The sequence below is a fragment of the Pseudomonas sp. MBLB4136 genome (assembly GCF_051904765.1).
GTDB lineage: Bacteria > Pseudomonadota > Gammaproteobacteria > Pseudomonadales > Pseudomonadaceae > Aquipseudomonas.
Window position 1 is genome coordinate 3107955 of record NZ_CP196713.1, and the last position, 57671, is coordinate 3165625.

Sequence of the window (57671 nt, forward strand, 5' to 3'; positions counted from 1 at the left end):
GCTCGAAGTCGCGGCGAAAGCCGGTGGTCGAGATATTCGCCAGGTTGTTGGCGTGGGCGCGCTGGGCCAGGGTGTTGTTCTGGGCGCCGGTCATGGCGACGTACAGCATCTTGTCCATGGTTTCCTCCGAGGTGGGCTTGCCGCCCGCCGCTCTATGCAGTGCTCTATGCAATGACTACAGCAAGCGCCGTGCCAGCCTCGAAATAAAACAATAAACAACTGATAAATAAGGATTTTTAAAAACAGAAAGGGCTCCAGACGGAGCCCTTCGAACGCCTTTCGGCGAGCCATTGCCGCCAGCGGCAATGGCTCTTGCCGACCTGCTGGCTATCAACGGATATTGATGATGGTCTGGGTCACCGTGCTCTCGGTCTCGATGGTCTTGGCCGCGGCCTGGTAGTTGCGCTGGGCGACGATCATGGCAACCAGCTGCTCCGACACATCGACGTTGGAGTCTTCCAGGGCCCCGGATTGCAGGGCGCCGAGGGTGCCGCTGCGCGGCGTACCGATCACCGGCTCACCCGACTGGAAGGATTGTGCCCAGGCGCTCTTACCCACCGGCGTCAGCCCCTGCACGTTGGCGAAGTTGGCCAGCACAATCTGCCCCTGAACCGCCGACTGGCCGTTGGTGTAGCGGGCGAAGATGATCCCGCCGTCATCGATCTCCAGCCCGGACAGCTGACCGGTGGTGAAGCCGTCCTGACTGACACTGTTGACGGCGAAGGAGCTGGCAAACTGGGTAGAGTTGCGCATATCGACCGACAGTCCGGCCGGCGCCCCATTAGCGCCGTTGGCCGACCAGACCGGCGGCACCGAATTATCCGCCGCGGCAGGCACCCAGCCTGCGAGGGTGAAGCGTCCGTCCGGCGCGACGGCGAAGTCGGTGGAGACCAGGCTTGTAGGGTCCAGCTGACCGCTGGCGGTAAAGCCCATGCTCAGCGAATAGGGCACCGTGGAGGCTGGGTTCGCGGGGTTGCGTCCGTCGATCAGCACATTCATGTTCCAGGTATTGGCGCCGCTCTTGACGAAGTACTGGGTCATGACATGGGCGTTGCCCTGGGTGTCGTAAATATTGGTCGAGGTCGCCGAGTTGTAGGTGTTCGGATCTGCCGGATCGAATGGGGCGGTAGCCGGAATCGCATTGGTCGCGTTGAGGTTGAACGACTGAGTCAGGGTACCTGAGGCCTGCGGCGCCTGTCCGCCGGTCTGGATACGCAGATCGCTGATCACGCCATTTTGCAGGTTGTTGTTGGCGTTGACCGCATAACCCTGCAAACGATGGCCGAAGTTGTTCACCATGAAACCTTCGCGATCGACGCCGAAATAGCCGGCCCGGGTGTAGCTGACCTCGCCGTTGTTGCTGGTGCGGAAGAATCCGTTGCCGTTGATCGCCAGGTCCAGGGCGTTCTGGGTGTAGTTGATGTTGCCTTGGTTGAACAGCTGCGCCACGTTGCTGAGTTGTACCCCCGCGCCCTGCTGGTTGCTGCCCGTGCCCTGCACCGAGGCGGCATACAGGTCGCCGAACTCGACACGCGACTGCTTGAAGCCAACCGTACCGGCGTTGGCAATGTTGTTGCCCGTGACATTGAGGTCATTGGTCGCTGCACGCAGGGCACTCAGACCGACATTGAACGACATGGGAATCTCCTCGCCGGAACCCCGGCAGTAAAAATCTGTGAACTACTGACCGATGACCTGCACCTGGGACAGCGGCACGCTGCCGAGCCCCGCCAGGTTGAGTGTCAACTCGCTGCCACCCAGGGTGACGCTGTCGACGTTGGCCGGCAGCATGGTGTAAAGCCCCTTGCTCTCGCCGTTGTAGCTGGCTTGCGCCTCGAATCGATAATTGCCGGGCGGCAACAGATTGCCGCTGGCATCCTTGCCGTCCCAGATGAAGCTGACATTGCCGGCCTGCTGCTCGCCCAGATTGATCCGGCTCACCGCCGCGCCCGACTTGTCATACACGTTGACGTAGACGTTGCTGCTGCTGGTCGGCAACTCCAGGCTGGCCTTGAAGCTCTGGCTGGTATCGACCAATGCCCGGTCGGTCGGCACTATGACCTTGCGCCCCACCAGGGAGGAGGCCTGCAGCGCCTGGGACGACTGGTAGCCGGACAGCAGCGAGCTCATGCTGCTGTTGAGCTTCTCTACCCCTTCGACCGTACTGAACTGCGCCAGCTGGGCGATGAACTCGCCGTTGCTCTGGGGCTCAAGCGGGTTCTGGTTGTTCAACTGCGTCACCAGCAACTTGAGGAACTCGTTCTTGCCGAGCTCCTTCTTCTCGCTGACGTCCTGCTTGATCTGATACTGATCGAGTGCGGAACTGACACCACTGACACTGCTCATCCTTTATTCCTCGCTAGTGGCTCACTGACCCAGGGTCAGGACGCGCTGCATCATTTGCTTGGCGGTGTTCATCATTTCCACGTTGGTCTGGAATGCGCGACTGGCCGAGATCATGTCGGCCATTTCCTCGACCACGTTGACATTGGGGTAGTACACATAGCCGTTTTCATCGGCGGCCGGGTGGGTCGGCTCGTAGCGCGGCGTCAGCTCGCTCTGATCCTCGACGATACCCAGCACCTGCACCCCGCTGCCGGCCTGATCCTGATCGGCGAACAGCGAACCCCGGTCGCCATTGAGCGACTGCTGGAACATGGTGGCGAACACCGGATGACGGGCCCGATAGGTCTGCTCGATGCTCGAGGACACCGTCTCGGCGTTGGCGATATTGCTGGAAATGGTGTTCAGACGAGTGCTCTGGGCGCTCATGCCGGTTCCGGCGATATTGAAGACACTGGCGAGTGACATGGCATCGGACTCCTTTAGTCGCCGCGCAGGGCGCTGACCAGCCCTTTGAACTTGCTGTTGAGGAAGGTGAAGCTGGCCTGGAAGCTCACCGCGTTCTCCGCGTAGCTGGCCTGCTCGACCTGAAGGTCGACGGTGTTCTGATCGATCGACGCCTGGAACGGCGTGCGGTAGGCCAACTCGGCCTGGCCGACGGCAATACCCTCGGCGGCGATATGCCGGCTATCGGTGCGCTGCAGGCCGACCGCGCCACGCTGGATCTTGGCGCTCTGGGCGGCGAGTACCGAGGCGAAGTCCAGGTCACGCGCCTTGTAGTTGGGCGTGTCGGCGTTGGCCATGTTATTGGCCAGCACCTCGGCACGCTGGCCGCGAAAGCCCAGTGCCTGTTCATGGATGCCAAGTGCGCGGTCGAAACTGATGCTCATGATCGGGAACCCCTGCCGTTAGGCCTGCCTGCTTTCCGTGCAAGACATACAGCAAGGTGTGTGCCAGTTTACTTACTGCTTATTTTTCAATGACTTAAACATCGACATGGCAACTTCAACGGCCTGGGCGGCAAGGCATTTCCGCCTACTGGCAAGCCAAGCGGCAAATCGGCCTGCCCCTTGCCGCCGGCGAAAACGAAAACGGGAGGCCACTGGCCTCCCGTTCTGCTCGAGTCGAGTACTGTCGGTCTGGCGACCTACTTCACCTTGTAGATGATGCCTGGGCTGCACTGCACCATCTGGTAACGCTCCGGCAAGCCGTTGAGCGCCTCGGAGGCGCCGAGAAACAGGTATCCGCCGGGCTTCAACATCGCATGGATACGGGTGAGGATGTCTTTCTTCACTTCGGCCGAGAAGTAGATCAGCACGTTGCGACAGAACACCACGTCGAACTTGCCGAGACTGGCATAACTGTCCAGCAGATTCAGCGGGCGAAACTCCACGCGACTCTTGATCGCCGGCTTGACCACCCAGCGCCCCGGCTCCTTGGGGTCGAAGTAGCGCTGCAGGCGCTCCTGGGACAATCCACGCCCCATCGCCAAGCTGTCGTACTCGCCGGATTTGCAGTTGGCCAACATCGACGGAGATAGGTCGGTGGCGACGATCTGCACCCCAGCCTTGAGCTGACCGATATTGGTCTTCTCGAACTCGTCGATGCTCATCGACAAGGAGTACGGCTCCTGGCCGGAGGAGCAGGCCGCCGACCAGATCCGCAGGCGCTGCCCGGGGCTGGCCTTGATCAGCTCGGGCAGCACCCGGTTCTTCAGCACTTCGAACGGATAGGTATCGCGAAACCACAGGGTTTCATTGGTGGTCATGGCATCCACCACCTGCTCGCGCAGGCCACTGCGCGGCTGGTTCTGCATGCGCTGCACCAGCTCGCCCAGGCTCTTGATCGCGTGCTGCTCCATCAGTTTGTTCAACCGACTGGAAACCAGGTACTGCTTGTTGCTGCCCAGCACGATGCCGCAGGCTTTTTCCAGGAAGACCCGGAATTGCTCGAAATCCAAATTACCTGAAGACACTCGCGAGGCCTCGCCGATCATAGTGTTGCGCCGAAAGCCACGCTTTCAGCTCCCATCTACCGAATTGATGCGCTCAACCACCCGCGAGGCCAGGTCATCCGGACGGAACTTGGCCAAAAAGTCATCGGCCCCCACCTTCTTCACCATGGCCTGGTTGAAAACGCCAGAGAGCGAAGTATGCAGGATGATGTGCAGTTTCTGCATGCGCGGATCCGCACGAATCTCTGCCGTCAGCGTATACCCGTCCATTTCCGGCATCTCGATGTCGGAGATCAACATCAGAAACTCGTCTGCCGGATTCTTGCCCTCCTCGACCATCGCCTTCAGATAGTCCAGGGCCTGGCGGCCATCGTTGAGCGCCACCACCTCGACCCCGACGGTCTGCAGGCAGCGCGACACCTGCTTGCGCGCCACCGAGGAGTCGTCGCAGGTCAGCACCCGCTTGGTCATCGCCTTGGCCTGCACCTGATTATCCAGCACCCCTTCGGAGATGACCTCTGATGTGGGCGCCACTTCGGCGAGAATCTTCTCCACGTCGATGATCTCGACCAGCTGCTGATCCAGGTGGGTCACCGCGGTGAGGTAGTGGTCGCGTCCAGTGCCCTTGGGTGGCGGATGGATACCCTCCCAGTTCATGTTGACGATGCGCTCCACCGAGTGCACCAGAAAACCCTGAACCTTGGTGTTGTACTCGGTGATGATGACGAAGCTATTGTCCAGGCTCCGCAGTGGCGCCTTGCCGGTCGCCATGGACAGATCGAGAATCGGGATGGTACCGCCACGAATGCTGGCCACCCCGCGAACCACCGGGCTGGACTTGGGCATGATGGTGAGTTTGGGGCACTGCAGCACCTCCTTCACCTTGAACACGTTGATCCCATACAGCTGACTGCCATTGAGGCGAAACAACAGCAGTTCCAGACGATTCTGTCCCACCAGTTGAGTTCGCTGGTTTACCGAATCCAATACACCGGCCATGCCCAAACTCCTTTGGTTTGAGAAGCGAACATTGTGCTCAGCGTAGCAGGCGGCACGAGCCTTGCTTTTTACTCAGCATGAACGCAAAAACGACGATATTTCGGCACGCTATGGTCAAGACCCGCCACCTGCTGGCAGTTCTACCTGCAATGCTCGCGCTTGGCTACAGCCCCCAGGCAGCAACCGCGGCAACCTTGCCTGAGCAGCTTATCGGCAGCACCCAGAGCTTTCTTGAGCAGACCGTAGGCGACTATCTGCAGCGTAGCGACATTCGCGGCCGGCATGAAATTCAGATCAACCGTCTGGACCCGCGCCTGCGCCTGCCCGCCTGCGACAAAGAATTGGCGAGCTCTCTGGAAAGCCCGACCGAACCCATCGGCCGGGTAACGGTTCGCGTGCGCTGCCCGGGCAGCTCCCCCTGGACGGTTTTCGTTCCGGGCCAGGTTCGACTCTACCGCGACGTGGTGATCGCCAGCCGCCCACTGAAGCGTGACAGCGTGCTGACGGACACGGATATAACACTGGCCGAGCGCGACCTCGGCTCACTCAGCCAGGGTTACCTGACCGCACTCGAGCAGGCGCTCGGCAAGAAACTGACGCGCCCGCTGCTGCCTGACCAGGTAGTGATGCCCGTTCACGTAGAGGCTGCGGAGGTCATTCGCCGTGGCGACCAGGTGGTGATCAGCGCACGTAGCGGCACGGTAAACGTACGAATGCCCGGGGAAGCGCTGTCGGACGGGGCCGTCGGCAGACAGATCCGGGTACGCAACCAGCGCTCGCAACGGGTGATCCGAGCCCGGGTCACCGCGCCTGGCCAGGTGGAAGTGGCGATGTAGGCACGATTCTTGTGTATCCATTGGCTGACGATTTATGCGCTGTGTTTTAGACTGTCCCTTGACGCGCATTTTATTGCTCAGTCGCCCTAAAGGTTTTCGCAACTTGGCCGACAAGCCTGATAAGCGTCCAAATACAGCTCGAGGTTTCGCACAATGGTCATCGACTTCAACCGGCCGAATAGTGCCAGCACGCCCGCCAATACGGGGCGTACCGGCAACACGCAATCTGCTGGCCGCAACGACGCCATTGGCGCCAAGCAGGCGGGCAACGCACCCGCTTCGGCCGAGCCGGCAGAAGCCAGCCAGGGCGCTGATTCCGTGCAACTGAGCCGCGAGGCGCAGCAACTGCAGAAGATCGGCGACTCGCTACGCGACCTGCCGAGCGTCGACAAGGAGCGAGTGGCCCAGATCAAGCAGGCCATTGCCGACGGCAGCTATCAGGTCGACAGCCAGCGCGTTGCCGGCAAGCTGCTCAACTTCGAGTCCCAGCGCTAGTCCCCGGGCTGCGCTGGGGGTTCCGGACGCCCCTCCCCCAAGAGCCCGCCATGCACGATACGACCCTATTGAATCTGTTCATCGACGATATCGGCACAGCCGAGCGTCTGCTTGAGCTGATCGATGACGAATTCCAAGCCCTCAGCGAGCGTGACTTGAGTCGCCTGCAGGGCATCCTCGCCGACAAGCAGCCGCTCCTGGCGCAACTCGACCAACATGGCAAGGCGCGCAGCCAATTGCTGCTGGGCCTGCAACTGAGTGCCGATCGTAGCGGCCTGCAAGCGCTGGCCGAACACTCCGATCAGGGCACCGAACTGCTCGCCCGCGGCGACGAACTCAACGCCCTGCTCGAGCGCTGCCAGGCCGCCAACTTGCGCAATGGCCGACTGATCCGCGCCAGTCAGGCCTCGACCAACAACATGCTCGGCATTCTGCGCGGCGGCGAGACGCCAAGTCTCTATGACAGCCGGGGCAGCGCCGCTAGAATCGGCCAGCAGCGCCCGCTCAGCCAGGCCTGATCACCCAAAACCTGAGACAAGGACATACTGCCAAAACGCCAGTATGCTAGTGTCCGCGCAATTGCCAGGAGAGTTCTGGACCGTGTCCAATCCCTTTATCGTGGAGGATGGCCCGCAACCACCCAAGGTGCTCAAGGCACCACTGGAGATCGCTGCCACCCTTCGCCAGCTGCAGCAGGCGCACGACCCGCTGATCATCACCTTCCACGAGCGCAAGCAACGCTTTCAGAGCTACCTGATCGAAGCCGATCGCGAAAAATCACTTTTGATTCTCGACGAGATGATCCCCAACGACGGCGAGCGCTATCTGCTCAATGGCGAAGCCTTTCGTATCGAAGCCTTTCATGAGGGCGTTCGCGTGGCCTGGGAGTGCCACGACACGGTACAGATCACCGAACACGATGAAGCACGCTGCTACCTGAGCCCGATGCCCCAGGAGGTGCACTACCACCAGCGGCGCAACGCTTACCGGGCCCAGCTCAAGCAGAGCGAGCAGATCAAGGTCGAGCTGGCCGGGGCCAAGCTGAGCAAAGCATTGCCGGGGCAGATGCTGGATATTTCCGCGACCGGCTGCAAAGTGCGATTGCACGGCAATGCCACCCACCACCTGCAGGCGGGCCAGGTCTACGAGCGGTTTACCGCGCAGCTGCCTTTCGGGACAATGATCACCTCGGTGGAACTGCGCCATGCGCAGTATGAGGAAAGACCCGATATGACCTTTCTTGGCCTGCGTTTCCACCGCATAAGCGGCCAGGACCAGCGCCAGGTCGAACGCTTCGTCTACCAGCTACAGCGCGAAGCGCGGCGCATCGAAGGCGCCGGGCTGCTCTAGCCGCCCCGGCCGCTAGACGCGGATGCCCAGCGCCGCCAGGCGCGGCAGGTCCTCGGGGCGATCCACGTCCCACAGCTCCGGGAGCAGCTGGTGACTCCAGTCCAGTTGCTGCAGGCGCTCACGGGTCAGACTCAGCACCCGATCGGTGCCCCAGGGCATGGCGTCGAACAGCAGCGGGTCGACGCGGCGCAGCCCGAGCAGGACGTAACCGCCATCCTCGGCAGGCCCCAGCACCACTGGCTGAGCATGCAAGGCGATACAGGCGCCACTGAGGTATTCGCCATCCAGCGCCGGGCAATCGTTGCCGATCAGCACCACCGCGTCGCATTCCGCCAAGCCCAGTGCAGCGATGCGCCGCATGCGCTCACCCAGATCACCTGCCGGCTGCTCGACCAGCGTCCAGCCCAACTGATCGGCCAAGGCCTGCAGTTCCGGATTCGGGCTGTCGTCCAACCACAGGAAGCGCTCGCTGAAACCATCTGGCGGCAGCTGCAGCGCCCGCTCGAGCAGGGTCCGCTGCAAATCGCACGCGCCCTCCTCGCCCAGCGCCGGGATCAGGCGAGTTTTCACCCGTCCCGGTACCGGCAGACGGGCCAGCAGATGCAAGGAAATCGACAGACTCATGGCCGTGACCCTCGATGATAGACACGCGCCAGCTGATCGGGATTGGCGCCACAATAGTAGGCCAATCGCAGCCGCCACATCAGCAATACAGTACGCCAAATGCCATGACGCTCCCAGCGCCGACTGGACGTCAGCAGCGCGGGCCGCAGGCAGCGCGGGCGCGCCAGGCGTTTCAAGCGGCGACTGAGTTCGAGATCCTCCATCAGCGGCATCTCGGCATAGCCGCCCAGGCGCTCGAACGCCTCGCGAGCGACGAAGATTCCCTGATCCCCCGTGGCCACTCCGGTCAGTCGCGAACGCAGGCTGATCATCGCCCCGATCAGGCGCAACGCCAGCCCGCTCCCCGACAGGCGCACATCGAAGCGCCCCCATAGCGGGCGCCGGCTCAGCGCATCGAGCAAACTGCGAATGGCGGCGGCATCGATTCGGGTATCGGCATGCACGAACCACAGGTAATCGCCTCGGGCGACAGCGGCGCCGGCGTTCATCTGCAGGGCCCGGCCAGGCGCCGACCGTAGCAGTTGATCGACGCCCCCCTTCGCCAGGTCGCAGGTCGCGTCCTGGCTACCGCCATCGACCAGAATCAGCTCCGCGCCAGTGGCGCGCAAAGGCGCCAGATCGGCCAACAACGGCGGCAGCACCTGCGCCTCATCCCGCGCCGGCACTATGACGCTGAGCAGCGGTGTCACGGACGCGGCGCCTGCTCCGCCGCCCCCTCGTCGCTCACCCCGGCCTGCGGGGCGCCAGCAGGCTCGCTTGCCGCCTCGGAAACCGCTTCGGCGGCCGCGTCGTGCATCTGATCATGCACCACCTGCTCGTCGACGCGCGGGTCGAGCGCCGCCATCAAGGGCGAACTGGCCGTGCTGTCGGGCATCGGGATGTGATGCAGCGGCGCATCCTCGACCTGGTGCAGGTGGGTGACCTTCTTCGGACTGACCCGCACCACCAGAATCAGCGCACAGGCGCAGACGAAGGCATAGAGCATATTCGCGCCCCAGAAGCGCATGAGCACCCCGGCCAGCAGCGGGCCGATACTGGCGCCGACACCGTAGGTCACCAGCAGCATTGCCGTCAGCGAAACGCGGCGCTCGCCCTCGACATGGTCATTGGCCAGGGCCACCGCCAGCGGATACAGGCTGAACTGCAGGAGACTCACGGCAAAGCCGACGCCGAACAGCACCAGCAACGGCACCTCGACCAGCAGCGCCAGCGGCAGCGCCGCCAGCGCCATCAGCGCCGCGCAACCACGGATCAGCTGCACCCGGTCGCGGCGATCCGACAGCCAGCCGAGCGGCCACTGCACCACCAGGCCGGCGAGGATGCAGAACCCCATGAACAGACCGACCTGCTCGGTGGGCATACCCAGACGCTTGGCGTACAATGGCGCCAGACCGTAGAAGGCACCGATCACCAGGCCGGCGACGGCGATGGTGGTCAGCGACAGCGGCACCCGCTTGATGAAGAAGCGCAGCTCCAGCGGGGCCGGATGCAGGGGCGCCGGGTGCAGTTTGCGGGTCAGCGCGACCGGCACCAGGCACAGCGCGAAGCACAGCGCCACCAGCATCAGCAGTTCGAGCCCCAGCGCCGGATGCACCACCAGGACCAACTGGCCGAGAATCAGGCCGAAGTAGGAAGCCGCCATGTAGCCGGCAAACACCAGGCCTCGCTGGCTGGTATCGGCCTGCTCGTTCAGCCAGCTCTCGATCACCATGTACTGGCACATCATGCCCAGACCCACCACGAAGCGCAGCAGCAGCCAGATCGGCAGCCAATCGGTCAGGCCGTGCCCGAGCACCGCCGCGGTGATCACCCCGGCACAGGCCACATAGGCGCGAATATGGCCGACCCGGGCGATCAGTCGGTGGCCCTTCTTGCCGCCCAGCACCAAGCCCAGGTAGTTGGCCGCCATCAGGGCACCAACCCACAGCCCGTCGGCGGTCTCCGCCAGGCGCAAGCCCAGGTAGGTACTGAGCAGACCGGAGCCCAGCAGCATCAACAGGGTGGCGAAATACAGCGAGCGAAACGACTTCCAGATCATGCGCATGGGGCTTTGGGGACTTCCTTGAATGCTGGCCGGACGCTTGTTGCTGCAATCCGGCCGGGATGGGTATTGGGTTCCGAATAAACCTCGGCGCTACAAGACGCAATGAAACGCCGCAGAGTAACAACCGGCAGCCTTTCGCCTTACAGCGTAGCCAATCCGTCCGAACAGGCGGGCCGATGCACGCACGGCCGATGAACGTTTCTGCGGCGCGGCTTATCGCCTCACGCCGGGGCGGCGAGCACTCGCCGTTCCCACGGTGTGATCTCGTCGAAGAAGCTGTTCAGCTCCATGCGCTTGCTGGCGATGTAGCCTTCGATGAACTCCTGGCCAAACAGTTCCACGGCCAGCTGGCTGCGCTGCAGCCGCTCAAGCGCCGCATGCATCGTACAGGGCAGGGTCAGCTCGTCCGGCACCTGGAACTCGCCCTGCAGCGGCGCGCTCGCCTGCAGTTGCTGCTCGATTCCGTGCAACCCCGCCGCCAGGCTGGCGGCCAGGGCCAGGTAGGGATTGGCGTCGGCCCCGGGCAGGCGGTTCTCCACCCGCCGCGCCGCCGGCGAGCTGGCCGGGATGCGCAGGCCCGCGGCGCGATTGTCGCTCGACCAGCAGGCGTTGTTCGGCGAGGCATAGGGATGACACAGCCGCTGGTAGGAGTTCACATGGGGGGCGAACAGCAGGGTGAAATCCGCCAGCGCCACCTGCTGGCCGCCGATGAACTGATAGAAAGCCGACGTAGCCTGCCCCTCGTCGTCACTGAAGATATTCCGCCCACTACCCTGCTCGACCACGCTCTGGTGGATATGCATGGAGCTGCCGGGGGTCTGGGCCAACGGCTTGGCCATGCACACCACGATCAGGCCGTGCTTGAGCGCCACCTCCTTGAGCAGGTGCTTGAACAGGAAGGTCTGGTCCGCCAGCAGCAGCGGATCGCCGTGCAGCAGGTTGATCTCGAACTGGCTGAGTCCCATTTCGTGCATGAAGGTGTCGCGCGGCAGCCCCAGTTCCGCCATGCAGCGATAGACCTCGTCGAAGAAGGCGCGCAGCCCGCTGTTGGAGGCGACGCTGAAGGCCGCGCCGCCACTCTCGCGGCGCCCGTCCAACCCCAGCGGCGGCTGGAAGGGCTGCTGCGGATCGGCATTCGGCGCGAAGACGAAGAACTCCAACTCGGTGGCCACGACCGGCTGCAGGCCGCGGGCGGCGTAGCGGGCCAGCACCCGCTTGAGCAAGGCCCGCGTGGACAGCGCCGACGGGCGACCATCCAGCTCATCGGCGTCGCAAATCGCCAGGGCCCTGGGGGTGGCGCTCCAGGGCAGGCGATGGATCTGCGTCGGCTCGGCGTTCAGCGCCAGGTCGCCATCATCGCTACCGTAGTAACGGGCCGGCGGGTAGCCCCCCATGATGCATTGCAGCAGCACGCCACGGGCCAGCTGCAAGCGCCGCCCCTCGAGAAAGCCTTCGGCGGTCATCACCTTGCCGCGCGGCACGCCGCTTAGATCGGGGGTCACGCATTCGACTTCGGCGACGCCGCGAAGTCGATCGTCCAGCGCCACGCGGCCAGGGGTACTCATCTGCTCTTCCTTAATCTGCGCAATAACCGTGGCGAAACTGCCACGTGCACAAAATACGCATCAGCCGTTCAACATTTCAAGCAGGCAGAGCGCTGACAATCCAGCACCCAGGCCAGACGTCGAGCACATACACATCGATTTATTAGATGATTATGACAGCTGAAATCTCCTCCAACAGCGCCATCAAATCGCCTGCATGATAAAAGCAAAACCACCGTTTTAGAGTGGTTTTACAGCACTATCAACGGCATCGATTATTACCATGCCGCAACCGAACTTCTTGATCGAAAAATTCTGAGTAGCATGGGCTCCGTACTCACTTACCGCCCCTACGAGGAGCCCTCAGATGAAAAAGCAAATTCTCGCCAGCCTGATTCTCGCCAGCCTGTCCACCGGCGCCTTCGCTCTGCCCACCAGTGCAGCACCAGCCCCGCAAAACGCGCTAAAGGCTACCCTGGCCGCCGATGGCAGTGACCGCACCGGCCCAGGCCGTATCGCCGAAGGCGGTGCCGAGCGCCTGCACGAGCGTCTGCGTGTCGCCGAAGATGGTGCCGAACGCCGCCAGGAACACCTGCGCGTCGCCGAGGGTGGTGCCGAACGCCTGCAGGAGCGCCTGCGTGTCGCCGAGGGTGGCGCCGAACGCCTGCAGCGCCGGATCGCTTAACGATTCGGGTCTGGTTTAAAAAGAAAAGGCGCCATTGCGGCGCCTTTCGAGTTTGCCAATCGGCAGATTTCCCTTTCGTGCAGGCTCACTCCAGCCGCGCCAGGCGCTCTTCCAATTCTGCGATTCGCGCCTCCAGCGCCTCGAGTCGCGCCTCGTACTGCGAGCCGGCGACGGGACGCTCGACCTCAGAGGCACGAGCCTCCAGCAGTGCCTGCAGGTCCTCCGGCTCCCCCATCAGGTGCATGTAGCGCTCTTCGCGCTGGCCGGTCTGGCGCGCCAGCTGGATCACCAGCCCGCGCGTGATCAGGCGATCCAGATGATGCCGCACCTGCTCCAGGTCCTCGAACGCGTGCATGCGGCTGCTGCGCGTGAGCAGTTCATTGAGGGTCTGCGGGCCGCGCAACAGCAGCAGGCCGATCAGCACCACCTGAGCCTCGACCAGTTCCAGGGTCTTGTCGGCGCGCTGTTCCCAGCGGTCGGCGCGGCTGCCCATCACCAGACGCGTCAGGCCTCGCCCTTCCAGGCTGCGCAGGCCCTGGCCCACCTGCCCTGGATTGAGGTTCATCAGCGGCTCGCGGCTGGTCTTCTGGTTGCAGGCCAGCACCAGGGCGTTGAGGGTCAGCGGGTAGGCTTCCGGGGTGGTCGCCTGCTTTTCGATCAGACACCCGAGAATGCGGACCTCGACGGCGCTCAGCGGCGCCTCGTCCGACTCGGTTAGGGGCTCGTCATTCATCTCAGCTCTCTCTGGCTCGAACCAGCCGCTAGCCTAGCCTGACTGCCGGCAACTTGGTACGCCTGCGCACCGACCGAGCGCGTCCTATGGAGCGTCGCCCTGTGCTAGAGTCGCGCGCTTGTTTTTCTGCCCGGGCGCCTTTGCCCCGCCGCACCCCTGACAACTCGCCAGCCGCTGCCCTCTCCTGCGCATGCACCCAGCCCGCGCCCGCACCTTTGCGCGGCTCGCGTCGCCTGCATGGCCCGAGCCAGCGCCTGACAGCCCCTTAGAGATGCTTGTCATGACCGATTCGCGACACCCGCTGCTCCACCTGCTCAATCGCACCAGCCTGGTACTGCAGATCCTCATTGGCCTGATTGCCGGGGTACTGCTGGCCCTGCTTGCGCCCCAGGCCGCCCTCTCGGTCAGCCTGCTCGGCACGGTATTCGTCTCGGCGCTGAAGGCCGTGGCGCCGGTGCTGGTGTTCGTCCTGGTGGCGGCCTCGATCGCCAATCACCAGCGCGATCAGCAGACCCACATCCGCCCGATCCTCATGCTCTATCTGCTGGGTACCTTCAGCGCGGCGCTGATCGCGGTGATCGCCAGCTTTGCCTTTCCCTCGAGCCTGGCGCTGGTGAGCAACGGCGCCGAACTGTCACCGCCGGGCGGCATCGGCGAGGTGCTCAAGACCCTGCTGCTGAATGTGGTCGACAACCCGGTCAACGCCCTGCTCCGGGGCAACTTCATCGGCATCCTGGCCTGGGCCCTCGGCCTCGGCTTCGCCCTGCGCCACGCCGCCCCGGCCAGCAAGCAAATGCTCGCCGACCTGTCCGCGGGAGTGACCGCGATCGTCAAGCTGGTGATTCGCCTGGCGCCGCTGGGCATCTTCGGCCTGGTCGCCGCGACCCTGGCCGAGTCGGGCATGGGCGCCCTGCTCGACTACCTACACCTGCTGCTGGTACTGGTCGGCTGCATGCTGTTCGTCGCCCTGGTGGTCAACCCGGCCATCGTCTTCTGCAAGCTTCGCCGCAATCCCTATCCACTGGTATTCACCTGCCTGCGCGAGAGCGGCCTGACGGCCTTCTTCACCCGCAGCTCGGCCGCCAACATCCCGGTCAACCTGCAGCTGTGCCAGCGCCTGGACCTGCACCAGGAGACCTATTCGGTGTCCATCCCCCTGGGCGCCACGATCAACATGGCCGGCGCCGCGATCACCATCACCGTGCTGACCCTGGCGGCTGTGCACACCCTGGGCATCGCCGTCGACCTGCCCACCGCCCTGCTGCTCAGCCTGCTGGCGGCGATCAGCGCCTGTGGCGCCTCCGGCGTGGCCGGCGGTTCGTTGCTGCTGATTCCACTGGCCTGCAGCCTGTTCGGCATCCCCAACGAGGTGGCCATGCAGGTGGTTGCGGTCGGTTTCATCATCGGTATCCTGCAGGACTCGGCGGAAACCGCGCTGAACTCCTCCACCGACGTGCTGTTCACTGCGGCCGCCTGCCTGGCCCAGGAAGCGGAGGCCGCGGCGCTGCCGCAAACGGCGCGCTGACCGCCCGCATCAGCTCGCGTCACGAAAAAGGCCTACGCATTGCGTAGGCCTTTTTCGTATGGCCCTGCAAATACCCGCCGACGACGCCCCCTCACCACCCACAGACCAACCGCGCAGCAACTCCTACTATCCCCTCGCCACACTTAAACGCGAACGATTTGCATTACCGAACAATAATGCGTATTCTTACCTCGCGCGCAACACCCATGTCTGCAATGGAATGCCTGGTTATTGATCCTCACCTAAGGAACCCCACATGACGGTTGCCCTGCCCGAGAACATGCGACAGCTCCTCGAGCGCTGGAGCGAAGCCCTCAGCACCCCGGCGTTTCGCTCGCGCCAAGTCACCCTAGATCATCTGGCCCTGGCACTGCCCGCGGCACGCCAGCGCAGTTTCCAGCGCCTGATGCAGTCCCTGCTTCGCGAAGGCCTGATCGACGCGAAAGCCTGCATCCACGACGAACAGCGACGCTGCTGGCTCAGGCTGCACGAGCCCGATGCCATGCTGCGCTTCGACCACCTCGAAGCCGGACGCATGGGCAGCTGGGACCTGCGCGGTGGCGTGGCCCTGTGCCGTGCCGGCGCGCGGCCCTACGAACTGCAGTATCCATCCGAGCTGCTGCAGCTGCTCAGCGGCGTGCTCACCTGCTCTATCGCCCCGCAAGCGCTGTCGCGCCTGGCCGAGGAGTTGGACGACAGCTACCGCAACGACACCCTCTGCCTGGCCTACCACCAGTGCTGGAACCGCCAGCTGCAACATGACCTCGGCAACGCCGCCGCCGACCAGCTGCTGGCCGCGCTGCAGTCTGGGCGCGGCCAGGAGAACCCGACTCTGCTGCTGGAACAATGGGGCACCCTGGGCCACCCCTGGCACCCCAACTACAAGACCAAGCTGGGCCTGAGCGCCGAACAGGTGGTCGCCCTCTCGCCGGAATTCGAGGCGCGCATCGGCGTCCGCCTGGCCGCCCTGCACCGGCACAGCGCCCACGGCGAGACCCTGGGTGATACGCCGGACTACTTGCAGTGGTGGCAGGCGCAATTCCCGCAAGCATTCGCGCGCTTCGCCGCCTGCCTGCGCCAACAGGGACTGGAGCCCGAGGACTACCTGCCGCTACCGGTGCACCCCTGGCAGGCCGAGGAGGTGCTGCCGCGCCTGTTCGCCGGGGAGATCGCCGCACGCCAGCTGATCCTGACCGACATCCAGGCCTTCCAGGGCCACCCGACCATGTCCTTCCGCACCGTGCTGCCCGAGGCCAGCCCCCAGGCGCCCATGGTCAAGCTGCCGGTGTCCCTGCGCCTGACCAGCGTGCAGCGCACCGTGTCGCCACGCTCGGCGCGCATGGGCCCGCGGGTCAGCCGGCTGCTGTTGCAGATACTGGAAAGAGAGCCCGAACTGGCCCGGGTGCTCGCCGTGGTCCCCGAGCGCGTCGGCCTGCACTTCAACCCGCAACCGGCGGACGACGAACGCGCCCGCCACCTGTCGGTGCTGTACCGCGACAATCCCCTGAGCCTGCTCGCCGCCGGCGAGATGGCCATTCCGGTGGGCAGCCTGTTCGCCACCGATGGCGCGGGCCAGCCGTTGCTGCGCCAATGGGTCGCCCTGGCCCAGGGCGGCACCGACAGCCAGGCGATGCTGGCCTTCTTTCGCGACTACCTGGCCATCGCCGTACCAGGCCTGCTGGGCATGTACCTGCTCTACGGCGTGGCCTTCGAGGCCCATCAGCAGAACAGCTTCATGCTCATGGGCCGCGACGGCCGCCCGCGGCGCCTGCTGCTGCGCGATTTCGGCGATATCCGCATCTATCGCCCGAGCCTGCATGAACAGGACCTCGACCTGCAGCTGCACGACCCGCGCATGACCCTGTTCGACGATGCCGGTTTCGTGCGCGACAAGCTGCTGCACACGGTGTTCATGTGCCACCTTGGCGAACTGGCCCTGCTGTGCGCGCGCCACTGGGGGGTGGCCGGGCAGCTGCTGTGGAAGGAGCTGGCCGCGCAGCTCGAGCGCAGCTTCCAGGACCTGCGCAGCCGGGTCCCCGCCGAGCGCTGGGAAACCGAGCGTCGCGCTTTGCTGGAGCAGGACTGGCCGGCCAAGGCCTTCATGCGCATGCGTCTGGAAGACAGCCATGTCGACATGGTCGGCCGCCTGCGCAACCCGCTGATTCGGGGCGACGATGAGCGTTGAGCGGCGCGCCCTGACCCTGCTGATTGCCATCCAGTGCGTGTCGATGGGCGCGATGGAGATGAGCGGACCGTTCTGGCCGCTGCGTCTGCAGGCGCTGCTCGGGCCCGGGCAGGCGCACTACCTGGCCTCGCTCTCGGCCCTGGTGTATGCCGGGCCGATGCTCGCGGCGATGCTGCTGACGCCCCTGTGGGGGCGTCTCGGCGACCGCACCGGGCACAAGCCCATGGTGCTGCGCGCACTGCTGGCCCTGGCGCTATGCCAGGGCCTGGCCGCGCTGACCCTGAACCCCTGGCTGCTGGTGCTGATCCGCGTGCTGCAAGGCGCGCTGGCCGGCTTCATCGCCGCCGCCCAAGCCTATGCCATCGCCTGCTGCGCCACTGACCAGCGCGGCCAGGTACTGGCCCGCCTGCAGGCGGCGACCGCGGTCGGCTCACTGGCCGGGCCGGTGCTCGGTGGCTGGCTGCTGGATGCGGCCGGGTTCGCCTGGCTGTGCTACTCGGCGGCGCTGATCTGCCTGCTGTGCACCGTGGCGGCGGCTGCCCTCCCGGCGGACACGCCAAGCGCGCGGCGCAATCGCCCGCAAGCGGCCGCGCCCCTGCCCAGCGGCTGGCTCGGCGGCGTGCTGACGATCATCGTGCTGGTGCAGGCGGCGAAGATGATGCCGCAGCCATTCTTCGCCCTGTATGTCGCCGAGATACTCCAGGCCCCGGGCTGGCTGATCGGCGCCAGCTACGCCGCCAGCGCCGCCACCCTGGCCGTCTCCGCGCCGCTCTGGGGGCGGCTGTTCGATCGCTGGCGGCCGGCGCAGACGCTGCGGGTGATCGAGTGGGTGGCCTGGCTGTGCGCGTTGACCCTGGCCCTGACCGCCCTGGCCAGTGGCTGGCTCGGCTTCATCGCCAGCCGCCTGCTCTGGGGCATCTGGCAAGGCGCCCTGCTGCCGGTGGCCTACGCCCTGATCGCCACCACCCTGCCGGCCGACCGCCAGGGCTTCGCCCTCGGCCTGGGCAACAGCGCGGCCAAGGCCGGCGCATTGCTCGGCGCCTTGCTCGGCGCTGCCGGCATGGGCCTGGCCGGCCTGGCCGGCGGTTTCTGGCTGGTGGCCATCACCTACGCCGTGGCGGCCCTGGGCATCCGCCTGATCCGCAATACCTCGCAACTGCCGGACACCCCGGCGCTTTCTGCCAACCGCAAGAAGATGATCTGATGAACAAGACTCCCCTTTCGCTCCTGATTCCCCTGCTCGGCTCGCTGGGCGGCGCCAGCTCACTGGCCCTGGCCGCCGAAGCCGGCGCCACGAGTGGCGACGCCGTGCAACTGGCCAATACCGTGGTCACCGCCACCCGCAGCCAGGCCAGCCTCGCCTCCATTCCCGGTTCGGTGCAGGTGATCGACGAGCAGCAGATCCGCCAGCAGAGCGGTGCCGGGCGCAAGGTCGCCGATATCCTCGGCACCCTGGTGCCCGGCCTCGCCCCCGCCACCGGCGGCATGAGCAACTTCAGCCAGACCCTGCGCGGGCGCAACATGCTGGTGCTGATCGACGGCGTCTCGCAGAACGCCAGCCGCGACAACTTCCGCCAACTCAACAGCATCAGCCCGGCCAGCATCGAGCGCATCGAGGTGGTCTCCGGCGCCAGCAGCATCTACGGCGCCGGCGCCTCGGGCGGCATGATCAACATCATCACCAAGCGCAATCAGGGAGATGAGCTGGCCCTGAGCAGCCGGGTCGGCATGAGCAGCGGCAACAACCTCAACTCCAAGGGCTTCGCCTATGAACTGTTCCAGAGTGCCGGTGCCCGATACGGCGCCCTGGACTGGTACCTGTCGGCCGACTGGAGCCAGCGCAACGACCAATTCGACGGCGATGGCCGGCGCATTCCCCAGGACACCTCCCAGGGCAGCGCCATGGACACCGAGAGCTATGACCTGCACGGGCGTTTCGGCTATGCCCTGGATGAGGACAAGCGCCTGAGCCTGGCCCTGCAGGACTACAAGGACGAACAGGACACTGGCTACACCCAGCGCGCCATCGGCGGCGAGGCGGTGGCGGTCAAGGGACTGGACCTGGACGATCAGCCCTACACCCACAACCAGGCGGTCAACCTCAACTACAACGACCGCGACCTGTTCGGCCAGAACCTGCTGCTGGAAAGCTACTGGCGTCGCTCCGACGCGCTGTTCTTCCCCGATCGCCCACGCGGCTTGGCCGGTATTTCCGACAACAACAGCCGGCAGGACGTCTACGGCCTGCGCGCCGCCGTGGAGAGCGCCCTGCCGGATATCGGCGCGGCCCGTGGCAGCCTGGTCTGGGGCGCCGACTACGAGAACGAGCGCACCCGCCAGCGCGGCGACCGCTACAACGTCAACGGCCTGGTCTACCGCAAGAGTGGCGAGACCTTCGAGCTGGGCCCGGACGTGGAGACTGACACCCGCGCGCTGTTCGCCCAGATGTCCTGGGAGCTCGCCGACTGGACCCTGCGCGGCGGCGTGCGGCGCCAATGGGTCGAGAGCCAGGTGGCGGACAGCATCGCCTACGGCGAGATCTGGCAGACCGGCAACCGCGCCACCCTGCCCGGCGGCACCCTCAAGTACGACGCCACCCTGTACAACCTCGGCGCCGTATACCACCTCAGCGACAGCCAGGACCTGTTCGTCAACTTCAGCCAGGGCTTCTCCCTGCCGGATATCCAGCGCTTCCTGCGCGACGTCAACAGCCGTTTCGACATCCACACCCTCAATGCCCAGGCGATCGAGGTCGACAGCTACGAGCTGGGCTGGCGCGGCAACTGGAGCCGCTGGCAGGCCGACGTCACCCTCTACGAAAACCGCTCCGACGTGACCCAGTTCTACGACGCCCGCGACCGCGTGCTGCGCCTGATCGACCAGAAGGAACGGGTGCGCGGCGTGGAAAGCAGCCTGAGCTACGACCTCAGCGAGCGCTGGACGGTCGGCGGCACCTATGCCTGGACCAAGGGCGAAACCCGGCAGGACGGCAAATGGATCGACCTGCCGGCCACCCGCGTCTCGCCGGCCAAGACCACCTTGTTCCTCGGCTATACCCGCGACCGCTACAACCTGCGCCTGCAGGCCCTGCAGCTGGCCAGCTACGATGCCGCGACCAAGGACAACAACGGCCGGGAGATCGACGGCTACACCCTGGTCGATCTGCTCGGCGCGGTGGAACTGCCGACCGGGCGCCTCGAGGGCGGCATCTACAACCTGACCAACCGCACCTACCAGAACCTCTTCACCCAGGCCAACGCCCGCATGCCCTTCCCCAACGCCGAAGGTCGCACCTTCAGCCTCGCCTACTCCCTGGACTGGTAGCGTCCGCGCGCGGGCCCGCCGACTGTGCAACGCAGCCGGCGGCCCTGGTCGCGCTATCGTCCAGGCAAACGCAAGAGGCTTGCGCGCTCGCGCCAGCCTCTTGCCGCGCCAGCGAACTCAGCAGTCCGCCGCCGACCGCGCAACTGCCCTCACCCGCCGCCCGACCTTATGCGGCCATAAGAAAAACCGCCCCTAAGGCCGCTATTTTATTGCTGGTTGCCACGCCCAGCCTGTTCCTACTATCGAGCCCGAGGAAAGGCGCCAGCGGCGCCAGGCAATCGATCCAGAGGATGCTGCATGAGCGACCGCGGTCATCGCCGACCGCGCAATCAAACCAGGCGAGCGGGCCCAGCCCCTCGACCCTCGATGTAAGTTCCAGAGGAATACTATGACTACAAGAAAAATGATTCCCGCACTTATGAGCACCCTGCTGGCCTTCGGCGCCACGGACCTGCTAGCCCAGGAAGCCAGCTCCTGCCAGAACATGCGCATCGCCGACATCGGCTGGGTCGACAACGCCGCCAACAACAGCCTGCTGATGGTCCTGGCCGAAGGCCTGGGCTACAAGCCGAAATCGACCATCGTGTCGCTGCCGATCACCCTCGCCTCGATCCAGAAGAAACAGATGGACGTGTTCCTCGACTACTGGTCACCGGCCTCGGACGACACCGTCAAGCCGTTCCGCGACAAGAACAGCATCAACGTGGCGGAAAAACCGAACATGGAGGGTGCCAAGTACACCCTGGCCGTGCCCACCTACCTGTACGAGCAGGGCCTGAAGGACTTCTCCGACATCGTCAAGTTCAAGCAGGAACTCGGCGGCAAGATCTACGGCATCGAGGCCGGCTCCGGCGGCAACAAGATGCTCAACCAGATCATCGCCGAGAACAAGTTCGAGCTGGGTGACTTCAAACTGGTCGAATCCAGCGAGGCGGCCATGCGCGTCGCGGTCGCCCGCGCCATCAGCTCGAAGTCGCCGATCGTCTTCCTCGGCTGGGCCCCGCACCCGATGAACCTGCAGTTCGACATGACTTACATCAGCGGTGGCGATGACTACTTCGGTCCCAACTACGGTTCGGCCGAGATCTATACCATTACCGCCACGGACTATGCCGAGCGCTGCCCGAACGCAGCCAAGCTGGTTGCCAACATGAAGTTCACCACGGACATGGAAGCGGCCCTGATGGAGCGCATCATGGCCCACGAGAAAGCCAATGTGGTGGCCACCGACTGGATCAAGCAGAACCCGCAGTGGCTGGACACCTGGCTGGCCGGCGTGACCACCATCGACGGCAAGGACGGTCTCGCTGCCGTCAAGAAGCACCTGAGCCTCTAAACAGCAGCAAGGCCCCACCCTTGGGTTGGCAGGCCCGGACAACAAAAAAGGCTTGCGCAGTGCGCAAGCCTTTTCCGTTTGCCACGGCCTCTGTTCAGGACCTGCCCGCGCCCGCCGCCCGCTTGCGATGGCGCGCGGCCGGCTGTCGGGGCAGGACCTACTCCATGGTGAACAGCGAGGCGTTGCCGCCCGACGCGGTGGTGTCGATGCTCACCGCGCGCTCCAGCACGAAGCGATGCAGATACCCCGGACTGCCGGCGAGCGGGCAACCCGGCGCGCCGCCTGCGTGCATGTCCAGCCCGTAGGGAATCAGCGTTCGGATCGCCCCGTCACATTCGGCGAGGGTGCGGTTGAGCGCCTTGGCCAGTGCGTGCGGCCCGGCGAGGGCGACGGCATCGACGCGCGGGTCCTCGACCAGCTCCTTGAGCGTCCCATCGTCGCCTGCCGCCAGCGCGCCGAGCGCGCCCTTGGGCACCCCGGCCTCCAGCAGCAGGCGCTGCAGCTCGTTGGCGACCCGCTCGACCTCATGCCACAGCACCACGCTGTTGCCAGCGGCCAGGGCCGCGCCGCATTGCGCGGCGAGCGCGGCGAAGCCCTTGTCGGCCGCCGCCAGGCAGGCGACCAGCCCGCGCGGCGGCGAGCGCAGTTCGTTGCGCTCGCCCGTCGGCCCGGGCAGTTCGGAGGGTTCGGCCAGCTCCGCCTCGGCCTGGGCGGCGTAGAAACACAGCGCCTCGGCCGCGCGGCCGATCCCCTGCACGCCGTCCGGATCGTGTATGCCCAGCGTTTGCACCGATGCCTCGATCGCCGCCGCCGCCTTCTCCAGCACGGCCGCACGCTCACCGACCGCCAGTGCCGCCCAGGCCGGCGCCGCGGCGCTGGCCTCGGCGAGGGCAAGCGCCAGCCGCTCGCGCGACACGCCGGCCATCGCCGGCGCATCGCTGCCCAGGTCGGCGGCCGCCGCTGGCGCGGCGCCATCGATGACCTCGCTGGCGAAGCGCGCCAGATAGTGCGGCCCGCCCGCCTTCGGTCCGGTGCCCGACAGGCCTTCGCCACCGAAGGGCTGGACGCCGACCACGGCGCCGATCTGGTTGCGGTTCACATAGGCATTGCCTGCGCGTATCCGCTCGAGGATGAGGTCGCGGGTCTCGTCGACACGGGTGTGAATGCCGTGGGTCAGTCCGTAGCCCGTCGCGTTGATGGTTTCGACCACCTTGCCGATCTGCTCGCCGGGGAAGCGGATGACGTGCAGCACCGGGCCGAACACCTCGCGCTTCAAGCGCGAAAGGCTGTCGAGCTCGAAGGCTACCGGCCCGACGAAGCTGCCCTTGCCGCTGCTCGGCCCCGGCTTGACCTGCTTGAGCAGCTTGGCCTCGCCGCGCATGCGCTTGATGTGCTTGTCGAGCAGGCCCTTGGCCTCGTCGTCGATGACCGGGCCGATGTCCGTGGACAGCTGCGCCGGGTCGCCGACGTTGAGCTCCTCCATGGCGCCGCAGATCATCTTCAGCATCTTGTCGGCGACGTCCTGCTGCACGAACAGCACGCGCAGCGCCGAACAACGCTGACCGGCGCTCTGGAAGGCGGACATGACCACGTCGCGCGCGACCTGCTCGGGCAGCGCGCTGGAGTCGACGATCATCGCGTTGAGGCCGCCGGTCTCGGCGATCAGCGGGCAGAGCGCGCCGTCGCGTCGCGCCAGTGTGCGGTTGATCAGCTGGGCGACCTCGGTCGAACCGGTAAAGCACACGCCGCTCACCCGCGCATCGGCGACCAGCGCGCCGCCGACCCGTGCGCCGTCGCCCGGTAACAGGTGCAGCACCCCGGTCGGGATGCCGGCGCGGTGCATGAGCCGCACGCCGGCGGCGGCAATCAGCGGCGTCTGCTCGGCGGGCTTGGCCACCACCGCGTTGCCCGCCACCAGCGCCGCGGTGATCTGGCCGGTGAAGATCGCCAGCGGGAAATTCCACGGGCTGATGCAGCAGAACACCCCGCCACCGTACAGGCGCGCCTCGTGGCCGGCATCGGCCGGCACGCGCAGGCGCACCGGCGGGCCGAAGTCGAGCTCGGCACGCTGGGCATAGTAACGGCAGAAATCCACCGCCTCGCGCACCTCGGCGAGCGCATCGGCGAGCGTCTTGCCCGCCTCGCGCACGGCGATGGCCATCAACTGAGGCGCCTCCTCCTCCATCAGGTCGGCGAGGCGGCGCAGCGCCGCGGCCCGCTCGGCGACCGGGGTGGCGGCCCAGTCGGCGGCATGGCGCTGGGCGCTGGCCAGGGCCTGTTCGACGTCCTCGTCCGTGGCTTCGCTGGCCTGGCCGACCACCCGGCTGCGGTCGGCCGGGCTCAGCACATCGTGGGGCTCGCGTTCGCGCTGCTCGCCATCGACGATCGGGCCGGCGCGCCAGTTGTCCTTTTCCGCCGCCGCCATCGTGGCGGAAAGCTCGCGCAGGGTCGCGCGGTCAAACAGGTCGCGGCCGGCGAAGTTCACTCGCCCGGGGCCGTAGATATCTTGCGGCTGCGGGATGTGCGGATGGGGGATATAGGACAGCGCCTGCACCTGGGCGACCGGGTCGGCGATGATCGCCTCGACCGGCAACGACTCGTCCTGAATGCGGTTGACGAAGGAGCTGTTGGCGCCGTTCTCCAGCAGCCGGCGCACCAGGTAGGCGAGCAGGTCCTCGTGGCCGCCGACCGGCGCGTAGATGCGGCACGGCATGCCGATGCGCGCATCCTCGACCACGCCCTCGTAAAGCTCCTCGCCCATGCCGTGCAGGCGCTGGAACTCGAAGCCGCCCTTGTCACCGGCGTACTCCAGCACCGAGGCGATGGAATGGGCGTTGTGGGTGGCAAACTGCGGATAGAACACGTCGCGATTGGCCAGCAGCTTGCGCGCACAGGCGAGGTAGGCGACGTCGGTGTTCATCTTGCGCGTGTAGACCGGGTAGCCGGGCAGCGCCAGTTCCTGCGACAGCTTGATCTCCGCATCCCAGTAGGCGCCCTTGACCAGGCGCACCATCAGCCGGCGGCCATGGCGACGGGCCATGTCGGCGAGCCAGTCGATGACGAAGGGCGCACGCTTCTGATAGGCCTGCACGACGACGCCGAAGCCGTCCCAGCCCTTGAGGTCCTCGGAGCCGGAGACCGCCTCGATGACGTCGAGGGAGATGTCCAGCCGCGCCGCCTCCTCGGCATCGATGTTGAGGCCGATGTCGAGCCGCGCGGCCTCGACCGCCAGGGCGTGCATACGCGGCACCAGCTCGTCCATCACCCGCTGCTCCTGCCACAGCTCGTAGCGCGGGTGCAGCGCCGACAACTTGACCGAGATGCCCGGTCCCGCATAGATGCCCTTGCCGCCCGAGACGCGGCCGATGGCGGCGATCGCGCTGCGGTAGGACTCGAAGAAACGATCGGCGTCGGCCATCGTCCGCGCCGCTTCCCCGAGCATGTCATAGGAGTAGCTGTAGCCCTTGCGCTCGAAGACCTTGGCGCGTTCGAGGGCCTCGTTGATCGTGCGGCCCATGACGAACTGCTTGCCCATGATGCGCATCGCCTGGTTCACCGCCTCGCGAATCATCGGCTCGCCGACCCGGGCCACCAGCCGGCGCAGCACCGCACCCGGCGTCTGGCCCTTGACGCCACGCAGGCCGACGACCCGACCGGTCAGCATCAGGGCCCAGGTCGAGGCATTGACGAATACCGAGTCGCTGCGCCCCAGGTGGGCGTCCCAGTTGGCGGCCGACATCTTGTCGCGGATCAGCGCCTCCTGGGTGGCATCGTCGGGGATGCGCAGCAGCGCTTCGGCGATGCACATCAGCATCACCCCCTCCTGGGTGGACAGGCCGTACTGGTGCAGAAAGGCGTCGATGCCGCCCTTGGAGCGGGCGCGCACGCCCTCGACCAGCCAGCTGGCAGTGGCCTGGATGCGCGCCTGGGCCTCGGCCGGGAGATCCAGCTGGCCAAGCAGCGCCGTCACGCAGCTGGATTCGTCGGCCCGGTAATGGGCGTCGATCTCACGCCGCAGTGCATCGGGTTGCAGTGGGGGACTCTCGAAACTCATGGTCTGGTCCTCGCCTGAAATCTGGGGCGGATAGCTTCCAGCGGCCCGGTGATGGCCGCTGGCGCGTACTAGGTGTCCGCGGTGGTATCAGCGCACTCAGCCGTGCAGGGTCTTCTCGAAGGCGTCGAACTCCTTCTGGATCGCCGCCGGCGGCGGCGAGCTCATCAGGCTGACCACCACGACCGTGAGCGCACAGAGGATGAAGCCGGGCAGGATCTCGTACATGTCAAACATGCCGCCTTCGACCTGCTTCCACAGGATCACCGTCACTGCACCGACGACCATGCCGGCGATGGCGCCATTTCGGGTCATGCGCTTCCAGAACAGCGACAGGATGAGCACCGGCCCGAACGCCGCGCCGAAGCCGCCCCAGGCATAGGAGACCAGGCCAAGCACCGTGCTGTCGGGGTCACGCGCCATGAGCACGGCGATCAGCGCGATCAGGATCACCGTGCCGCGGCCAATCCACACCAGCTCCTTCTGACTGGCATTGGGCCGGATCATGGCCTTGTAGAAGTCCTCGGTCAGCGCGCTCGACGACACCAGCAGCTGCGAGTCGATGGTGCTCATGATCGCCGACAGGATCGCCGCCAGCAGCACCCCCGCTACCCAGGGGTTGAACAGCAGCTGCGACAGGGTGATGAACACCGTCTCCGGGTTGGCCAGCGGCTCCTTGGCGAAATAGGCGATGCCGGCGAAACCGGTGAGGATCGCGCCGTACAGCGCAAGCACCATCCAGGTCATGCCGATCAGCTTGGCGGTGGGCATGTCGCTCGAGCGGCGCAGGCCCATGAAGCGCACGACGATATGGGGCTGGCCGAAATAACCGAGGCCCCAGGCCATCAGCGAGACGATGCCGAACAGCGTCATCTCGTGGAAGATATCCAGACGCGCCGGATCGACCGCCGCCACCTCCGCCACCGTATTGCTCCAGCCGCCATCGGCCGCGATCACCGCGATCGGCACCATCAGCAGGGCGACGAACATCAGCAGGCCCTGGACGAAGTCGGTCCAGCACACCGCCAGGAAACCGCCGAGAAAGGTATAGGAGATGATGACGATCGCACCGACCCACAACGCGGTGCCGTACTCCATGCCGAAGCTCTTCTCGAACAGGGTGGCGCCGGCGACCATGCCGGACGAGGTGTAGAAGGTGAAGAACAGCAGGATGACCAGCGCCGAGATCATCCTCAGCACCTTGCTGCTGTCGTGGAAGCGATTCTCGAGGTAGTCGGGCACGGTGATCGCGTCGCGCGCGACCTCGGTGTAGACGCGCAATCGGCGGGCGACGAACTGCCAGTTCAGGTAGGCACCGATGGTCAGCCCCACCGCGATCCACACCTGGTTCATACCCGAAGCGTAAAGGGCGCCGGGCAACCCCAGCAGCAGCCAGCCGCTCATGTCCGAGGCGCCGGCACTGAGCGCGGCCACACCGGGACCGAGGCGGCGGCCGCCGAGCACGTAGTCGGACAGGTCGTCGGTGAGCCGGTAGGCCGCGAAACCGATGACCAGCATGCCGATCAGGTAGACGATGAAGGTCACCAGGGTGGGGGTACTCATGTTCATGGTTGCCGCTCCTCACTTGCCCATCAGGTAGGTAACCAGCGACAGCACCACGACGGTGCACATCGGCACGACCAACCAGAACCAGGTTGCGAAACTGAGTGCATGTTCCATGGGATTCCTCGCATTGTTGTGGCGCATGGCGATCATCCGGGCGAACCAGGCGAACGCCAGAACCGCCCCGCAGCGTTCGCCAACCGGCTGCGACTCCAACGCTCGCCCGGCGCATGGGCATGACGGACTTCAGGCGCCGGGGCGTCATTCGCACAGTCGGCCTGCACGCCAACTGCGCCGCGGCGGCGGGCAGGTGTTTTTAACTATAGGAGAGATCTGCGACCTTACCCCTTGCCTCGCCCGGCAGCCGCCGGGGACGGCGTTGGAGATGCGCCGCATCGGTTCGCAGAGGGGCATGGCCTCAGGCGCGCCTGTGGCGAATAGGACAAAGGAGATGGCGAGCGGGGAGAACGGCGGGCGCCAATGGGCCGGAATCGAGCCTTCTGGCCAACCGGCGACACGGCCGCCTGGATTGCATTGCTGCCCCAGAAACGACAAACCCCGCACAGGGCGGGGTTTGTCGTGAATTTCCAAGCCCCTCAAGGGCACTCGGAATTATCATATTGGCGTCCCCTACTGGAGTCGAACCAGTATCTAGCCCTTAGGAGGGGCTTATTCTATCCATTGAACTAAGGGGACCCTGAAGCTTTGCTCCAGCCGGGCGGCATCTTAGCGAGCCGAGGCGCGTTTGTCATGCCACCCCATGCACGGCGCGGACAAACCACCGGCAAACGCGCCAATCGGCCGCCCCGCCGACTCAGCCGAACAGGCCGATGGTGTGCAGGAACACCACCAGGATGCCCAGCGGGGTGACCCAGCGCAGCACCAGCCACCACAGCTGGAACAGCTGGGGATTGGCGATGCCCAGGGCCTCCTGGACGCTCGCGCGGCTCAGCACCCAACCGCTGAACAGCACCGTGGCCAGGCCGCCGAGGGGCATCAGCAGGTTGGTGGTCAGGTAGTCCAGGCAATCGAAGAAGCTCTTGCCGAACAGGGTGAACTCGCTCCAGGCGTTGAACGACAGCACGGTGCCCAGGCTCAGCACCCACAGGGCGACGCCGCTGAGCAGCACGGCCTTGAGCCGGCCGATGGCGAACTTCTCGCACAGCCAGGAGATGGTCGGCTCGCTCAGGGAGATCGCCGAGGTCAGCGCGGCGATGGCCAGCATGAGGAAGAACAGCCCGCCCACCAGCTGGCCGAATGGCATCTGGCCGAAGGCGATCGGCAGGGTGACGAAGATCAGCCCCGGGCCGGCGCCCGGCTCCAGGCCGTTGGCGAAGACCAGCGGGAAGATCGCCAGGCCGGCCAGCAGGGCCACGGCCGTGTCGGCCAGGGCGACCATCAGCGAGGTCTTGGCGATCGAGGTGCCGGCCGGCAGGTAGGAGCCGTAGACCATCATCGCGCCACTGGCCAGGCTGAGGGTAAAGAAGGCATGCCCCAGGGCCACCAGCACGCTCTGCGCGCTGAGCTTGCTGAAGTCGGCATCGAACAGGAAGTGCACCGCCTCACCGAAATGGCCGGTGGTCGCCGCATAGCCCACCAGCACCAGCAGCAGCGCGAACAGGCCCGGCATCATGAAACGCAGCGAGCGCTCCAGCCCCTCGCGCACGCCGAGGGCGACAATACCCAGGGTCAGCACTAGCACCAGGGTGCCGTAGCCCGCCAGCTTCCAGGGGTCACCCAGCATGGCACCGAATAACGCGCCACTGCTCTCCCCGCTCAGCCCAGAGAACTCGCCCAGGGCCGCGGCCGGCGCGTAGGCCAGCGCCCAGCCGGCGACCACTGCGTAGAAGCTGAGGATCAGGAAACCGGTGAGCACCGCCACACTGCCGAGCACGCGCCAGTGGCGACTGGCGCCGGCCTGCCTGGCCAGGGCGGCAATGGCGCCCTCGGGGTTGGCGCGACCACGGCGGCCGATCATCACCTCGGCCATCAGCAGCGGAATGCCGATCACCAGGATGCAGGCCAGGTAGACCAGCACGAAAGCACCGCCGCCGTTCTCGCCGGTGATATAGGGAAACTTCCAGATATTGCCCAGGCCGACCGCCGAGCCGGTGGCGGCCAGGAAGAAGGCCCAGCGCGACGACCACAGGCCGCGCCCGGCAGTGCTGCTGGAGGAGCCGGCGTAGCTACCGGCGACGATGCTGTCTTGACTCATTGGGACGTGCCCTCTTGTTGTTGTTAAAAGTCATTGGGGATTTGGGCGTAGGCTGGATGACGCCCTGTTCATCCACCTCCTGGCGGCGTGGGTGGATGGGTGAAGCGCCATCCACCCTACGGCTCAGCGGCCGCCTTGCAGGCGCTCCTGGGCCATGCGGTCGGCGATGGCGGTGGTGGTGGCGCCCTCGACCTGGGAACGACGGAAGATCTCCTCCAACGTCGCGGCGATGCCTTCGACATGGGCCTTGAGCTCGGCGGCGCTGCCACCGGTGCGCTCGTAGCACACGTCGATGATGCCGCCAGCGTTGATCGCATAATCCGGCGCATACAGGCAGCCCTTGCGCTGCAGTTCCTCGGCCAGCTGGGCGTCGGCCAGCTGGTTGTTCGCCGCCCCGGCGATCACCGGCGCGCGCAGGGCCTCTAGGGTGTGCGGGTTGATGATCGCGCCCATGGCGCAAGGGGCGAACACGTCCACGTCGAGACCATAGATATCGTTCTGCCCGACCGCGGTGGCGCCCAACTGTTCCACTGCGCGGCGCACGTTGGCTTCCACGATATCGGTCACCCACAGCTCGGCGCCGGCGCCCTTGAGTTGCCGGGCCAGGCTGAAACCGACCTGGCCGAGGCCCTGGACCGCCACCTTGAGGCCCTTGAGGTCGTCACGACCGAGACGATGCTTGACCGCCACCTGCAGGCCGAGGAACACCCCGTAGGCGGTGGACGGCGACGGATCGCCGTTGCGCACACCGCCGTCGAAGGCCTCGCGCTGACCGGCGCCGGCCACGTGGCGGGTGCGCTCGGCCATCATCTGCATCTCCGCCACGCCGGTGCCGGAGTCGGCGGCGGTGATATAGCGGCCGCCCAGGCTGTCGACGAAGTCGCCCATGGCCTGGAACAGCGCCTCGCTCTTGCCGCTGTGCGGGTCGCCGATGATCACCGCCTTGCCGCCGCCCAGCGGCAGGCGCGCCAGGGCCGATTTGTAGGTCATGCCGCGGGAAAGGCGCAGCACGTCGCGCAGCGCCTCGTCGTCGGTCGCGTAGCGCCACATGCGGCAGCCACCGAGGGCTGGACCGAGGGTGGTGTCGTGGATGGCGATGATGGCTTTCAGGCCGCTGGCCTTGTCGTGGCCATAGACCACCTGCTCGTGATGATCAAAGTCGACGTGGGAAAACACGGACATGAGGATTCCTCAAGGGTTCTTGTTGTTTGGGTAAAAGGGGATTTCAGGGTGTGCAGGCGCGAGGAGCTGGCTCCCCGCGCCTTCGCCTATCAGGCCGCCGGTTCGAACAACTGCACGGCCTGGATCTCACGGGCACTCAGGCGCTCGCGCAGCTGCCGGGCCTGCTCGCGCACCTTGGCCAGCGCCTGCTCCTTGACGTGGCCATAACCGCGGATCTGCTCCGGCAGTTCGGCCAGCGCCACGGCGCTGCGGTAGTTGCCGGCGTTGAGCTGCTCGAGCAGGAACTCGACGCTGGCCTCGTACTCGGCGATCAGCTCGCGCTCCAGGCGCCGCTCGCCGCTGTAGCCGAACGGGTCGAGAGCGGTGCCGCGCAGGCCCTTGAACTTGGCCAGCAGGCCGAAGGCCTTGAGCATCCAGGGGCCGAACTGGCGCTTGCGCGGCTCGCCGGTGAGCGGATCGCGCTTGCTCAGCCAGCTCGGCGCCAGGTGGAACTGCAGGCGGTAGTCGCCCTGGAACTGCGCTTCCAGCTGCTGGATGAAGCTGCCGTCGCTGTACAGCCGCGCCACTTCGTACTCGTCCTTGTAGGCCAGCAGCTTGAAGTAGTAGCGCGCCACGGCCTTGCTCAGCGCCTGGTCGTCGCTCTGGTCCGCCTGGCTGACGCGCTGCACCAGGGCGCGGTAGCGCTCGGCGTAGGCGGCATTCTGGTAGGCGGTGAGGAAGTCGACGCGGAACTGCACGATCTCCTCGAGGGTTTCGCAGCGCGGCGTCTGCTGCACCGCCGGCTTGGCCAGCTTCTCCACCGCGGCCACATCAAAGGCGGCGCGCCGGCCCCAGAGGAAAGCCTGCTGGTTGAGCGCAACGGCGACGCCATTGAGTTCGATGGCCTTTTCGATGGCCTCGGCCGATACGGGCACCAAGCCTTTTTGATAGGCATAGCCGAGCATAAACAGGTTGGTGGCGATGCTGTCGCCGAGCAGGCGGGTGGCCAGGCGGGTGGCATCGACGAAGTGGGTCTTGTGCTCACCCACCGCCTCGAGCAGTGCCTCGCGCATGGCCGCGCCGGGCACCTGGGCGTCAGGGTTGCGGGTGAACTCGGCGGTGGCCGCCTCATGGCTGTTGATCACCGCATGGGCGATCTTGTCGTTGAGCTTGGCCAGGGCCTCCTCGCTGGCGGCGACCACCAGGTCGCAGCCGAGCAGCAGGTCGGTCTCGCCAGCGGCGATGCGCACCGCATAGATGTCGTCCTGCTTGGCGGCGATGCGGATATGGGTGATCACCGGGCCGAACTTCTGCGCCAGGCCGGCCTGATCGAGCACGCTGCAGCCCTTGCCTTCCAAGTGTGCGGCCATGCCCAGCAGCGCGCCGACGGTGGTCACGCCGCTGCCGCCGACGCCGGGCAGGAGGATGTTCCACGGCCGTTGCAGCGACGGCTGCTTGGGCTCCGACAGGGCCACGAACAGCGCGTTCTTGCCCACCGCCTCTGGCTTGCGCAGGCTGCCGCCATGCACGGTGACGAAGCTCGGACAGAAGCCCTCGACGCAGGAAAAGTCCTTGTTGCAGGCGTTCTGGTCGATCTCGCGCTTGCGTCCCAGTTCGGTTTCCAGCGGCAGCACCGACAGGCAGTTGGACTTGACGCTGCAGTCGCCACAACCCTCGCACACCGCCGGGTTGATGAAGGCGCGCTTCTGCGGGTCAACCAGCTTGCCGCGCTTGCGCCGGCGGCGCTTCTCGGTGGCGCAGGTCTGGTCATAGATGATCACCGAAACGCCTTTGAATTCGCGTAGCTCGCGCTGCACCGCGTCCAGTTCATGGCGGTGGTGGAAGGTGACGATGGGCGCGAAGCTGTCGCGGCTCGGGTACTTGTCCGGCTCGTCGCTGAGCAGGGCGATGCGCTTAACGCCCTCGGCGAACACCTGCTGGCTGAGCTGGTCAACGCGCAGCTCGCCGTCGATCGGCTGGCCACCGGTCATGGCCACCGCATCGTTGTAGAGGATCTTGTAGGTGATGTTGACCCCGGCGGCCACCGCCGCGCGCAGGGCCAGTTGCCCGGAATGGAAGTAGGTGCCGTCGCCGAGGTTCTGGAAGATGTGCGGGGTGTCAGTGAACGGCGCCTGGCCGATCCAGGTGGCGCCCTCGCCGCCCATCTGGGTGAAGGTGTCGGTGTTGCGATCCATCCACTGGGTCATGTAGTGGCAGCCGATGCCGCCCTGGGCCCGGCTGCCTTCCGGCAGCTTGGTCGAGGTGTTGTGCGGACAGCCGGAACAGAAGTGCGGGGTGCGCACGGTGCTGTGCTTGGGCGCCGCCAGGGAGGCTTCCTTGGCCGCGAGGAAGGCCAGGCGCTCCTCGATGGTGGCGCTGCTGTAGATCGGCGCCAGGCGCTTGGCGATGGCCCGGGCGATCATAGCCGGGGTCAGCTCGGACAGGTTCGGCAGCAGCGAGTTGCCGTGCTCGTCGAACTCACCGACCACCCGCGGGCGCTTGCCCACCGGCCAGTTGTACAGCTGGCCGGTCAGCTGGTCCTCGATGATGCTGCGCTTCTCCTCCACCACCAGGATCTCGTCCAGCCCCTCGGCGAACTCGTGCACCGATACCGGTTCCAGCGGCCAGCTCATGCCGACCTTGAGCACGCGCAGGCCGACCTGGGCGCACAGCTGCTCGTCCAGGCCGAGGTCCTCCAGGGCCTGGCGCACGTCCAGGTAGGACTTGCCGGTGGTGATGATGCCCAGCCGCGGGTTCGGCGAGTCGAGCAGCACCTGGTTGAGGTTGTTGGCGCGGGCGAAGGCGCGGGCCGCGTAGATCTTGAAGGTGTTGAGGCGCTTCTCCTGCACCAGGGGCGGGTCCGGCCAGCGGATGTGCACGCCGTCCTCGGGCAGCTCGAAGTCCTCGGGAATCTTCACCTCGACCCGCAGTGGATCGACGTCCACCACCGCCGAGGAGTCGACGTTCTCGGCGATGGTCTTGAGCGCCACCCAGCAGCCGCTGTAGCGCGACAGCTCCCAACCGATGATGCCGTAGTCGAGGATTTCCTGGACGTTGGCCGGGTTCAATACGGGTATGGAGGCGGCGATAAAGGCGTGCTCGCTCTGGTTGGCGATGCTCGAGGACTTGCAGCCATGGTCGTCGCCGGCCAGTAGCAGCACGCCGCCATGGGCGGAGACCCCGGCCGAATTGCCGTGCTTGAACACGTCGCCGCAGCGGTCCACGCCCGGGCCCTTGCCGTACCACATGGAGAACACGCCGTCGTAGCGCGCGCCGGGGAACAGGCTGGTCTGCTGGCTGCCCCACACCGCGGTGGCGGCCAACTCCTCGTTGACCCCCGGCTGGAAGTGGATGTGGTTCTCCTGGAGGAAGGACTTGGCCTCCCACAGGCTCTTGTCCAGGTTGCCCAGGGGCGAGCCGCGATAGCCGGAGATGAAACAGGCGGTATTCAGGCCATGGGCGGCGTCGCGCTGCTTCTGCAGCATCGGCAGGCGGGTCAGCGCCTGGGTGCCGGTGAGGTACAGATGACCGGTGGCGAGACGGTATTTGTCATCTAGGCGGATCTCGGCCAGAGACATGCGGGCGCTCCTTTTATTGTTTTGGCGACCAGGGGGCTGTGACGGTGGGCACGCCCCGATTGGCTCCGGCACAGGATCGCTGCGCCGGGCTGACTGCTTAAGAATATGACTGAGCGGTGCCGATTTTTTCTTTCTATTTTCAGGCCAAATTGCAGATACTGGACATTACTCATCCAAGAAAAACAAAAAATCGGAAACATTCATGCAAGAGACGCTCAACCCGCTCGATCGCAAGATCCTGCGCCTGTTGCAACACGACGCAGACCTGTCCGCGGCGGAGATCGCCGAAAAGGTCAAGTTGTCGCAGTCGCCTTGCTGGCGGCGGATTCATCGCATGCAGGAAGACGGGCTGATCGAGCGCAAGGTGGCCCTGCTCAATCACAAGTTGCTCGGTTTCAGCATCACCGTGTTCGTCGACATCAAGCTGTCGGCCCACGGTCGCAGCAACCTGGAGGAGTTCGAGCAGGCGGTGATCGGCTACCCGGAAGTGCTGGAGTGCTACACCATGGCCGGCGGTTCGGACTACCTGCTCAAGGTGGTGGCCAAGGACATCGCCAGCTACGAGCGCTTCCTGCGCGACCACCTGCTGCAGCGCCCCCACGTGCAGGAGGCGCATTCCAACATCGCCATGAGCGAGGTCAAGCGCACCACCGAACTGCCGCTGGATTGAGAAACTGGACGCAGCGGCTCAGGCCACAGGCTCCACAGGGGTCTGCGGAGGGTCTTGCGCTGCCTCCCGCAGGTATCCGAGCAGCGCGAACAAGCGCTCGACGGCCTGCCCCAGATCACCACTGTTATCCAGCAGGTGAAGTCGCTCGTCCAGGGTGGCGACATCGGTGAACTGCGCGCTGCGGTGCAGACGCGCGTCGATCTGTGCCGCTGTCTCCCGCCCGCGCCTCAGCAGACGCTGGTGCAACACATCTGGCTCCACGGTCAGGAGCACCGCGACCAGCTCCGGATAGCGCCGGCGCGCCGCTTCCAGGTAGCCCCGCGACCCATTGACCAGCACATCATGGCCCGCCGCCAGCCAGTCGTCGATCTGCCGGGGAATGCCGTAGGCCAGGCCATTGGCGCGCCAGCTCATGGCGAACGCACCGCTCTGCTCGCACTCGGCAAAGGCCTCCGGCGACAACACCTCGGCATCCTCACCGAGAGTTCGCCCCACGCGCGTGATCGCTCGCCTGGCGATCAGGCAGCCACGCGCCGCCAGGCGCTGGCGCGCCGCATCGAGCAGGCTGTCCTTGCCGGCCCCCGAAGGCCCCATCAGATAGATCAACCTGCCACGCATCGGCCCCACCCGTTTCGCCCTTTATCAGACTTGCCGAATCGGCATGCCCGGCGAATGCAATAGTACTCGAGAGCGGCCCGAGGAGAACGCTGCCTGACTTCTTCTCAACCGTCCACCCCATACAAAAGCCGCAGCCGGCCTTTCCCGGTGCAGATGCCGCCCAGGCAGAACATTTTGATGGGCGTTGCGCTTAAACAGGTACAAACTGTCAAATGACACTCATTTCTGACAAGCAATACTGGCAGAAAGCCTTTACATGGGGCAAAATACGCCACGTAATTGGCGCCAATAAATTGTTTTGGTGACCAATGGGTCAGTGCGTGGCAAATGGCTATTCTTTGTGAACGGCTAGTGCGAAAGATGGTCAAACCGGTGACATCCTGTAGCTCATTGCCAGTATCGCTTCCCTGAACTAACCGGTTAAACGTGTGCGCCCTTATGAAACAGGCTACCTACTCCAGCCGCACGGCTGACAAGTTCGTTGTTCGCTTGCCCGACGGCATGCGCGAGCGCATCGCTGATGTCGCGCGCAACCACCATCGCAGCATGAACTCCGAAATCATCGCCCGCCTCGAGCAGAGCATGCTTCAGGAGGGCAGCCTGGGCGACGAGGTCAACCTGCGCCTGGACAGCCCCGAACTTTCCCTGCACGAGCGCGAGCTGTTGCAGCGCTTTCGCCAGCTGACGCGACGCCAGCAGAATGCCCTGGTGGCGCTGATCGCCCATGACGCAGAAATGGCGGCGGACGAGCAGTAGCACCAAATAAACTGCCTTCGAGACCGGAGCAGGCCCAGCAAGAAAAAGCCGCCCAGAGAGGCGGCTTTTCTGTTTACGACTGGACCGATCCGGTCAACCGACGAAGTTGAGCAACACCCCCGCCGCCACCGCCGAGCCGATCACCCCGGCCACGTTCGGCCCCATGGCATGCATCAGCAGGAAGTTCTGCGGGTTGGCTTCCAGGCCGACCCTGTTCGACACCCGCGCCGCCATCGGCACCGCCGACACCCCGGCCGAGCCAATCAGCGGGTTGATCTTGTTGCTGCTGAGCAGGTTCATGCCCTTGGCCATCAGCACCCCGGCCGCGGTACCGCCGCAGAAGGCCACCATGCCCAGCACCAGAATGCCCAGGGTCTTGAGCTGCAGGAAGGCCTCGGCCGACAGCTTGGAGCCCACGGTGAGCCCCAGACCGATGGTGACGATGTTGATCAGCGCATTGCGCGAGGTGTCCGCCAGGCGCTCGACCACGCCGGCCTCGCGCAACAGGTTGCCGAAGGCGAACATGCCCACCAGCGGCGCGGCGTCCGGCAGCAGCATGCCGACCAGCAGGCAGAGCACCAGCGGAAAGACGATCTTCTCGACCTGACTGACATGCCGCAGTTGCTGCATGACGATGGCGCGCTCTTCCTTGGTGGTCAGCGCACGCATAATCGGCGGCTGGATCAGCGGCACCAGGGCCATGTAGGAATAGGCCGCCACGGCGATCGGGCCGAGCAGGTCCGGCGCCAGCTTGGAGGTGACGAAGATCGAGGTCGGGCCATCGGCGCCACCGATGATGGCGATGGACGCCGCCTCCTTGAGGCTGAACTCCATGCCGGGGATGCCCAGAGCGGTCAGCGCCAGGGCGCCGATCAGGGTGGCGAAGATGCCGAACTGCGCCGCCGCGCCGAGCAGCAGGGTCTTCGGGTTGGCCAGCATCGGCCCGAAGTCGGTCATGGCGCCGACGCCCATGAAGATCAGCAGCGGGAACAGGCTGGTGGGCAGGCCGACCTCATAGATCATGTGCAGGAAACCGGCACCCTCGGCCATGTTGGCCACCGGAATGTTGGCCAGCACCCCACCGAAACCGATGGGGATCAGCAGCAACGGCTCGAAACCCTTGCGGATCGCCAGGTAGATCAGCCCCACGCAGACCAGGATCATCAGGCCCTGGCCGGGCTCGAGGTGATAGAGGCCGGTGCTCTGCCACAGTTTGACAAGCTTCTCCATGACGCGCCCCTCAGGCGATGGCCAGCAGGCTGTCGCCCACCGCCACCGCATCACCGACCTTGACGTTGACGGCGGCGACGGTGCCAGCCTTGAGTGCGCGAATCTCGGTTTCCATCTTCATCGCCTCGAGGATGATCACCAGCTGCCCTTCCTCGACCACAGCGCCCGGCTGCACCAGTACCTTGAAGATGTTGCCGGCCAGCGGCGCGGTCTGCGACTCACCAGCGCCAACCGGAGCGGCCGCTGCGGCGGCGGGCGCGCCACTGCTGCCCCCCAGGGCCTTGATGCCACTGATATCGCCGCCCTCGCCCACCTGCACCACGTAGGACTTGCCGCCGACTTCGACGGTATAGACCTCGGGTTTGCCAGCCTCGCGCGCCGGCAGTTCCTGTCCGCTCGGCACCGGCTCGAAGGCCGCCGGGTTGCCACGGTTTTCCAGGAACTTCAGGCCGATCTGCGGGAACAGCGCATAAGTCAACACGTCGTCGATTTCATCCTTGGCCAGCTTGATGCCCTTCTCCTGGGCGATGCCCTTGAGTTCGGCGGTCAGCTTGTCCATCTCGGCCTCGAGCAGGTCGGCCGGGCGACAGCTGATGGCCTCGCCACCATCCAGCACGCGCGCCTGCAGCTCGGCGTTGAACGGCGCTGGCGCCGCGCCGTACTCGCCCTTGAGCACGCCGGCGGTTTCCTTGGTAATCGACTTGTAGCGCTCGCCGGTCAACACGTTGATCACCGCCTGGGTGCCGACGATCTGCGAGGTCGGGGTCACCAGCGGGATGAAGCCCAGGTCTTCGCGCACCCGCGGGATCTCCGCCAGTACCTGGTCGAACTTGTCCTGGGCACCCTGCTCCTTGAGCTGGTTCTCCATGTTGGTGAGCATGCCGCCCGGCACCTGGGCGACCAGAATGCGCGAGTCGACGCCCTTGAGATTGCCCTCGAATTTCGCGTACTTCTTGCGCACCTCGCGGAAGTAGGCGGCGATCTCCTCCAGCAACTCGAGGTTCAGCCCGGTATCGCGCTCGGTGCCCTGGAACATCGCCACCACCGACTCGGTCGGCGAATGGCCATAGGTCATCGACAGCGAGGAAATCGCCGTGTCGACGTTGTCGATACCGGCTTCCACCGCCTTGAGGATGGCCACGGAGGACAGCCCGGCGGTGGCGTGGCACTGCATGTGGATCGGGATCGACAGGCTGGCCTTGAGCCGCGACACCAGCTCAAAGGCGATATAGGGAGTGAGGATGCCGGCCATGTCCTTGATGGCGATGGAGTCGGCGCCCATGTCCTCGATCTGCTTGGCCAGGTCGACCCACATCTGCAGGGTGTGCACCGGGCTGGTGGTGTAGGAGATGGTGCCCTGGGCGTGCTTGCCCTGGCGCTTAACCGCCTGCAGGGCGGTCTGCAGGTTGCGCGGGTCGTTCATCGCGTCGAACACGCGGAACACGTCGACGCCGTTCACCGCGGCGCGCTCGACGAACTTCTCCACCACGTCGTCGGCGTAGTGCCGGTAGCCGAGCAGGTTCTGCCCGCGCAGCAGCATCTGCTGGCGGGTATTGGGCATGGCCTGTTTCAGGGCACGGATGCGCTCCCACGGGTCTTCGCCGAGGTAGCGGATACAGGCGTCGAAGGTCGCGCCGCCCCAGGACTCCACCGACCAGAAGCCGACCTGATCGAGCTTGGGCGCGATCGGCAGCATGTCCTCGAGGCGCACGCGGGTGGCCAGAATGGATTGGTGGGCGTCACGCAGCACCACGTCGGTGATGCCGAGGGCCTTTTTCTCAGCGGTCATAGCAAAGCTCCCTGTCAAACCTGGATCAGCCGCGGCGCGCGCGGTGTTGATGAATGGCGGCCTGGATGGCGGCGAGTACGTCGGGCTCGGGCTCGTGCAGCGCGGCCTTGGCTGGCGCGGGCGCGGTGGCGACACGCTGCGGCGCAGGCGCGGCGAAGCGCTCGAGCAGCCGCGCCATCAGACGAATCGCGAAAATCAGCAGAACCAGGAAGATGAACACGGATCCCATGCCGAACAGCATGAGCTCGACGCCCTCGAGCAGGAGTTGACTGGGGGTCATGATGACTCCTTTTGGTCGCGGCTCAGGGCCGCGTTTTCGTTATTAGCGGAGAGGCCCGGAAACACGCCGGGCAAAGCTGGCGAACCTTAGCTTGAAACAAGCGTTTGAAGCAAACCCAGAGCCGCAAAAGAGACATTTTCGGACGCAATTGCGCCATCGATCCGATGCGAGCACCCGGGGTAAACGAAGGAGAGCGCCTTCACAGCAGAAAGACCGAGGCCATGCCGAGGAAGATGAAGAATCCGCCGCTATCGGTCACCGCCGTGATCATCACGCTGGCCCCCATCGCCGGGTCGCGCCCCATGCGCACCAGCGTCATGGGAATCAGCACGCCCATCAACGCCGCCAGCAGCAGGTTGAGGGTCATGGCTGCGGTCATCACCACGCCCAGCGACCAGCTGCCATAAAGCGCATAGGCCACGGCACCGATCACGCCGCCCCAGACCAGCCCATTGATCAGCGACACACCCAGCTCCTTGCGGATCAGTCGCGAGGTATTGCCGGTGCTGACCTGATCCAGCGCCATCGCCCGGACGATCATGGTAATGGTCTGATTGCCGGAGTTGCCGCCGATGCCGGCGACTATCGGCATCAGTGCCGCCAGGGCCACCAGTTTCTCGATCGATCCCTCGAACAGGCCGATCACCCGAGAGGCGAGGAAGGCGGTGATCAGGTTGATCGCCAGCCAGGCCCAACGGTTGCGCAGGGACTTCCACACCGAGGCGAAGATATCTTCCTCCTCGCGCAGACCGGCCATGTTCAGCACTTCGCTTTCGCTCTCTTCGCGGATCAGATCGACCATCTCGTCGATGGTCAGGCGACCGATCAGCTTGCCATTCTTGTCCACCACCGGGGTGGAGATCAGGTCGTAACGCTCAAAGGCCTGGGCCGCGTCATAGGCATCCTCATCCGGATGGAAGCTCACCGGATCGGTGGCCATCACGTCGCTGACCAGGCGCTCCGGGTCGTTGACCAGCAGCCGCTTGATCGGCAGCACACCCTTGAGCACGCCGTCGTAGTCGACCACGAACAACTTGTCGGTATGCCCCGGCAGCTCCTTGAGACGACGCAGGTAACGCAGCACCACTTCCAGGCTGACGTCTTCGCGGATGGTGACCATCTCGAAGTCCATCAGCGCACCGACCTGCTCCTCCTCGTAGGACAGCGCCGACCGCACGCGCTCGCGCTGCTGCGCGTCGAGGCTCTCCATCAGCTCGTGGACCACGTCCCTCGGCAGCTCGGAGGCCAGGTCCGCCAGCTCGTCGGCATCCATCTCCTTGGCCGCCGCAAGGATCTCATGATCCTCCATGTCGGCGATCAGCGACTCGCGGACTGCGTCGGACACTTCCAGGAGGATGTCGCCGTCGCGCTCGGCCTTGACCAGCTGCCAGACGGTCAGGCGGTCATCGAGAGGCAGGGCTTCGAGAATATGAGCGACGTCGGCGGGGTGCAGGTCGTCAAGCTTGCGTTGCAACTCGGCGAGGTTCTGCCGGTGCACCAGGCTTTCCACCAGCTCCTGCTGCTGCCCCTCCTGGCGATGGGTCAGGTCCTCCACCACCTTGTGGCGGTGCAGCAGCTCGACCACCTGGGCCAGGCGATCCTGCAGGCTTTCTTGCGGCTTCTTGGCGTCTACTTCAGTCATGGCGCGCTCCTCCCCCAGCGGCGGCGCACGCCAAAGAGGGTCAATCAATCAATACGCGATTGCACAATCGAGATTCAGAGTAACTACTGGGTAAGTCCATGGTGGTGTTCCACAGGCCCCGGCGGGGCTGACGCGGCAGATGATAACACCGCACGGTCGCATTTCGCCTGGCAAAAGCCGGTCAAGAACAAGCGCTTGCGCCACAAACCCGAGTGTTTTAGTCCGGTCTTCGACTGCGACGCGCGAGCCAGAGCACAAGGCACCACTGGCGAATGCAAAGCCATCGGCTAGGCTGTTTCGACGATCGTCAAGGAGGACGCCCGCATGCATGGACTGCACTACGTAGCACTCTGCGCCACCCTGCTTTGCCCCACACCCCTGCTGGCTGCAACGGTGTTTCGCTGCGAAGACGCCAACGGCCACATCACCTTCACCCTGCAAGGCTGCAGCGAGCAGCAGTTCGTCAAACTGCAGATCGCCGACAACCCCACTCCAGGCAGTGGCAAGCCCATACCCATGGCGAAAACCGCCAAGGCACCGCGCAACAAGGCACGAGCCGGGCGCGCCGAGCCACTGGTGGTTGCCGAACAGCAAGACGGCTGTGGCAATCGCGTCACCGGCAGCGCTCGCCGCAGCGCCATGATCAAGCAACAGATAGTTGGCGGCATGACTCGCGCCGACGTGGAGAGCGCCCTGGGCAGGCCAGACAAAGTCAGCAGCCAGAATGGCCAGACGCGCTACCACTACAGCGACCAGCAGGGTAACAACCGCCAGATCAGCTTCGACGAAGCCGGCTGCGTCAAAGGCAAGCGCTAACCCTAGCGAAGCAAATCCCAGGCAAATAAAAAGGGCCTGCATCGCTGCAGGCCCTTTCGGTATGGCGCACTCAGGAGGATTCGAACCTCCGACCGCCCGGTTCGTAGCCGGGTACTCTATCCAGCTGAGCTATGAGTGCGTATGGCGCTTTTAGACCAGATCACCGCTGGTTAAAACAAAATGGCTTACAATCGCTGCAAGCCATCTGCAATATGGCGCACTCAGGAGGATTCGAACCTCCGACCGCCCGGTTCGTAGCCGGGTACTCTATCCAGCTGAGCTATGAGTGCGCTGATCGTGCGCATTATAGGGCCTAGAACTCGTTTATCAAGCATTTTTTCGATAATTTTCAACAACTTATCGATCTAACGCCTAACTACCACCCTATGCTGCAAATATGGCGGAGAAGGGGGGATTCGAACCCCCGACACCCTTTTGAGGTGTACTCCCTTAGCAGGGGAGCGCCTTCGGCCACTCGGCCACCTCTCCGCAACACGGGGCGCATGATAACCATGTTTTCCCCGTTTGCAAAGCCAAATTTCGAGAAAAATTAGTGGCTTGGCTCGTCGTCTTTCTCTTTCTGGATGCGCTGGTAAATTTCCTCACGGTGCACGGCAACCTCCTTCGGCGCATTAACGCCAATGCGCACCTGATTACCTTTCACGCCCAACACGGTGACAGTCACTTCATCACCGACCATCAGGGTCTCTCCGACCCGGCGAGTCAGAATCAGCATTCCTTTCTCCTCACGGCTTACATTTCAGGACAACAGTCTGCAAAAAAGAAAATGGTGGCAGCCCCGAGTAGCTCAAGCGGAACCTTCACCCAAGTATTGACCAGAGTGGGCAGAAAGAAAGTCCCGCCCACACCGACCAAAAAAGACGAAAGGCGCGGAACCTGCCGCGCCTTTCGGATAGTGCCTCAGTCGCCCTGGCGGGCCGGAGCGTCCAGCTCGAATGCGGTATGCAGGGCGCGCACCGCGAGCTCCAGGTATTTCTCCTCGATCACCACCGACACCTTGATCTCCGAGGTCGAGATCATCTGGATATTGATGTTCTCCTTGGCCAGGGCCTCGAACATGCGGCTGGCGACCCCGGCATGGGAGCGCATGCCGACACCGACGATGGACACCTTGGCGATCTTGGTGTCGCCGATGACTTCGCGGGCACCCAGTTCGCGCGAGGTGTTTTCCAGCACCTGCTGCGCAGCCTGGTAGTCGTTGCGATGCACGGTGAAGGTGAAGTCGGTAGTGTTATCGTGGGAGACGTTCTGCACGATCATGTCCACCTCGATATTGGCGGCACTGATCGGACCGAGAATCTTGAAAGCCACGCCCGGGATGTCCGGCACGCCACGGATGGTCAGCTTGGCTTCGTCGCGATTGAAAGCGATGCCGGAGATGATCGGCTGTTCCATGGTTTCCTCTTCATCAAGGGTAATGAGGGTGCCCGGCCCCTCTTGGAAGCTGTGCAGCACGCGCAGCGGGACGTTGTATTTGCCGGCGAATTCCACCGAACGAATCTGCAGCACCTTGGAGCCGAGGCTGGCCATCTCCAGCATCTCTTCGAAGGTGATCTTTTCCAGGCGCTGGGCCTGCGGCACCACGCGCGGATCGGTGGTGTAGACACCGTCGACATCGGTATATATCTGGCACTCGTCGGCTTTCAGCGCCGCGGCCAGGGCCACCCCGGTGGTGTCGGAGCCACCGCGGCCGAGCGTGGTGATATTGCCGTGCTCGTCGACACCCTGGAAACCGGCGACCACAACCACACGCCCGGCCTTGAGGTCGTTGCGCAGCTTCTGGTCGTCGATCTGCAGGATGCGCGCCTTGTTGTGCGCGCTGTCGGTGAGGATGCGCACCTGGTTGCCGGTGTAGGACACCGCTGGCACGCCTCGCTTGATCAGCGCCATGGCCAGCAGGGCGATGGTCACCTGCTCGCCGGTGGACACCATCACATCCAGTTCGCGCGGCACCGGCTGATCGTCGCTGACCTGTTTGGCCAGATCGATAAGACGGTTGGTTTCGCCACTCATGGCCGACACCACGACGACGATGTCATCACCGTTCTCGCGGAATTTCTTGACCTTCTCGGCGACCTGCTGAATACGTTCAACGGTGCCGACGGAGGTGCCCCCGAATTTTTGTACGATCAAAGCCATTTCAAAGCCGCCTCAGCCCGTGAAGGGCGCCCATTAGACATTCAACTCAGCACACTGCCAAGACCCGCCGGGCGGGGCGGGTCCTGACCTCAACGCCAGACCTGCCGGCGCTCAGAGCCCCTGCTCGACGAAGGCGGCGGCCAATCCCAGCGCCGCATCCAGGGCCGCCGCATCGCTGCCGCCGCCCTGGGCCATGTCCGGTCGACCGCCGCCCTTGCCGCCTACGGCCGCCGCCGCCTGCTTCATAAGCTCGCCGGCCTTGAGCTTGGCGGTCAGATCCTGGGTCACCCCGGCCACCAGCACCACCTTATCGTCCTGCACGCCGCCGAGCAGGATCACCGCGCTGCCCAGCTTGTTCTTTAGCTGGTCGACCATCGCCAGCAATGCCTTGCCGTCGAGGCCATCGAGACGCGCGGCGAGCACCTTGGCGCCCTTGACTTCGATGGCCGAGCCGGCCAGGTCGTTGCCCGCGGCACTGGCGGCCTTAGCCTTGAGCTGCTCCAGCTCCTTCTCCAGCTGGCGGTTGCGCTCCAGCACGCCGGCGAGCTTGTCCAGCAGGTTGTCGCGACTGCCCTTGACCAGCATCGCCGCTTCCTTGAGCTGCTCTTCGGCGCCGTTCAGGTAGGCCAGCGCCGCGGCGCCGGTGACCGCTTCGATACGGCGCACGCCGGCGGCTACACCGCCTTCGCTGATGATCTTGAACAGACCGATATCGCCGGTACGGGAGACATGGGTACCGCCGCACAGTTCGACCGAGAAACCACCACCCATGGTCAGCATGCGCACGGTCTCGCCGTACTTCTCGCCGAACAGCGCCGCGGCGCCCTTGGCCTTGGCGGTGTCGATATCGGTCTCTTCGGTCTCCACTTCGCTGTTCTTGCGAATCTCGCCGTTGACCATGTCCTCCAGCGCCTTGAGCTGGGCGGGCGTCACCGCTTCGAAGTGACTGAAGTCGAAGCGCAGGCGCTGGCTGTCGACCAGCGAGCCCTTCTGCTGCACGTGCTCGCCGAGTACCAGGCGCAGGGCCGAGTGCAGCAGGTGGGTGGCCGAGTGGTTGAGCGCCGTGGCCTGGCGCACCGTGGCGTCGACCTGGGCGGTGACCTTGCTGCCCACGCGCAGGGTGCCGCTGCCGATGATGCCGTGATGCAGGAAGGCGCCGCCGGCCTTGGTGGTGTCGCGCACATCGAAGCGCGCATCCACCGCGGCAAGGAAGCCGCAGTCGCCGACCTGACCGCCGGACTCGGCGTAGAACGGCGTCTGGCTGAGGACCACCACGCCCTCCTCGCCCTCGGCGAGCTGCTCGACCGCCTCGCCGGCCTTGAACAGCGCGACCACTTCGCCCTCGTCGGCGGTGCAGACATAGCCAGTGAACTGGGTGTCGGTCTCCACCTTGACCAGGCTGTTGTAGTCCATGCCGAAGGCGCTGGCGGAGCGGGCGCGCACGCGCTGACCCTCCATCTCGCGCTCGAAGCCGGCCTCGTCGATGGTCAACCCGCGCTCGCGGGCGATGTCGCCGGTCAGGTCGACCGGGAAACCGTAGGTGTCGTACAGCTTGAACAGGGTTTCGCCGGGGATCATCTTGCCCTTGAGGCCGACCAGGTCCTGCTCGAGGATCTTCAGGCCCTGCTCCAGGGTCTTGGCGAACTGCTCCTCCTCGCCCTTGAGCACGCGCTCGATATGTGCCTGCTGCTGCTTGAGCTCCGGGAAGGCCTCGCCCATCTCGGCCACCAGGGCGGCGACGATGCGGTGGAAGAAGCTGCCCTTGGCGCCCAGTTTGTTACCGTGGCGACAGGCGCGACGGATGATGCGGCGCAGCACGTAGCCACGGCCCTCGTTGGACGGGGTCACGCCGTCGGCGACCAGGAAACCGCAGGAGCGGATGTGGTCGGCCACCACCTTCAGGGAAGCCTGGCCCTCGTTGGCGCAACCGATCGACTCGGCGGCGGCGTCCAGCAGCTTCTGGAACAGGTCGATCTCGTAGTTCGAGTGCACATGCTGGAGCACTGCGCTGATGCGCTCCAGGCCCATGCCGGTGTCGACGCTCGGCGCCGGCAGCGGGTGCATGACGCCGTCGGCGGTGCGGTTGAACTGCATGAACACGTTGTTCCAGATCTCGATGTAGCGGTCGCCATCTTCTTCCGGGCTGCCGGGTGGGCCGCCCCAGATGTCCGCGCCGTGGTCGTAGAAGATCTCGGTGCAGGGGCCGCACGGACCGGTGTCACCCATCGCCCAGAAGTTGTCGGAAGCGTACGGCGCGCCCTTGTTGTCGCCGATGCGCACCATGCGCTCGGCCGGCACGCCGACCTGCTGAGTCCAGATGTCGTAGGCCTCGTCATCGCTGGCGTAGACGGTGACCCACAGCTTGTCCTTGGGCAGGCCCAGCCACTTGTCCGAGGTGAGGAACTCCCAGGCGTAGTGGATGGCGTCGCGCTTGAAGTAGTCGCCGAAGCTGAAGTTACCGAGCATCTCGAAGAAGGTGTGGTGACGCGCGGTGTAGCCGACGTTCTCCAGGTCGTTGTGCTTGCCGCCGGCACGCACGCACTTCTGGCTGGTGGTGGCGCGGGTATAGGCGCGCTTTTCCAGGCCGAGGAAGCAGTCCTTGAACTGGTTCATCCCCGCGTTGGTGAACAGCAGGGTCGGGTCGTTACCCGGAATCAGGGAGCTGGAGGCGACACGGGTGTGCCCTTTCTCTTCGAAGAAGCTCAGGAAGGCTTCACGGATTTCTGCGCTTTTCATAGGGTCATCCACGGAATCAGGCGGCCACGGCAAAGCCGGCAAAGGGCCGCATTATATCGGGCCTGCGAGGGGTGGCTAGTGCCTTTCTCGATAGAGGGCGGCTATTCGGCGCCGCGCCTGCTTCAGGGTTGACGGAAGGCGGCGAACGCCTCGAGTACCCGGCCGATATCGGCGGCGGCGAAATCCAGATGAGTGACCAGACGCAGGCGCGGCGCTGCGCTCAGGCGAATCCCCCGCTCGACACAGAAGGCCTTGAGCGCGGCGGCCTGCTGGTCGACCTGCACATAGACCATGTTGGTCTGCACCGGCTCGACCGCATAGCCCAGCTCAGCCAGGCCCGCGGCCAGGCGCTCGGCATTGGCATGATCCTCGGCCAGGCGCGCCACCTGATGATCCAGGGCGTAGAGCCCGGCCGCCGCCAGCACCCCGGCCTGGCGCATGCCGCCGCCGACCATCTTGCGCAGGCGCCGGGCCTTGCCGATCAGCGCCGCGCTGGCGCACAGCACCGAGCCCACCGGCGCGCCCAGGCCCTTGGACAGGCACACCGACACCGAGTCGAAGTGGCGGGTAATCTCGCCGACCGACACCCCCAGCCTGACCGCGGCATTGAACAGCCGCGCGCCATCCAGGTGCAGGGCCAGGCCATGGCGACGGGTCAGCTCACGGGCAGCGGCCAGGTAAGCCAGCGGCAGCACCTTGCCCTGCGTGGTATTTTCCAGTGCCAGCAGGCGGGTGCGGGCAAAGTGGAAGTCGTCGGGCTTGATCGCCGCCTCGACCCGCGCCAGATCCAGCGTGCCGTCGCCCTCCATCTCCAGCGGCTGTGGCTGGATCGAGCCGAGCACCGCGGCGCCGCCGCCTTCATACTTATAGGTGTGCGCCTGCTGGCCGACCAGGTACTCCTCGCCACGCTCGCAATGGGCCATCAGGCCGAGCAGGTTGCTCATGGTGCCGGTCGGCACAAACAACCCGGCCTGGAAACCCAGCTGCGCGGCCAAGTGACTCTCCAGGCGGTTGACCGTCGGGTCCTCGCCGTAGACATCATCGCCCAGCTCGGCGGCCAGCATGGCCTCGCGCATGCCGGGGGTGGGCTGGGTGACGGTGTCGCTGCGCAGGTCGATGATGGACATGGAAGCCTTCCCTGAGAGTGGCGAAAGCCCCGATGCTAAGGCGGCCGCAGATGACCGGCAAGCTACAGATGGGCGCCGCTCGCGCAGGACAGTTGCACGCGCAAGCAGCGACAGGACCCGCCGGACGGATCAGGCCAGGTCAGCGTCTTCTGCCGGGACGATGAGAATGCCGGCGCGCAGGCCGTTCTTCACCCGGGGATTGGGGAAGATGATCCGCGCGCCCTGCTCCTCGACCACCCAGCGTGTGTCGCTGAGGTCCTCGGCGAGCAGGTAGCCGACCGGCAGCTCGCTGAAGTTCTCGATATCCGCCGGCAGGTGCAGGCGGAAGCCGTCGCTGTGCTTGATGATCTCCCGCGCCACGGCGAACAGCTGCAGATCGCCTAGCTCGGCGTTCTGCTCCTCCTGCTCGGACTCGCGTCCTTCGATGATGCGGTGCAGGTGCGCCTCCAGGCGGTCGAGGTTGACCTCCTGGTTCTGGCCGAAGGCACGGGCCTTGCCCAGCTCCAGGGTGAAGGCCTCGGCCCCGAGCTGGCTGTAGGTATAGGCGCTGAAGGTGATCGAGCTCTTGTTGTGCAGCAGCACCGCCTCGACCCCCGCGGCATTCAGCCGGGCCAGCTCGCGCTTGCTGCGCGCGCGCCCTTCCTGGAACGGGTAGAGGGCGAACTGCTCGATCTTCGAGCCGCGGATGGCGGTGTGCAGGTCGTAATGCAGGCGCGTGCGCCCGGGCTGGCTGAAGAAGGCAGCGGCCAGGTGCTCCAGTTCGCAGGCCCGCATCGCCTCAAAGCCCGCGCTCATCTCATGATGGCCGTTGAACAGGCGGTTGATGTCCTGCTCGACGTAGCGCTCGCCCTGGCGTATCGCCGGCGGGTTGCCGAGCAGGAACAGCATGCGCGCGCGAGGCTTGAGTTCGCCCCGGGCAATGCCGTGCAGCAGGCGATCGAGCAGTTCGATCGGCGCGGTCTCGTTGCCGTGAATGCCGGCCGACAGCAGCAGGTCCAGGCCACTGTCGCTGGCGACCGGCGGCGTCACTTCCAGCGCGCCCTCGGCCAACCAGCGCAGCCGCGCGCCCTCGGGAGTCAGCTGGAGCTTCGCTGCCGGCTCGTGGCCGGCCAGGGTCAGTTCGAGCAGTTTGCCGAGGGCAAGCATAGGGGTTACCTCAATCGTGATTGCAGTCGGGACCGTGGACGTGCTTGTCGTCACCGAGCTCGGCCGCTTCCATTTCCAGCGCCAGGCTGACCAGGTTGGTGGCCAGCGGGCGCAGCACCAGGTTGGCGTACTCGCTGTCGCCTTCGGCGACGTCGACGCCGATCATCAGCTGGCCGTTGCCGACCTGCTGAATCCACACTTCCTTGCCCTGCCAGAGGACGGCGAAGCGGGTGCAGGAGGTTTCCAGCTGGGTGCCGTCGGTATCTTCGAGGATCAGTTGCAGGGCATCGGACATGGTCATCAGTACTCAGTTAAGCCAATTGGAAGGGATATACCGAGCCCAGTTTAAGGATCTGCGTCAGTTCATCCAATGCCGAACGGCACTCGAGCAGCAATTGCGGGTCGGCCAGGTCGCTTTCGCGCAGCTCGTCGCGGTAGTGCTTGTCGACCCACAGGTTCAGCGTGTCATACAGGCCCGGGGTCATGATCACCCCCGGATTGACCGCTTCCAGCTCCTGTTCCTTGAGCGCCACGCGCAGGCGCAGGCAGGCCGGGCCACCGCCGTTCTGCATGCTCTGCTTGAGGTCGAAGACCTTGACCTCGCGAATCGGCCCCTGACCGGCGGTCAGCTGCTGCAGGTAGCTCCACACCTTGGCGTTGTTGCGGCACTCCTCCGGCACGATCAGCAGCATGCTGCCGTCGCCGCGGCTGAGCAGTTGGCTGTTGAACAGGTAGGACTTGACCGCATCCTCGACGCCGACGGCATCGCGAGGCACGCACACCGCCTGGAAGCGGCCGCCGCGCCGCGCCAGTTTTTCGCCCAGTTCGGCGAGCACCCGGTCGGTGTCGAGGAAGGCGTCCTGGTGATAGAACAGCACCTCGCCGTTGCCGACCGCGATCACGTCATTGTGGAACACGCCCTGGTCGATCACCGCCGGCGACTGCTGGGCATAGACCACGCCCTCCTCGCTCAGGCCATGCAGCCGGGCCACCGCCTGCGAGGCCTCCAGGGTCTGCCGCGCCGGGTAGCGCTGCGGCGCCGGGAAGCGGCTGTCGAAGGCGCTGCGCCCGAACACGAAGAACTCCACGCCGGCATCACCGTAGCCCTTGCAGAAACGCGTGTGATTGGCCGCGCCCTCGTCACCGAACTGGCCCACCGCCGGCAGCGCGGCGTGATGGGCGAAATGCTGCTCGCTGGCGAACATGGCGCCGAGCACGCGACTGGTGGTCGGGTGCTCGATCGAGCGGTGGAACTTGCAGTTGAGGTTGGCGGCGGTGAAATGCACGCGGCCGTCCGCGGTATCGGCACTGGGGCTGACGGTACAGGCGTTGGCGGTCCACATGCTCGAGGCCGAACAGCTGGCGACCAGCAGCGGCATGGCGTCCCTGGCCGCCTTCTCGATCACCTGGGCGTCGCTGCCGGTGAAGCCGAGGCTGCGCAGCACGGCGACGTTGGGCCGCTCCTGCGGAGCCAGCACGCCCTGCTTGAAGCCCATCTCCATCAGTGCCTTCATCTTCGCCAGGCCCTGCTTGGCGGCCTGCTTCGGGCTGGACACCGCCTGGCTGTTGCTCTGCGAGGCGACGTTGCCGTAGGACAGGCCACCATAGTTATGGGTCGGCCCCACCAACCCGTCGAAATTCACTTCAAAGGCGTTGTTCACAGGCTTACTCCGGGAGTCAGGGTGGCGGGCAGGCTCAGGCTTTCAGCCTCCAGCGAGGCCACCGGATAGGCGCAATAATCCGCTGCGTAGTAGGCGCTGGCGCGGTGGTTGCCGGAGGCGCCGACCCCGCCGAAGGGCGCGCTGCTGGCCGCGCCGGTCAACTGCTTGTTCCAGTTGACGATGCCGGCGCGACTGTGCAGCCAGAAACGCTCGTAGCTGGCCTTGGCGTCCGACAACAGTCCGGCGGCCAGGCCGTACTGGGTATTGTTGGCCTCGGCGATGGCGGCATCGAAGTCGGCGTAGCGGATGACCTGCAGCAGCGGACCGAAGAGCTCCTCGTCGGCGCGTTCGGTGACCGCGCTCACGTCGACAATGCCCGGGCTCAGCAGCGCCGTGTCGGGCTCCAGGCGGGTCATCTGCAACAGCGCGCAGGCACCTTTGGCCAGCAGCTCATCCTGTGCCTTAAGCAGCTGTTCGGCGGCCGCCAGGGAAATCACCGAGCCCATGAAGGGGGCCGGCTGCTCGTCGAAGCGGCCCACCTTGAGCTGGCCGGCGACCTGCACCAGGCGCGCCAGCAGGGCGTCACCCCAGGCGCCTTGCGGCACCAGCAGGCGGCGGGCGCAGGTACAACGCTGACCGGCGGAAATGAAGGCCGACTGGATGATGGTGTAGACGGCGGCCTCGACATCGGCGACCTGGTCGACGATCAGCGGGTTGTTGCCGCCCATCTCCAGGGCCAGGATTTTCTCCGGGCGACCGGCGAACTGGCCGTGCAGCAGGTTGCCGGTGCGGCTCGAACCGGTGAAGAACAGGCCATCGATGCCCGGGTGGCCGGCCAGGGCCACGCCGGTTTCCCGCGCACCTTGTACCAGGTTGAGCACGCCGTCCGGCAGACCGGCCTCGATCCAGCACTTGACGGTCAGTTCGGCGACCTTGGGCGTCAACTCGCTGGGCTTGAACACCACCGCGTTGCCGGCCAGCAGCGCCGGCACTATGTGGCCGTTGGGCAGGTGGCCAGGGAAGTTGTAGGGGCCGAACACCGCCACCACGCCGTGGGGCTTGTGCCGCAGCACGGCGGTGGCGTCGCCCAGGGGGCCGCTCTTCTCGCCGGTGCGCTCACGGTAGCTCTGCACCGAGATGGCAACCTTGTTGACCATGCTGGTCACCTCGGTAGCCGCCTCCCACAACGGCTTGCCGGTCTCCTCGCCGATCGCCTGGGCCAGCTCGTCGGCGCGCGCCTTGAGGGCCACCGCGAAGCGCTCCAGCACCGCGATGCGGCCATCCAGCGAGTGCGCCGCCCAGCCCGGGAAGGCGGCACGGGCGGCCTGCACGGCGGCCTCGACCTGCTGCGCAGCGGCGCCACGGCCCTGCCACAGCACCTGCTGGCTGACCGGGTTCAGCGATTCCAGGGACTCGCCCTGACCTTCCTGCCAGCGACCGGCAATGTAATGGGTGCTCATCTTGTTCTATTACTCCCAGCAAATTCGCCACCCGGCTGCGCGCCGGATGCGCTTATTGGCGCGCCGCGCCAGGCGATGCCGGGCGGCGCACAATCCTCAACCGCGGGCCGACAGGGCCACCGCGCGCACCAGATCGCCGGCGGCCAGTTGCAGGCGCTTGGCGGTCAGCGGATCGACCACCAGGGTGCCCGCAGCCAGGCGGGCCGGCGCGGCGGTGATGCGGCAGTCGGCGCGCTTGCGGTTGTGAATCACGAAAGGCGTGGCGTCGTCCCCGGGTGTGCCGACGGCCAACACCAGGACCTGACTGTCGCGCACCGCGCGAATCTTCGCGGTCTCCGCCTCGATGGCCGGGCCGGCGTCGAAGATGTCGACGTAGCCCTGATAATGGAAACCCTCGCCCTTGAGCATGGCCAGCGCCGGCTCGGTATCCGGATGGACGCGGCCAATCACGGCCCGCGCCTCCTCCGAGAGGAAGCAGGTGTAGAGCGGGAACTTCGGCATCAGCTCGGCGATAAAGGCCTTGTTGCCCACGCCGGTCAGGTAATCCGCCTGGGAGAACTCCATCTTGAAGAAGTGCCGGCCCAGGCACTCCCAGAACGGCGAACGGCCATTGGCGTCGGACATGCCGCGCATCTCGGCGATCACCTTGTCGCCGAACAGCTCGCGGAACTCGGCGATGAACAGAAAGCGCGCCTTGGACAGCAGGCGGCCGTTCAGGCCGCTGCGGTGCTGGGCGTGGAGAAACAGCGAGCACAGCTCGGAGTTGCCGGTCAGGTCGTTGGCCAGGAACAGCGTGGGAATCTGCCGATGGATGTTCAGCTCCTGGGAGGCGCTGACCGTCAGGCCGACCCGGTAGTTGTACCAGGGCTCGCGCAGGCCGACCGCGCCGGCCACCGCGGAGATACCGACCACCTGGCCGGCGTCGTCTTCGAGCACGAACAGGTAGTCGGCATCGCCGCGCTCGGCATCGCCGCGGAAGGCTTTTTCCGCCCAGCCGACGCGGTGAGCCAGGCGCTCCTCGTTGGCCGGCAGCGTGGTCAGGCCGGCGCCGGTGCTGCGCGCCAGGTCGATCAATGCCGGAAGGTCGGCGCTGCGTACGGGACGAACGATCATGCTGACTCCTTTAAACCGCGACCAGGCGCACGCTGGCGCCATCGCCGACGCCCAGGGCTTCGGCGGCTTCAACACTGAGGGTGACCGGCTTGCCCGGAACCCAGTCGAGCTCCGCGACGACGGCGCGGAAATCCTGCAACTGGCCGTTGCTCACCAGGTAGGGACGACCGTCCTTGCCCGGCTCGCCGACCCTGACCGGCACCATGCGGCTCTGGGCGATGGAGCGAATGCCCGAGGTGCGTGCATGCAGGGTCGGACCGCCGTCGAAGATGTCGATGTAGTGGTCGGTCTCGAAGCCCTCGCGCATGAGGATGTCGAAGGTCACCTGGGCGCGCGGATGCACCTGGCCCATGGCCTCCTGCGCCGCATCGGGCAACAGCGGCACGTAGATCGGATAGCTCGGCATCAGCTCGGCGAGGAAGGTGCGACTCTTCAGGCCACAGAGGCGCTCGGCCTCGGTGTAGTTCATGTCGAAGAAGTTGCGCCCCACGGCATCCCAGAACGGCGAATCACCCGCCTCATCGCTGTAGCCGACGATCTCCACCACCATCGCGTCGGCGAACCGCTCCGGGTGGCTGGCGACGAACAGCAGGCGGCCGCGCGAATTGAGTTCCGACCAGATGCCGCCGACCAGCGGCCGTTCGACGTAGAAGCTGGTCAACAGGCTGTTGCCGGTGAGGTCATGGCACAGCGACAGCACGTGGATCTTGTTGTGGATCTTCAGCTCGCGGGAGTTGTGCACGAAGGTTTCGTTGCGAAAGCTGTAGAACGGCTCGGAATAGCCCGCCGAGGCGACTATCGCCGAACAGCCGACCAAGCGGCCGCTGTCGCTGTCCTCGAGCACGAAGAAGTAGCTCTCCTCGCCGTTGAAGCTCACCTCGGCGGCGAAGGACGCCTCCGAGGCGGCGATCTTGTCGCGCAGACGCGCAGCGTCGTCCGGCAGGGAAGTCACACCGACCGGGCTGTCCGCGGCGAGACGCTGCACTTCAGTGAGGTCGGCCATTTGCGCGGGTCGCATCACCAGCATGGTGTCACTCCTTCTAAGAAAAGCTCCAGATGGCTCGCGCCGAGCCACCCAGAGAAACCGCGGCAACCGCCGCGGCACACACAGGATCGTTCATCCCTGGTCTTGCCCCACCCCATCCATGAAGCGGGAAACGCGCCCCCGGCGCCGACCTCCTGGAGGCCCGCGCCGGGGCGCCGGCTCAGGCTTGCGCCAGCTTGGCCACCGCGCGCTCGAAGCGTGCCAGGCCTTCGTCGATATCGGCATCCTCGACCACCAGACTCGGGGCGAAGCGCACCACGTCGGGGCTGGCCTGCAGGACCATCACACCCTCCACCGCGGCGGCATCCAGGATCGCCTTGGCCTTGCCCTTCCAGGCATCGCTGAGCACGCAACCGATCAGCAGCCCGAGGCCGCGCACCTGGCTGAACACGCCATATTGCTCGCCGATCTGCTCCAGCTTGGCCTTGAAGCGCTCATGCTTGGCCTTGACGCCATCCAGCACCTGCGGGGTGTTGATCACATCGAGCACCGCCTCGGCCACCGCACAGGCCAACGGATTGCCGCCGTAGGTGGTGCCGTGGGTACCGACCGCCAGGTGCTTGGCCAGTGCCGTGGTGGTGAGCATGGCGCCGATCGGGAAGCCGCCGCCCAGGCTCTTGGCGCTGGAGAGGATGTCCGGGGTCACGCCGTAATGCTGGTAGGTGAACAGCGAGCCGCTGCGCCCCATGCCACTTTGCACCTCATCGAACACCAACAGCGCGTCGTGCTCGTCGCACAGCTGGCGCGCGCCTTCCAGGTAGGCCTGATCGGCCGGCATAACGCCACCCTCGCCCTGGATCGGCTCCAGCACCACGGCGCAGGTCTTGTCGGAGATCGCCGCCTTCAGCGCGGCCAGGTCGTTGTAGGGCACGTGCGTGATGCCCTGGATCTTCGGGCCGAAGCCATCGGAATACTTGGGCTGGCCGCCGACGCTGACGGTGAACAGGGTGCGGCCGTGAAAGCTGTTGGTGGCGGCGATGATCTCGTACTTGTCTTCGCCGAACTTGTCGAAGGCGACGCGACGGGCCAGCTTGAACGCGGCCTCGTTGGCCTCGGCGCCGGAGTTGCAGAAGAACACCCGCTCGGCGAAGGTGGCGTCGATCAGCTTCTTAGCCAGGCGCAGGGCCGGCTCGTTGGTGAACACATTGGAGATGTGCCACAGGGTGTTGGCCTGCTCGGTGAGCGCCTCCACCAGGGCCGGGTGGCAATGCCCCAGGGCATTGACGGCGATGCCGCCGGCGAAGTCGATCAGCTCACGACCGCTCTGGTCCCAGACTCGCGAGCCTTCGCCGCGCACCGGCACGAAGGCCGCGGGAGCATAGTTGGGCACCATTACCTGGTCGAAATCGGCGCGTTGCACCGGGTCGTGCTGAACAGACATTTGCATTCTCCTGACTAGGAACACCTGCATTGGGCGGCAGGCGATGGGGAGGATTGTAGGGATTGATCCGGGGCCGGCATTGCCGCCATGCGACAACTTCTTATAGCGCCACCCCGGGAAAAACCGACGCTTATGAAAATGCGACAGAAAGCGTCGGGAAGGCGCAGTTTAAACGCAGTTCGCCGCATTGGCGCACGGCCCGCGCATTTTCTCCACAAGCTGACCAGCAGGTCTTCACCAGCCCTTGGGGGCCGTCCCGCCAGCTAGGCGTGCGCCGGCAGCGCCTGCAGCACCGGCGGCCGACTGAGGTTGAGAAACTCACTGAGCTCGACCTTCTGCGCCATCGCGTCCTGATAGCCCAGCTCGATCAGCTCGCTACAGTAGCCGGACTCGAACAGCAGATAGCTGAGCACCCCGGCGCCGCTCGCCCGGGTCGCCCCTGGCCCGCGCAGGAACAGGCGCACCGCGGCGGGCAGCTCATGACGATGGCGGGCGGCGATCTCGTCCACCTGCTGGCTCGGCGAGATCACCAGCACCTCGACCGGCTTGAGACCGAGACCGGGCAGGCGATCCTCGGGCGGCACCAGCCGACTGAGCTGGTTGATCCGCTCGAGCAACTCGATGTCTCCCTCCAGGCTGTCGATGAAGGTGCTGTTGAGCAGGTGCCCGCTGATCTGCGCCAGGGTGGGCGGCTTGACGTCGTGGGGCCGGACCACATGGCTGTTGGCATCCTCGCCCTGGGGATTGCCACTGACCCCGATCACCAGCACCCGACTGGCGCCCAGGTGCAGCGCCGGGCTGATCGGCGCCGACTGACGCACGGCGCCATCACCGAAGTACTCGCGATTGATCCGCACGGGCGGAAACACCAGCGGAATCGAGGCGCTGGCCAGCAGATGCGGCAACGCCAGACGGGTCGGCACGCCGACCCGGCGATGACGAAACCAGGGATCGATGGTCGCGCGGCCCTGGTAGAAGGTCACCGCCTGCCCGGTCTCGTAACCGAACGCGGTCACCGCCACGGCGCGCAGGCGGCGCTGGCGCACCGCCGCGGCGATCCCGGAAAAATCCAGCTCGCGCTTGAGCAATTCGCCCAGCGGCGAACTGTCGAGCAGCGCCACCGGCACCTGAGTGCCCAGGCCGAGCAGGCTGTGGCCGACGAAACGAGAGGCCTGACGCAGCACCCCGGGCCAGTCGCTGCGGTACACCTGATGGGTGTGAAAACCCTGCCAGACCTCGGTCAGGCGGCGGATCGCTTCACCGAAATGCAGGGCGCCGCAGGCCAGGCTGACGGCATTGATCGCCCCGGCGGAGGTACCGACGATGACCGGAAAGGGATTGTGCTCGGCGTTGGGTAGCAGGTCGGCGATCGCCGAGAGCACCCCCACCTGGTAGGCCGCCCGCGCACCACCACCGGAGAGAATCAGCCCGGTCACGGGCTGGCTGGCTGGAGCGGACTGCGTCATGGAGATGATTTCCGGGGTTTTCAGCCAGTA

Annotated in this window: 47 protein-coding genes and 4 tRNA genes (1 of these 51 only partly in view); 13 read left to right on the forward strand and 38 right to left on the reverse strand. The window is 65.5% G+C overall.

All coding sequences use genetic code 11. The features are described 5' to 3' along the window. The 7 genes from ACSX1D_RS13980 to ACSX1D_RS14010 form a co-directional block, all read right to left on the reverse strand. Nucleotides 1–118: the 5' end (the start) of a flagellar basal body rod protein FlgF gene (locus tag ACSX1D_RS13980; RefSeq protein WP_439859074.1), read on the reverse strand. Its footprint begins 620 nt before the window's first position; 118 of the gene's 738 nt are visible here — the first part of the coding sequence; the start codon lies at nt 116–118; the stop codon falls past the left edge of the window. A 212-nt stretch (nt 119–330) separates the two neighbouring features. Further along, entirely contained in the window at nt 331–1638 is a 1308-nt protein-coding gene (gene flgE, locus ACSX1D_RS13985; RefSeq protein WP_439859075.1) for a flagellar hook protein FlgE, read from the reverse strand. A 42-nt stretch (nt 1639–1680) separates the two neighbouring features. Then, the gene (gene flgD, locus ACSX1D_RS13990) at nt 1681–2346 is read right to left on the reverse strand and encodes a flagellar hook assembly protein FlgD (protein WP_439859076.1); all 666 of its coding nucleotides are present in this window, start codon (nt 2344–2346) and stop codon (nt 1681–1683) included. A gap of 21 nt (nt 2347–2367) precedes the next feature. Continuing rightward, nucleotides 2368–2811, reverse strand: a complete 444-nt coding sequence (gene flgC, locus ACSX1D_RS13995) for a flagellar basal body rod protein FlgC (protein WP_439859077.1) — start codon at nt 2809–2811, stop codon at nt 2368–2370. Between the two features lie 14 nt (nt 2812–2825). Then, complete coding sequence (flgB, locus tag ACSX1D_RS14000) at nt 2826–3233, reverse strand: flagellar basal body rod protein FlgB (protein WP_439859078.1); 408 nt, start codon at nt 3231–3233, stop codon at nt 2826–2828. Between the two features lie 257 nt (nt 3234–3490). Beyond that, on the reverse strand, nt 3491–4318 hold the full coding sequence (cheR, locus tag ACSX1D_RS14005) for a protein-glutamate O-methyltransferase CheR (RefSeq protein ID WP_439859079.1): 828 nt from the start codon (nt 4316–4318) through the stop codon (nt 3491–3493). A 45-nt stretch (nt 4319–4363) separates the two neighbouring features. Next, nucleotides 4364–5296, reverse strand: coding sequence for a chemotaxis protein CheV (locus ACSX1D_RS14010; RefSeq protein WP_439859080.1), 933 nt, complete (start codon nt 5294–5296; stop codon nt 4364–4366). A gap of 77 nt (nt 5297–5373) precedes the next feature. Here ACSX1D_RS14010 and flgA point away from each other — a divergent pair, with 77 nt between their 5' ends. The 4 genes from flgA (at nt 5374) to ACSX1D_RS14030 (ending at nt 7977) form a co-directional block, all read left to right on the forward strand. Continuing rightward, complete coding sequence (gene flgA / locus ACSX1D_RS14015; protein ID WP_439859081.1) at nt 5374–6132, forward strand: flagellar basal body P-ring formation chaperone FlgA; 759 nt, start codon at nt 5374–5376, stop codon at nt 6130–6132. Between the two features lie 153 nt (nt 6133–6285). Beyond that, nucleotides 6286–6627 carry a flagellar biosynthesis anti-sigma factor FlgM gene (gene flgM / locus ACSX1D_RS14020; protein ID WP_439859082.1) on the forward strand — a complete coding sequence of 114 codons (342 nt, stop codon included), beginning with the start codon at nt 6286–6288 and terminating at the stop codon, nt 6625–6627. Nucleotides 6628–6677: 50 nt separating this feature from the next. Beyond that, nucleotides 6678–7145: a flagella synthesis protein FlgN gene (locus ACSX1D_RS14025; protein WP_439859083.1), complete on the forward strand. Its 468-nt coding sequence runs from the start codon at nt 6678–6680 to the stop codon at nt 7143–7145. Nucleotides 7146–7227: 82 nt separating this feature from the next. Beyond that, a complete protein-coding gene (locus tag ACSX1D_RS14030; protein ID WP_439859084.1) occupies nt 7228–7977 on the forward strand; it encodes a flagellar brake protein in 750 nt (249 codons plus the stop codon). A gap of 12 nt (nt 7978–7989) precedes the next feature. Here ACSX1D_RS14030 and ACSX1D_RS14035 read toward each other — a convergent pair whose 3' ends face one another. The 4 genes from ACSX1D_RS14035 to ACSX1D_RS14050 form a co-directional block, all read right to left on the reverse strand. Next, on the reverse strand, nt 7990–8601 hold the full coding sequence (locus ACSX1D_RS14035; RefSeq protein ID WP_439859085.1) for a TIGR04282 family arsenosugar biosynthesis glycosyltransferase: 612 nt from the start codon (nt 8599–8601) through the stop codon (nt 7990–7992). Further along, complete coding sequence (locus tag ACSX1D_RS14040) at nt 8598–9290, reverse strand: TIGR04283 family arsenosugar biosynthesis glycosyltransferase (protein ID WP_439859086.1); 693 nt, start codon at nt 9288–9290, stop codon at nt 8598–8600. Before ACSX1D_RS14040 ends, ACSX1D_RS14035 begins: the two co-directional genes overlap by 4 nt. Continuing rightward, nucleotides 9287–10645: an MFS transporter gene (locus ACSX1D_RS14045; RefSeq protein ID WP_439859087.1), complete on the reverse strand. Its 1359-nt coding sequence runs from the start codon at nt 10643–10645 to the stop codon at nt 9287–9289. Before ACSX1D_RS14045 ends, ACSX1D_RS14040 begins: the two co-directional genes overlap by 4 nt. Nucleotides 10646–10866: 221 nt before the next feature. Then, nucleotides 10867–12108 carry a glutamine synthetase family protein gene (locus ACSX1D_RS14050; protein WP_439862329.1) on the reverse strand — a complete coding sequence of 414 codons (1242 nt, stop codon included), beginning with the start codon at nt 12106–12108 and terminating at the stop codon, nt 10867–10869. Nucleotides 12109–12556: 448 nt separating this feature from the next. Between ACSX1D_RS14050 and ACSX1D_RS14055 the strand changes: the two genes are divergently transcribed. Beyond that, nucleotides 12557–12874 carry a hypothetical protein gene (locus tag ACSX1D_RS14055; protein ID WP_439859088.1) on the forward strand — a complete coding sequence of 106 codons (318 nt, stop codon included), beginning with the start codon at nt 12557–12559 and terminating at the stop codon, nt 12872–12874. An 85-nt stretch (nt 12875–12959) separates the two neighbouring features. Here the strand turns inward: ACSX1D_RS14055 and ACSX1D_RS14060 are convergent, their stop codons facing one another. Then, nucleotides 12960–13607 (reverse strand): YceH family protein, encoded by a 648-nt coding sequence (locus ACSX1D_RS14060; protein ID WP_439859089.1) that lies wholly within the window; start codon nt 13605–13607, stop codon nt 12960–12962. Between the two features lie 280 nt (nt 13608–13887). Between ACSX1D_RS14060 and sstT the strand changes: the two genes are divergently transcribed. The 5 genes from sstT (at nt 13888) to choX (ending at nt 21977) form a co-directional block, all read left to right on the forward strand. After that, a complete protein-coding gene (sstT, locus tag ACSX1D_RS14065) occupies nt 13888–15132 on the forward strand; it encodes a serine/threonine transporter SstT (protein ID WP_439859090.1) in 1245 nt (414 codons plus the stop codon). 256 nt (nt 15133–15388) lie between these two features. Further along, nucleotides 15389–17317, forward strand: coding sequence for an IucA/IucC family protein (locus ACSX1D_RS14070; protein WP_439859091.1), 1929 nt, complete (start codon nt 15389–15391; stop codon nt 17315–17317). Continuing rightward, a complete protein-coding gene (locus ACSX1D_RS14075) occupies nt 17307–18521 on the forward strand; it encodes an MFS transporter (RefSeq protein ID WP_439859092.1) in 1215 nt (404 codons plus the stop codon). Before ACSX1D_RS14070 ends, ACSX1D_RS14075 begins: the two co-directional genes overlap by 11 nt. Beyond that, nucleotides 18521–20641 (forward strand): TonB-dependent receptor, encoded by a 2121-nt coding sequence (locus tag ACSX1D_RS14080; protein WP_439859093.1) that lies wholly within the window; start codon nt 18521–18523, stop codon nt 20639–20641. The genes ACSX1D_RS14075 and ACSX1D_RS14080 overlap by 1 nt, the downstream gene beginning before the upstream one ends. A 388-nt stretch (nt 20642–21029) precedes the next feature. Next, on the forward strand, nt 21030–21977 hold the full coding sequence (gene choX / locus ACSX1D_RS14085) for a choline ABC transporter substrate-binding protein (RefSeq protein ID WP_439859094.1): 948 nt from the start codon (nt 21030–21032) through the stop codon (nt 21975–21977). 157 nt (nt 21978–22134) lie between these two features. On the opposite strand, the gene putA is transcribed toward choX, so the two are convergent. The 6 genes from putA to ACSX1D_RS14115 all read right to left on the reverse strand — a co-directional run bounded on the left by putA (nt 22135) and on the right by ACSX1D_RS14115 (nt 34545). Continuing rightward, on the reverse strand, nt 22135–26031 hold the full coding sequence (gene putA, locus ACSX1D_RS14090; protein WP_439859095.1) for a bifunctional proline dehydrogenase/L-glutamate gamma-semialdehyde dehydrogenase PutA: 3897 nt from the start codon (nt 26029–26031) through the stop codon (nt 22135–22137). Between the two features lie 96 nt (nt 26032–26127). Beyond that, nucleotides 26128–27597 carry a sodium/proline symporter PutP gene (putP, locus tag ACSX1D_RS14095; RefSeq protein ID WP_439859096.1) on the reverse strand — a complete coding sequence of 490 codons (1470 nt, stop codon included), beginning with the start codon at nt 27595–27597 and terminating at the stop codon, nt 26128–26130. 615 nt (nt 27598–28212) lie between these two features. Beyond that, nucleotides 28213–28287: transfer RNA gene (locus ACSX1D_RS14100), tRNA-Arg, on the reverse strand. A gap of 118 nt (nt 28288–28405) precedes the next feature. Beyond that, entirely contained in the window at nt 28406–29806 is a 1401-nt protein-coding gene (locus ACSX1D_RS14105) for a sodium-dependent transporter (RefSeq protein WP_439859097.1), read from the reverse strand. A gap of 123 nt (nt 29807–29929) precedes the next feature. Continuing rightward, a complete protein-coding gene (locus ACSX1D_RS14110) occupies nt 29930–30988 on the reverse strand; it encodes a Leu/Phe/Val dehydrogenase (protein WP_439859098.1) in 1059 nt (352 codons plus the stop codon). A gap of 89 nt (nt 30989–31077) precedes the next feature. Next, on the reverse strand, nt 31078–34545 hold the full coding sequence (locus tag ACSX1D_RS14115; RefSeq protein WP_439859099.1) for an indolepyruvate ferredoxin oxidoreductase family protein: 3468 nt from the start codon (nt 34543–34545) through the stop codon (nt 31078–31080). Between the two features lie 202 nt (nt 34546–34747). Between ACSX1D_RS14115 and ACSX1D_RS14120 the strand changes: the two genes are divergently transcribed. Continuing rightward, nucleotides 34748–35215, forward strand: a complete 468-nt coding sequence (locus tag ACSX1D_RS14120; protein WP_439859100.1) for an Lrp/AsnC family transcriptional regulator — start codon at nt 34748–34750, stop codon at nt 35213–35215. Nucleotides 35216–35233: 18 nt separating this feature from the next. On the opposite strand, the gene phnN is transcribed toward ACSX1D_RS14120, so the two are convergent. Then, nucleotides 35234–35833: a phosphonate metabolism protein/1,5-bisphosphokinase (PRPP-forming) PhnN gene (gene phnN, locus ACSX1D_RS14125; protein ID WP_439859101.1), complete on the reverse strand. Its 600-nt coding sequence runs from the start codon at nt 35831–35833 to the stop codon at nt 35234–35236. Nucleotides 35834–36271: 438 nt separating this feature from the next. Between phnN and ACSX1D_RS14130 the strand changes: the two genes are divergently transcribed. Next, nucleotides 36272–36589 (forward strand): Arc family DNA-binding protein, encoded by a 318-nt coding sequence (locus ACSX1D_RS14130; RefSeq protein WP_439859102.1) that lies wholly within the window; start codon nt 36272–36274, stop codon nt 36587–36589. 93 nt (nt 36590–36682) lie between these two features. Here the strand turns inward: ACSX1D_RS14130 and ACSX1D_RS14135 are convergent, their stop codons facing one another. The 4 genes from ACSX1D_RS14135 to mgtE form a co-directional block, all read right to left on the reverse strand. Beyond that, nucleotides 36683–37819 carry a sodium ion-translocating decarboxylase subunit beta gene (locus ACSX1D_RS14135; protein ID WP_439859103.1) on the reverse strand — a complete coding sequence of 379 codons (1137 nt, stop codon included), beginning with the start codon at nt 37817–37819 and terminating at the stop codon, nt 36683–36685. Between the two features lie 10 nt (nt 37820–37829). Further along, nucleotides 37830–39608, reverse strand: coding sequence for a sodium-extruding oxaloacetate decarboxylase subunit alpha (oadA, locus tag ACSX1D_RS14140; protein ID WP_439859104.1), 1779 nt, complete (start codon nt 39606–39608; stop codon nt 37830–37832). 25 nt (nt 39609–39633) lie between these two features. Further along, complete coding sequence (locus tag ACSX1D_RS14145; protein ID WP_439859105.1) at nt 39634–39888, reverse strand: OadG family protein; 255 nt, start codon at nt 39886–39888, stop codon at nt 39634–39636. Nucleotides 39889–40087: 199 nt separating this feature from the next. Next, nucleotides 40088–41530 (reverse strand): magnesium transporter, encoded by a 1443-nt coding sequence (gene mgtE / locus ACSX1D_RS14150; RefSeq protein ID WP_439859106.1) that lies wholly within the window; start codon nt 41528–41530, stop codon nt 40088–40090. A 324-nt stretch (nt 41531–41854) separates the two neighbouring features. On the opposite strand from mgtE, the gene ACSX1D_RS14155 reads away from it, so the two are divergent. Next, entirely contained in the window at nt 41855–42346 is a 492-nt protein-coding gene (locus ACSX1D_RS14155) for a DUF4124 domain-containing protein (RefSeq protein ID WP_439859107.1), read from the forward strand. Nucleotides 42347–42408: 62 nt separating this feature from the next. Here the strand turns inward: ACSX1D_RS14155 and ACSX1D_RS14160 are convergent. From ACSX1D_RS14160 to ACSX1D_RS14230, 15 genes are all read right to left on the reverse strand, one after another. Continuing rightward, nucleotides 42409–42485: transfer RNA gene (locus ACSX1D_RS14160), tRNA-Arg, on the reverse strand. A gap of 74 nt (nt 42486–42559) precedes the next feature. Beyond that, nucleotides 42560–42636: transfer RNA gene (locus tag ACSX1D_RS14165), tRNA-Arg, on the reverse strand. A gap of 108 nt (nt 42637–42744) precedes the next feature. Next, nucleotides 42745–42835, reverse strand: a tRNA-Ser gene (locus tag ACSX1D_RS14170). 61 nt (nt 42836–42896) lie between these two features. After that, nucleotides 42897–43082: a carbon storage regulator CsrA gene (gene csrA / locus ACSX1D_RS14175; RefSeq protein ID WP_069899380.1), complete on the reverse strand. Its 186-nt coding sequence runs from the start codon at nt 43080–43082 to the stop codon at nt 42897–42899. Between the two features lie 185 nt (nt 43083–43267). Further along, nucleotides 43268–44506, reverse strand: a complete 1239-nt coding sequence (locus tag ACSX1D_RS14180) for an aspartate kinase (protein WP_439859108.1) — start codon at nt 44504–44506, stop codon at nt 43268–43270. Between the two features lie 111 nt (nt 44507–44617). Beyond that, nucleotides 44618–47242, reverse strand: coding sequence for an alanine--tRNA ligase (gene alaS / locus ACSX1D_RS14185; protein ID WP_439859109.1), 2625 nt, complete (start codon nt 47240–47242; stop codon nt 44618–44620). A gap of 122 nt (nt 47243–47364) precedes the next feature. Further along, nucleotides 47365–48369 carry a low-specificity L-threonine aldolase gene (gene ltaE, locus ACSX1D_RS14190; protein WP_439859110.1) on the reverse strand — a complete coding sequence of 335 codons (1005 nt, stop codon included), beginning with the start codon at nt 48367–48369 and terminating at the stop codon, nt 47365–47367. Between the two features lie 129 nt (nt 48370–48498). Further along, a complete protein-coding gene (gene astE / locus ACSX1D_RS14195; RefSeq protein ID WP_439859111.1) occupies nt 48499–49515 on the reverse strand; it encodes a succinylglutamate desuccinylase in 1017 nt (338 codons plus the stop codon). A gap of 10 nt (nt 49516–49525) precedes the next feature. Further along, nucleotides 49526–49810, reverse strand: coding sequence for a topoisomerase II (locus ACSX1D_RS14200; protein ID WP_439862330.1), 285 nt, complete (start codon nt 49808–49810; stop codon nt 49526–49528). 16 nt (nt 49811–49826) lie between these two features. Then, complete coding sequence (gene astB, locus ACSX1D_RS14205) at nt 49827–51176, reverse strand: N-succinylarginine dihydrolase (protein ID WP_439859112.1); 1350 nt, start codon at nt 51174–51176, stop codon at nt 49827–49829. Next, nucleotides 51173–52636 carry a succinylglutamate-semialdehyde dehydrogenase gene (astD, locus tag ACSX1D_RS14210; RefSeq protein WP_439859113.1) on the reverse strand — a complete coding sequence of 488 codons (1464 nt, stop codon included), beginning with the start codon at nt 52634–52636 and terminating at the stop codon, nt 51173–51175. Before astD ends, astB begins: the two co-directional genes overlap by 4 nt. Nucleotides 52637–52732: 96 nt before the next feature. Beyond that, a complete protein-coding gene (gene astA / locus ACSX1D_RS14215; protein ID WP_439859114.1) occupies nt 52733–53749 on the reverse strand; it encodes an arginine N-succinyltransferase in 1017 nt (338 codons plus the stop codon). Nucleotides 53750–53759: 10 nt separating this feature from the next. After that, on the reverse strand, nt 53760–54776 hold the full coding sequence (aruF, locus tag ACSX1D_RS14220) for an arginine/ornithine succinyltransferase subunit alpha (protein WP_439859115.1): 1017 nt from the start codon (nt 54774–54776) through the stop codon (nt 53760–53762). Between the two features lie 178 nt (nt 54777–54954). Beyond that, nucleotides 54955–56175, reverse strand: a complete 1221-nt coding sequence (locus tag ACSX1D_RS14225; RefSeq protein WP_439859116.1) for an aspartate aminotransferase family protein — start codon at nt 56173–56175, stop codon at nt 54955–54957. A 263-nt stretch (nt 56176–56438) separates the two neighbouring features. Continuing rightward, nucleotides 56439–57641: a patatin-like phospholipase family protein gene (locus ACSX1D_RS14230; RefSeq protein ID WP_439859117.1), complete on the reverse strand. Its 1203-nt coding sequence runs from the start codon at nt 57639–57641 to the stop codon at nt 56439–56441. Nucleotides 57642–57671: the final 30 nt, after the last annotated feature.

Bases quoted from the DNA above. Each gene is read 5' to 3' on its own strand.
- flgE (WP_439859075.1), bottom strand. From the start codon at position 1,638: ATGTCGTTCAATGTCGGTCTGAGTGCCCTGCGTGCAGCGACCAATGAC.
- flgD (WP_439859076.1), bottom strand. From the start codon at position 2,346: ATGAGCAGTGTCAGTGGTGTCAGTTCCGCACTCGATCAGTATCAGATC.
- flgC (WP_439859077.1), bottom strand. From the start codon at position 2,811: ATGTCACTCGCCAGTGTCTTCAATATCGCCGGAACCGGCATGAGCGCC.
- flgB (WP_439859078.1), bottom strand. From the start codon at position 3,233: ATGAGCATCAGTTTCGACCGCGCACTTGGCATCCATGAACAGGCACTG.
- ACSX1D_RS14010 (WP_439859080.1), bottom strand. From the start codon at position 5,296: ATGGCCGGTGTATTGGATTCGGTAAACCAGCGAACTCAACTGGTGGGA.
- flgA (WP_439859081.1), top strand. From the start codon at position 5,374: ATGAACGCAAAAACGACGATATTTCGGCACGCTATGGTCAAGACCCGC.
- flgM (WP_439859082.1), top strand. From the start codon at position 6,286: ATGGTCATCGACTTCAACCGGCCGAATAGTGCCAGCACGCCCGCCAAT.
- ACSX1D_RS14025 (WP_439859083.1), top strand. From the start codon at position 6,678: ATGCACGATACGACCCTATTGAATCTGTTCATCGACGATATCGGCACA.
- ACSX1D_RS14035 (WP_439859085.1), bottom strand. From the start codon at position 8,601: ATGAGTCTGTCGATTTCCTTGCATCTGCTGGCCCGTCTGCCGGTACCG.
- ACSX1D_RS14045 (WP_439859087.1), bottom strand. From the start codon at position 10,645: ATGCGCATGATCTGGAAGTCGTTTCGCTCGCTGTATTTCGCCACCCTG.
- ACSX1D_RS14050 (WP_439862329.1), bottom strand. From the start codon at position 12,108: ATGACCGCCGAAGGCTTTCTCGAGGGGCGGCGCTTGCAGCTGGCCCGT.
- ACSX1D_RS14055 (WP_439859088.1), top strand. From the start codon at position 12,557: ATGAAAAAGCAAATTCTCGCCAGCCTGATTCTCGCCAGCCTGTCCACC.
- ACSX1D_RS14060 (WP_439859089.1), bottom strand. From the start codon at position 13,607: ATGAATGACGAGCCCCTAACCGAGTCGGACGAGGCGCCGCTGAGCGCC.
- sstT (WP_439859090.1), top strand. From the start codon at position 13,888: ATGACCGATTCGCGACACCCGCTGCTCCACCTGCTCAATCGCACCAGC.
- ACSX1D_RS14070 (WP_439859091.1), top strand. From the start codon at position 15,389: ATGACGGTTGCCCTGCCCGAGAACATGCGACAGCTCCTCGAGCGCTGG.
- ACSX1D_RS14075 (WP_439859092.1), top strand. From the start codon at position 17,307: ATGAGCGTTGAGCGGCGCGCCCTGACCCTGCTGATTGCCATCCAGTGC.
- ACSX1D_RS14080 (WP_439859093.1), top strand. From the start codon at position 18,521: ATGAACAAGACTCCCCTTTCGCTCCTGATTCCCCTGCTCGGCTCGCTG.
- choX (WP_439859094.1), top strand. From the start codon at position 21,030: ATGACTACAAGAAAAATGATTCCCGCACTTATGAGCACCCTGCTGGCC.
- putA (WP_439859095.1), bottom strand. From the start codon at position 26,031: ATGAGTTTCGAGAGTCCCCCACTGCAACCCGATGCACTGCGGCGTGAG.
- putP (WP_439859096.1), bottom strand. From the start codon at position 27,597: ATGAACATGAGTACCCCCACCCTGGTGACCTTCATCGTCTACCTGATC.
- ACSX1D_RS14105 (WP_439859097.1), bottom strand. From the start codon at position 29,806: ATGAGTCAAGACAGCATCGTCGCCGGTAGCTACGCCGGCTCCTCCAGC.
- ACSX1D_RS14110 (WP_439859098.1), bottom strand. From the start codon at position 30,988: ATGTCCGTGTTTTCCCACGTCGACTTTGATCATCACGAGCAGGTGGTC.
- ACSX1D_RS14115 (WP_439859099.1), bottom strand. From the start codon at position 34,545: ATGTCTCTGGCCGAGATCCGCCTAGATGACAAATACCGTCTCGCCACC.
- ACSX1D_RS14120 (WP_439859100.1), top strand. From the start codon at position 34,748: ATGCAAGAGACGCTCAACCCGCTCGATCGCAAGATCCTGCGCCTGTTG.
- phnN (WP_439859101.1), bottom strand. From the start codon at position 35,833: ATGCGTGGCAGGTTGATCTATCTGATGGGGCCTTCGGGGGCCGGCAAG.
- ACSX1D_RS14130 (WP_439859102.1), top strand. From the start codon at position 36,272: ATGAAACAGGCTACCTACTCCAGCCGCACGGCTGACAAGTTCGTTGTT.
- ACSX1D_RS14135 (WP_439859103.1), bottom strand. From the start codon at position 37,819: ATGGAGAAGCTTGTCAAACTGTGGCAGAGCACCGGCCTCTATCACCTC.
- oadA (WP_439859104.1), bottom strand. From the start codon at position 39,608: ATGACCGCTGAGAAAAAGGCCCTCGGCATCACCGACGTGGTGCTGCGT.
- ACSX1D_RS14145 (WP_439859105.1), bottom strand. From the start codon at position 39,888: ATGACCCCCAGTCAACTCCTGCTCGAGGGCGTCGAGCTCATGCTGTTC.
- mgtE (WP_439859106.1), bottom strand. From the start codon at position 41,530: ATGACTGAAGTAGACGCCAAGAAGCCGCAAGAAAGCCTGCAGGATCGC.
- ACSX1D_RS14155 (WP_439859107.1), top strand. From the start codon at position 41,855: ATGCATGGACTGCACTACGTAGCACTCTGCGCCACCCTGCTTTGCCCC.
- csrA (WP_069899380.1), bottom strand. From the start codon at position 43,082: ATGCTGATTCTGACTCGCCGGGTCGGAGAGACCCTGATGGTCGGTGAT.
- ACSX1D_RS14180 (WP_439859108.1), bottom strand. From the start codon at position 44,506: ATGGCTTTGATCGTACAAAAATTCGGGGGCACCTCCGTCGGCACCGTT.
- alaS (WP_439859109.1), bottom strand. From the start codon at position 47,242: ATGAAAAGCGCAGAAATCCGTGAAGCCTTCCTGAGCTTCTTCGAAGAG.
- ltaE (WP_439859110.1), bottom strand. From the start codon at position 48,369: ATGTCCATCATCGACCTGCGCAGCGACACCGTCACCCAGCCCACCCCC.
- astE (WP_439859111.1), bottom strand. From the start codon at position 49,515: ATGCTTGCCCTCGGCAAACTGCTCGAACTGACCCTGGCCGGCCACGAG.
- ACSX1D_RS14200 (WP_439862330.1), bottom strand. From the start codon at position 49,810: ATGTCCGATGCCCTGCAACTGATCCTCGAAGATACCGACGGCACCCAG.
- astD (WP_439859113.1), bottom strand. From the start codon at position 52,636: ATGAGCACCCATTACATTGCCGGTCGCTGGCAGGAAGGTCAGGGCGAG.
- astA (WP_439859114.1), bottom strand. From the start codon at position 53,749: ATGATCGTTCGTCCCGTACGCAGCGCCGACCTTCCGGCATTGATCGAC.
- aruF (WP_439859115.1), bottom strand. From the start codon at position 54,776: ATGCTGGTGATGCGACCCGCGCAAATGGCCGACCTCACTGAAGTGCAG.
- ACSX1D_RS14225 (WP_439859116.1), bottom strand. From the start codon at position 56,175: ATGTCTGTTCAGCACGACCCGGTGCAACGCGCCGATTTCGACCAGGTA.
- ACSX1D_RS14230 (WP_439859117.1), bottom strand. From the start codon at position 57,641: ATGACGCAGTCCGCTCCAGCCAGCCAGCCCGTGACCGGGCTGATTCTC.